Here is a 56,178-nt window from a genome sequence, read left to right on the forward strand (position 1 = left end):
CACGGCGGACATACGGTCTTACGCCCCCGGAGCGCAGGGCGCGGTGTCGCTAATGAAAAGGCGTTCCAGTTCGCCGTCTCGCAGTGTTGGCTTAGCAAGAACGGAAAGAGGCTGCCTCGAAGCCAGCGCGAGTGCGTATGGATTGTTCGGCTGCGTAAGAACAGGGTCGGTTATGCGCCCGGATACTCTGCCTTCACCGCCGGCGAAACTGACACGGCATGTCCCCGTCTCAACATCCAACTCAGTGATCGAGACAGAAAACTCTTGCTGAGCACCAACCTCCAAGGGAACATCTGCTCGGATCGCTTCGGCTTCAGCTTCACCAATGACTACTGGCGGCACCCCCTCGCCGGCGATCGTCAATGATGTAGCCGACCGCCCAACAGGCTTTACCGCCTGCCGCACAGCTGGTCGAAGGCCGCCAATGAGGCGGTCCAGCGTGTCCATGAGCCGGCCCAGCACGACCTCATCGCGAGTGCCAGCCTGCCGGAGCGCTTGCTCTGCTATTGCTCGTAGGTGCCGCATTTCGTCCTTCCTGCCACTGGCGGCAGAAAACGCCCAGCCGACGAGGGATACCACCAAACCGCCAGCAATGGTGGTCAACAGTGGGTTGGCGTTCAGCCATGCCACCATACCGGTCAAGGTGACGCAGCCGGCCTCAGGTACTGCCAGGACAGCCCTTACGTCAGCGGCATCAACATGCCTCACCACCCGGTTTGTCGCAGCAAAGTTCCCGCAGACAACAAGGATCCGGTTCCACCCGGCCAGCGCCTCAGCGAGGTCAGCCATGTCGATGCGGTGGCTATCCGTCATGCCACCGTCATACCGGATTGGGACGGTTGCAATTGCGGCAGGGTCTTCCTTGAAGCCGCTCAACCCCTTTCGCCTCCGCAGCCAGTACTGGGGGTACGCATGCCTCTGGAACCAGAAAGTGGCCCTACTCGCGCGGCGCTCAGGTCACTACCTCCGGTACCAGGCGCGCCAGATCGGCGGCGAGGCTCGTAGCGACCGGCGCGTCTGTGTAGTCGATCCGGGTGCCATATCCACCTTCGTCCATTGCCGTGCCGCCTCGGCGCAGGCTGGCGCATAGCCGGGCCGCCTTCGCCGCAATTCCTGCCAGGCCATCAGCGGGCGCATCGGCCATGACCGCCAGAGCCGCCGCCAAGTCCTCCCGTGCCGCCTCGCCCGCTCCCACATCGCCGGCGAGGCAGGCTCGGGCATGTCGCGCCTCCGCGTGCCGCGTCTCGGCGAGCAGCGCCATCAACTGCGCGTCGGTGGCCACATCGCCCCGGTCGCATGCGCCAGGTTCGGTGGTAGAGTTTAGGGCAGCCAAGGGTCACGTCTCCATCGCGGCTGGTGGTCAGGCCGGGCGGCGATGTTCCAGCACTCCACCCGGCAGCAACCGTTGCGCATAACGTATATTCACGCAATCGCGATTTGGACGATGCCAGCACCGGGTGGTGCCGAGGTTGGCGGCGGCTCTGGCGCCGCAGCTTCCTCAAGGCGGGCAATGATCAACCCCAGCCTCATCACCAGCCTCGGCGGGGACTCGATGCCCAGGCTGGCCCGGAGTAGGCCGTACTGCGGGGCATGCCGGTGTATGAGGCGGCAGGGACGGAGCGCACGGGCGGTGGCCGGGTAGGAGCGGAAGGGTCCATGCTTCGACATGGGGGCGGGTCTGATCTTCGAGCCATACCCAGAGGGGTCTCAAAATCGAAGGGGGGTGGGGGCGCCACTCAGAGGTCCAGCGCGGGGCGGCGCCAGCGTCCACCTTCGCAGGCCAGCCCTCTCCCGCAGCGAGCCTCCCGTTTATTCGCGGCAGAGCCTGAGCTGGCCAGCCCGCGTTGCGCCGGCCGCGACGGGCCGAAGCGCCCGTCCCCGGCGGCGTCCCGTCTAGCGCTACTGGCGATGAGCAAACGCTTGGCCTTTTGCAAAGCCGAGCCGGGTGGCGCTCAACTAACCGCCTACGTCGCAGCCATCCCCGGAAATCCCGGCTGGTTTCGGGGCGATATTGGAGAACCTGTTGGAGAGGGTGCGGCGACGCGCCCCTAAGCCACTGAAAAAAATGGTGCCCCGTACGGGATTCGAACCCGTGTTACAGCCTTGAAAGGGCCGTGTCCTAGGCCTCTAGACGAACGGGACAGGCTGGGATGGCGGGCGTATGGCGTCACGAGGGCCGATGGTCAACCCCTTTCGGCTCAATCCAGCCCCATCCGGGTCCGGCGCGCAGCCCAGCGCGCGAGGCCAGGCGCCGCGCCCGTCGCGGCCACCAGGACGCCGGGGGCGCGCTCCATCAGTCCACCGGCCAGCCCCGCCAGTCGCATCCCCGGCGCCACCGCCCTCGCCCAGGCGTGATGATGTGTCGCGGCGCCCCCGCCCGCGGCGATCACCGCCGCGGCCCGGGCGCCGGAGGCCAGGGCCATGGCGATACCATCGCCACACAGGGACGGCACCACTGAAGCCTGGTCGCCGACCCGGAACAGCCCCGATGGCCCCGCATCCCGGTGGACGAAGCCGTAGGGCACGCCCGCCACCGTCATCACCCGCGGCCAGGCCGGGCGCGCGCCTGCCAGCAGGTCCCGCGCCAGCACGGACCCCGCCATCACATGCGCCAGCAGCGCCGCCGGCTCCCGCGCCGCCGCCGCCAGGCCGGGCGTGCCAGGTTGCATCGCCATGCACAGGTTTGCACCACCGCCGGCCCGTGGCTGCAGGCCAGCATAGCCGCCGGCGCAGGCGAGCAGGGCGATGGCATCGCCAATGTCCACGCCCTCCAGCGCCAGCTTCAGACCGATTGCCCCGCCGGAAACCAGCCTGGCCTGCCCGCGCAACTCATGCTTTCCCGTCGCCAGGACCAAGGTCTCCGCCTGGAGGACCGCGCCGTCAGCCAGGCGCAGGCGCCAGCCATCGCCATCGCTGTCCGCCGCCACCGCCGCCACACCCCGCCGCAAACGAACGCCCGCCTCGGCAGCGCGGTCCAGCAGCGCGGCATCGAGCGTCGCGCGCGGCAGGCTCCAGGCCTGGAAGGGCAGCATCACGGCGCTGCTGCGCCGCCCGGCGCCGAAGCGGGCCTGCCGGACCGACACCGCGCCCAGCGCCGCGAGGTCCAGGCCGAGCCCGGCCAGCAGGGCCGCCGCATCGGCGCCGAGGAACTCGCCACAGACCTTCTCGGCCGTCACCGCCGCACGTTCCACCAGCACCGGCGACGCGCCGGCGCGCGCGAGTGCGATCGCCGCCGCGGTGCCGGCCGGGCCGCCGCCGAGGACCAGCGTGCTCACGCGCCGCCCGGCCCTTCGACCGCCCAGCGGAACGGCAGCACCCAGCGCGGCGTGGCGTCGATGCCGGCTTCGGCGATCAGGCGCTGCCAATCCGCCCGGTCGAAGCCGCGGGCGATGGAAACCGGACCGTCGTGGCAGACCATGGGATGCATGCGCAGCAGCCGCGTGCCGGCCCAGACCGCGGCCCAGGGGATGGCGTGGCGATGCAGGTCCAGGATCAGCCAGCGCCGCGCCGCGTGGGCCGGAAGCCAGCGCAGGAAGCGCACCAGCGTCGCATCGTCCAGGTGATGCGCGAACAGGCCGCAGACCACCACGTCGAAGCGGCGTTCCGCCGGCAGGTCGAACAGGTCCGCCGTGACCCAGCGCGCCGGCGTCGCCTGCGCCATGGCGTGCCGCTCCGCCCAGGGGCTTCGGTCCAGCCCCCACAGGTCCAGCGCCACGCCGCGCCGTGCGCCCCATTCCGCCATGGCCCGCAGCGCATCGCCGCCACCGGCACCGACATCCAGCACGGACAGCGCCTCGCCGGGATGCTCCCTGTGATGGTCCGGGGCCACCCGGTCCAGGAAGCGCAGCAGCGGCGTGGTGGCGAAGGTCATGCGGTTGATGCGCGCCAGGTCGGCCAGCGCCGCGTCGAAATCGGCCTCGGACTGGCCGGGGTCGTCCATGATCTCGGCGGCCTGGCTGCGCGGCATGGTCAGCCCGCCTCGAAGCGCATCGCCTCGGCCGACAGGCCTGGGCCGAAGGCGAGCGCGCAGCCCAGGCCGGGGCGGCCTTCCGCCAGCATCCGCGCCAGCACGAACAGCACGGTGGCGGAGGACATGTTGCCATGGTCCGACAGTACGTAGCGGCTGGTGGTCAGCGCAGTGTCCGGCAGGTCCAGCCCATGCGCCACCGCGTCCAGGATGCTGCGGCCGCCGGGATGCACCGCCCAGTGTGCCACATCCCGCACGGCCCGCCCGCCCAGCATCACCGGTGCCAGGTCCGGCAGCGCATGCGCCAGGGTGAAGGGCACCATGCCGGACAGCGTCATGTCGAAGCCGGCATCGCCGATGCGCCAGGTGATCTGCTCATGCGCCGCCGGGATCACCACGCTGTCGAAACCCTCCAGCCGCAGCCCCTGCGGATCGGCAGAGACAATGGCGGCGGCGCAGCCATCGGCGAACAGCAGGAAGCACAGCAATTGTTCCAGCGCCGTGGTGTCCTGCAGGTGCAGGGTGCACAGCTCCAGGCACACCACCAGCACCCGCGCCTCCGGCACGCTGCGGGTGATGTGCCAGGCCAGCTTCAGCGCGTTGATCGCCGCCTGGCAGCCCATGAAGCCGACGGTGGTACGCTCCACGTTCAGCGGCAGCCCGAAGCGGGCGATGATGTGACGGTCGAGGCCTGGGGCGACGAAGCCGGTGCAGGTGGCGATGATGATGTGGGTGATGCGCGGCCCCTCATCCTCCAGCCCCAGCCTGAGCAACGCAGCCTCCGCCAGCGCCGGCGCCTCCGCCTCCCATCGCGCCATGCGGGCGCGGGTCGTGGGGAAGGCGCCGCCGTGGCGATAGAAGCCGCAGGCGGTGCCGGAACCTTCGGGCATCGAGGGCTCCAGCACCGAATGGCGCGTCTCGATATCGGCGCGCGCGGCCATGCGGCCAAAGGCGATGCTGTCCCGTCCCAGGGCCTGCCGGCCAGCGAAGGCACGGAAGGCGCCATGCACCTGGTGGCGGGGTGTGGCCGTCGCGATGCGGTTGATAAAGACTTCCTTCATGCATTCCAGGTTGGGATGCGGCGGGCGGGCGAAAGGCCCGGGATGATCACGCAGGCGCCAATCGCCGGATATTCGCGCTCGCGCGTGTGCCATGCAGAAAAGCCGGGACAAAATCCCGGTTTCTTCCGATAAGGGGTGTCCCCGCGGGCCCAAACTCCCATATGGGCCACTCGCCTCCAGGCCCTGGGGGCGGCGCGTTCCCAATCCGTTGCAGGCCCCGCCTGCCGGCCCCCCAGGGCCGGCGCGGGCCCGCGCCGTTGCCGGGGACGCCGTGATGCTGGGTTGGTGAAGACGAAATTCTCGACCGCGGTGCGGGGCGAGGAGGAGCGGATCGACAAATGGACGGCATGTTCGCACGCAAGGCAACGGATCAGGACGAGATGGCCGGCGCGGAGCCGGCGCCCTTCGGCCATGCCGGGACGAATGCCGACTTGTCCGGCCTGCCCGAAGGCGACGCCTTCGACACCGAGATGGTGGCCGACCCGCTGCCGATGGACGAGATCGAGGACGCAGCCAATTCCCTGCTCGAGGAATTCGGCTTCGGCGCCGGTGACGACCGCCGGTCCGAAGGTGGCGACGATGAGGAGGCGCAGAGCCCCTCGCTCGGCGCCGACGAGCCGCTGGAGACGCCGGACGGCCAGCCCGCCGGCCGCAACATCAGCGTGGCCGCCGCCGCCGCCGCCAGCCGCTCCGACGACCCGGTGGCGCTGTTCCTGCGGGAAATGGGCGTCGCCGAGCCGCTGACGCGCGAGGCCGAGATCGCCATCGCCCAGCGCATCGAGGCCGGCCGCGACGCCATGCTGGCCGCGCTGTGCGAGAGCCCGACCACCGCCGCCGCGCTGGAATCCTGGCGCGACGCGATCGCCGCCGGCCGTATGCCGCTGCGCGACGTGATCGAGCTGGAGGCGACCGCCGCCGCCAGCCTGCCCGAGGAGACGCTGCTGGAGCCGGCGCCGGAGGGCGAGGATGCCGCCGTCGAGGCGCCGCACGCAACGATCGACGCCCGGCTGAAGCCGGAGGCGCTGGCCGCCATCGAGACGGCGCTGGAAGGCCTCGCCACGCTGCGCGCCGCCGGCCCGAAGGCCGCGAAGGCGCGGGCCGAGGCGGTGGCCCTGGTCACCGGCCTGCGCCTGCGCCCGGCGCGGATCGAGGAGCTGATCGAGCGGCTGCGCGAGGCGAACCGCGCGCTGATGATGCTGGACGGCCGTGCGCTCCGCCTGGCCGAGGCCGCCCGCATCAGCCGTGGCGAGTTCCTCAAGCTGTGGAATGGCGGTGCGTCCGGGGCCGCTTCGCGCCTCGAAGGTGCCGCAAAGGGCGCCGGGCTGCGCGACTTGAAGGCAGGCCTGGTCGAGGTGCGCGCCGACCTGGCGCGGATCGAGGCCGCCTGCGGCCTGACCGCCCCGCAACTGCGCCGCCTGCACACCGAGGCCGCCGGCGCCGAGCGCGACATGCGCCGGGCGCGGGAGGAGCTGACGCGGGCCAATCTGCGCCTGGTGGTCTACATCGCGCGCAAGTACCGCAACCGCGGCCTGATGCTGGGCGACCTGATCCAGGAAGGCAGCCTCGGCCTGATGCGCGCGGTCGAGAAGTTCGACTGGCGGCGGGGGTTCAAGTTCGCGACCTACGCGACCTGGTGGATCCGGCAGTCCGTCACCCGCGCCATCGCGGACCAGTCGCGCACCATTCGCGTGCCCGTCCACATGACGGAGACGGTGGGCAAGGTGGTCCGCACCGGCCGCCGCCTGGCGCAGCAGACCGGCCGCGAGCCGACGCCGGAGGAACTCGCGAACCGGCTCGGCATGCCGCTCGAGAAGGTGCGCACCGTGCAGGGCCTGGCGAAGGAGCCGGTGAGCCTGGAGGCCCCGATCGGCGAGGAGGGCGATGCCCGCCTCGGCGACCTGATCGAGGACAAGGACGCCATCCTGCCCTTCGATGCCGCCGCCCGCGCCGGGCTGCGCGATGCCGCCGGCAAGGTGCTGGGCGACCTGACGCCGCGCGAGGAACGCATCCTGCGGATGCGCTTCGGCATCGGCATGAACAGCGAGCACACGCTCGAGGAAGTCGGCCGCACCTTCGGCGTCACCCGCGAGCGCATCCGCCAGATCGAGGCGAAGGCGCTCGGCAAGCTGCGCCAATCCTCCCAGGGCCGCGCCCTGCGCAGCTTCCTGGAAGCCTGACATGAAAGCCCTCTCCCCCTCGGGGGAGAGGGCGGGGTGAGGGGGATTGCGCACCCTCCCCCGAAGGAGCCCCCATGGCCCCCCGCATTCCCTTCGACAACACCTATGCCCGCCTGCCGGACCGCTTCTTCGCCCGGCAGTCCCCCGTCCCGGTCGCGGCGCCACGCCTGGTCCGGCTGAACCACGCCCTGGCCGCCGATCTCGGCATCGACCCGGCGGCACTCACCGCCGAGGTCCTCGCCGGCAACACCGTGCCGGAGGGCGCGGAGCCCCTCGCCCAGGCCTATGCCGGGCACCAGTTCGGCCATTTCACCCCGCGCCTCGGCGATGGCCGCGCGATCCTGCTCGGCGAAGTCCTCGGGCGCGACGGCCAGCGGCGCGACATCCAGCTGAAGGGCTCCGGCCCCACGCCATTCTCCCGCCACGCCGATGGCCGCGCGGCACTCGGCCCGGTGCTGCGCGAATTCCTCATCAGCGAGGCGATGGCGGCCTACGGCGTGCCCACCACCCGGTCGCTGGCCGTGGTCACCACCGGCGAGGAGGTGATGCGGGAAACGCCCCTGCCCGGCGGCGTGCTGACCCGAATCGCCGCCAGCCACATCCGCGTCGGCACCTTCCAGTTCTTCGCCGCACGCGGCGATGCCGAGGCCGTGCAGATCCTGCTCGACCACGCCATCGCCCGGCATGACCCGGAGGCCGCGGGTGCCGAACGCCCGGCGCTCGCCTTCTTCCGCGGCGTGGTGGCGCGGCAGGCGGCGCTGGTGGCGCGCTGGCTCGGGCTCGGCTTCATCCATGGCGTGATGAACACCGACAACATGGCCGTCTCCGGCGAAACCATCGACTACGGCCCCTGCGCCTTCCTCGACGCCTACGACCCCGCCACGGTGTTCAGCTCCATCGACCACGCCGGCCGCTACGCCTACGCCAACCAGCCGCGCATCGCGCAGTGGAACCTGGCGCGGCTGGCGGAGACGCTGCTGCCGCTGATGGGCGACGGCGAGGAGGCCGCCATGCAGGCCGCCCAGGCCGCGCTGATGGAATTCGGGCCCATTTTCCAGAGCGCGTGGCTGGCCGGGATGCGGGGGAAGTTCGGCTTCGGCGCCGTGCAGGAGGATGACCCGGCCCTGATCCAGGACCTGCTGTCCCGCATGGCCGCGAACGAGGCCGACTTCACGCTGACCTTCCGCGCCCTGTCGACGGACCCCGCCGCCGCACGGGCGCTGTTCGCCGACCCCGCCGCCTTCGATGGCTTCGCGACCGCCTGGTCGGCGCGCCGGGCGCAGGGGGCGCTGGACCCGGCGGCGATGCAGGCCACCAACCCCGCCTTCATCCCGCGCAACCACCTGGTGGAGGAGGCCATCGCCGCCGCCGTGACGCGCGACGACTTCACGGTGTTCGACACGCTGGTTGAGGTGCTGTCCCGGCCCTTCGAGGACCAGCCGGACCACCCCCGCCACGCGCTGCCGCCGAAGCCGGAGGAGCGCGTGCTGCAGACCTTCTGCGGAACCTGAGTTCAGCCCAGCTTCACGCGCACCACGCGGCCGTCGCCGGGCTGGGTCATCGCTAGGTGGTACAGCAGGGCGCGGATCGTCATGGCGACCGCCAGCATCTCGCCGCCCTCCTCCACCGCGATGGAAGTGATGACGTTCCACTGGACGAAGGCCGCTTCCTCCCCGGACTCGGCGACAAGGCCGGCCTCGACCAGTTCCATGCCGATGGCGCAGGCGAGGAACAGCACGGCGGCACTCGCCAGCCACCATTTCGTGCTGGGTGGCAGGCGCAGCCAGAAGGGCAGCAGGATCAGCATGCAGACGACCGCGAGGATCCCGAAGGGGATCACCCAGACATAGTACAGCATGCCGTCTTCCGCCTGGCGGTCGCCAAGGTGGTTGACGATCTCATGCAGGGCTGTCGCTTCGTCCACCGCCATGTACACCAGCAGCACGGTGATGAAGGCCCAGGCGCGTCCGTCGCGAGAGGCAAGGCCGCCCTCGACCCGCGACAGCACCGCAGCGACGACGCCGGCGGCCAGCAGCATGACGGCGGAGAAGAAGGCGGGGATGCTGGCTTCGGTGAACAGTTGGAACCGTTTGCTAAGCCCCATCATGTAGTCGCGCCCGGTCTCGAGATGGACCCAGGAAACCGCGAGGTGCGCCAGCAGGAGTAGGATGATGACGGCACACTGCCAGAAAAAGACCCTCGACGGATCGATCTCGATACGGCTTCTAGTCTGGAAATCAAGTGAATCATACCGAGTTTGCATGTCACTTGCAGGGCTGAAACCAGGATTCAACTGACCAATCTCCACCGGTTTGCATACATTCGCGCTCCATTACTTATTCGTTCTGGATGGCAGCGACATGACGGCTGGTTTAGTCTTAAAACTGCAATTCGGCATTCGCTGATTTGTCACAAGGGCTTGTGGCCTGCCGGTGCCAGGGTCGAAGCTTCCGGACGAAGCAAGGGGACCACGGCATGGGATCGCGGGAATGACGCCGGTGCGGCTGCGCCAGGCCTGGGCCGACCTGATGGCGTCGTTCTGGCTGCGACCCTCCGCCATGACCCTTTTCGCCATAGTTTTGGCGATCGGGCTGATCAGCGCGGAGGGCGTCGTCCAGCTGCCGGACTGGCTGGGCGACTGGGTCTATGCCGGCGGGACGGCCGGGGCGCGGGATGTGCTGGGCTCCGTCGCGGGGGCCACCATCGGCGTCGCCGGCACCACCTTTTCCATCACCGTCGCGGCGCTGACGCTCGCATCGAACCAGATGGGTCCACGGCTGCTGCGCAACTTCACCCGCGACCCGGGCAACCAGTATGCGCTGGGCGCCTTCCTGGCGACCTTCGCCTATTCGCTGGTGGCGCTGCGGTCCGTGCATGAGGCGGAGGAAGGCGCCTTCGTCCCGCAACTGGCGGTGTCCGTCGGGCTGCTGATGGCCTTCGGCTGCGTCGGCGTGCTGATCTGGTTCCTGCACCATGTCGCCACCTCCATCAGCGTGGACCGTGTCGTGGCGCTGGTGCACCGCGACCTGACGGCGGCGCTGGAACAGGTGGCCGGCGATGCGGCGGATCTGCCGCCGGAGCCCCGCCCCGGCGGGCCGACCGCCCTCCTCACCGCCTCCGCCAGCGGCTACCTGCGCGTGCTGGACGAGGACAGGCTGGCGGATTGGGCGGCGGGGCAGGACGCCGTGCTGTGGCTCAGCCTGCGCCCCGGCGATTTCGTCTTCGCCGGAACCGAGGTGGCGGAGGTGGTGCCGGCCCACCTGCGGGCGGAAGCGCAGGACCTGCTCGGCCAGGCGCTGTCGCTCGGCGATGCCCGCAGCGTCGAGCAGGACCTGGAATTCGCGGTGCGGCAACTGGTGGAAATCGCGCTCCGCGCCCTGTCCCCCGGCATCAACGACCCGTTCACCGCCATTGCCGTGCTGGACCGGCTGGGCGCGGCCTTGTGCGACCTCGCCGGGCGGTCGTTGCCCTCGACCCAGGTGCAGCGGGAGGGCCGCACCCGCCTGGTCCGGCCGGTGACGGATTATCCCGGCCTGGTCGACGCCATGTTCCACATGCTGCGCCAGGCCGCACCGACGCAGCCCGCGGTGGTCATCCGGCTGCTGGAGGTGCTGGCTGCCGTCGCCAAGGTGGAACGCGACCCGGCGCGCCGGGCGGTGCTGCGTGGGCACATGGACCTGGCGCGGGATGCCGGTTTCGACGGAAGCCAGGACGCCGCGGCACGCCAGGCGCTGGTCGCGCGGCACGCCGCGGCGCTGGCGCTGCTGCGCGGCTGAGTGCTACGCGACCGGGCGCGCCTGCGGCCGCAGCGCGAGCGCCAGCCCGGCGCCGAGCACCAGCACGAACAGCAGCCCGCCCGGCACCCACATCAGCAACCCGCCGAGCTGCTGGTCCTCGAGCGGCGTGAAGCCCCAGGGCAGCGTCACATCCGGCGCGTGCACGGCGTAAAGCGGCCGCGGCGCGAAGGTCAGCAGCGCGCCGAGCACGCCCATCTGGATCGCCGTCGCCAAAGCCGCGACGGCGGTGCCGAGCGGCCGTGTGGGGCCGTGCCGCACGAGAGCCGCCCAGAACCAAGTGGCGGAGACGGCCAGCGACAGGTGCATCAGCCAATAGGCGATGCCGTCCCCGGCGAAGGTCGCGGCGTAGGGCCCCGGCAGGTGCCAGAGCCACAGCAGCACCGCGAAGCCCACCGCCGGCAGCGCCACGCCGCCCAGCCGCACCAGGCGCAGCCGCGTCGCCGCCATCGCCAGCAGCGGCGCCGCCGCCAGCACCACCACCAGGTGCTGCGTCACCCGCACGCTGAACAGGGCGACGGACAGGCTGCACAAGGGGGAAACCAGCGCCACCGCCAGCATCCCCCAGCCGGCCAGCGACCATCCGGCCTCCCGCCGCCCCAGACACAGGCTGCCGGCAGCGCCGGCCAGCAGCACGGCGAGCAGAACCGGATGGGTGTTCCAGGTGGCCATGCCGGGCAGCGGCGGCAGGCCGCAGAAGGGAATTTCGGTCACGCCTGCAACCTCCTGCGATCGGGGTCCATGTCCTATTCCGCCGGCTGCGGCGCGCCGTCGCGCTCCAGCCGCCGCAACTCCGCCGCCCGTGCCCCGGGCGCGCTGGTGAAGCGGGCCAGCAGGGCATAGGCGACCGGCACCACGAACAACGTCAGCAGGGTGCCGAGGGTCAAGCCGCCGGCGATCACCAAGCCGATGGTGCTGCGCGATTCGGCCCCGGCCCCGGTGGCGAAGGCCAGCGGCAGCGCGCCGAGGATGCTGGCGGCCGTGGTCATCAGGATCGGGCGCAGCCGCAGTGCCGCGGCCTCCTCCGCCGCCTCGGCCGGCGCCAGGCCCTCGTCGCGCAGCTGGTTGGCGAATTCGACCAGCAGGATGCCGTTCTTGGCCACCAGGCCGATCAGCAGCACCATGCCGATCTGGCTGTAGATGTTCACCGTCAGCCCGGCCGCCAGCAGCGTCAGCAGCCCGCCGGCCAGCGCCAGGGGGGCCGCCGTCATCACGATCAGCGGGTGCAGGAAGCTCTCGAACTGCGCCGCCAGCACCAGGAAGGTCAGCACCAGCACCAGGGCGAAGATCACCAGCACCGCCTGCCCGGTCTCCTGCAAATCGAGGCTCTCGCCGAGCCAGCGCAGCGTCGCATCGCCCGGCAGCGCCTCCGCGGCAGTGGCCTCCGTGCGGTCGATCATCGTGCCCAGCGTGGCGCCGGGCGCCAGGTTGGCGCCGATCTCGACGGCGGCCAGGCGGTCCACCCGGCGCAGCTCCCGCACCGTGCCGACCTCGCGCAACTCCACGACCGAGGACAGCGGGATCAGCTCCCCGGTGCGGGCGCGCAGATGGACGTTGCGGACATCGCCGGGCGCGGCGCGCTCCTCGGCCTCGGCGGCCAGGATCACCTCGTATTCCTCGCCGCGGTCGAGCCAGCGCGTCACCTCGCGCTCGCCGAACAGAACCCCCAGCGTGTCGCCGATCACGGCCGCATCCAGGCCCAGCGCCGAGGCGCGGTCGCGGTCGATGCGGATCTCGAGCTGCGGCTTGGTCGCCTTGTCGGAGGTATCGAGGGCGACGAGCCCGGGGATGGCGCCGGCCTCGGCCAGCATGGTGGCGCCCCACTCGCGCACCCGCTCCCGCTCCGTCCCCGCGACCGCGAAGCGGAACTGCCGGCCGCTGCGGCGCTGGCCGAGCTTGGGCGGCGCGACGGCGAAGGCACGGATGCCGGGAATCGCCGCCAGCCGCCCGCGCAGCTCCGCCACAAGGGCGGCCTGCGACACCTCGCGATCCGCCCAGGGCTTCAGGCGCAGGATGACGATGGCGCGGTTGGTCTGCGCCGCGCCGCCACGGCCGGGGGCGACGATGGAGAGGAACTCCTCCGCCGGGGCGTCATCCCCCACGAAGGGCGCCAGCGCCGCCTCGATCTTCAGGACCGAGGCCAGCGTATCCGGATATCCGGCACCCTCCGGACCTTCGGCGATGATGAGGACGGAGCCGCGATCCTCATCGGGCGCCAGTTCCTGCGGCAGCGCCATCCAGGCCAGCCCGCCGGCCCCGGCGAAGACCAGGCCGCCGAGCAGGACCAGCGCCGGGGCACCGAGCAGCACCCGCAGCGCGCCGCGATAGCGGTCCCGCAGCCAGTCCTGCGCGCGGAGGCTGGTGCGGGCGATCCGCCCATCCTCCTGCATCCCGGCAAAGACCCGCGCCGACATCAGCGGCGCCAGAGTCAGCGCCGCGGCGGTGGAGAACACCACGCAGGCCGCCAGCACCACGGCGAATTCCGCGAACAGGCTGCCGACATTGCCCTGCAGGAAGGCCAGCGGCAGGATCACCGACAGCAGCGCGGCGGAGGAGGCGAAGACCGCGAAGCCCACCTGCCGCGTCGCCCGCACCGCCGCCAGCAGGACCGGCTCGCCCTGCTGCTGCCGCCGGCGGATGTTCTCCAGGATCACCACGGCATCGTCGACGCAGAAGCCGATGGCCAGGATCACCGCCAGGATGGTCAGCACGTTGATGGAATACCCCAGCGCCGCCGCCACCGCGACGGCGGGGATGATGGCGGCCGGGATGGTCACCGCCGGGATCAGCGTGGCGCGCAGCGAGCCCAGGAACAGGAAGATGACCGCGATGATGATGGCGATGGTGATCGCCAGCGTCCAGGCGACGTTGGCCAGCGTCTCCCGGATGAACAGCGCCTCGTCGTAGGACAGTTGCAGGGAAACGCCCGGCGGCAGCGACGCGCCCAGCCGTTCCGCGGTCTCGGCGATGCCGGATGAGACCTCCAGCGCATTGGCGTCGGAGCGCCGCAGGATGCCGATGGCGATCGCCTCCCCGCCCCCGGCGCGGAAGGCCGAGCGGTAGTTCTCGACGCCGATCTCGACGCGCGCCACGTCGCCGAGGCGGACGCGGCCGGCGCTGGCCCCCTCCCCTTCCCGCAGCACCAGCCCGCGAAAATCCTCGACGGAGCCGAGGCGGGTCAGCGCCCGCAGCGTGAGTTCCTGTAGCCCGGTCTCCAGCCGTCCGGCCGGAACCTCCAGGTTTTCCGCCCGCAGCCGGTTCGCCACATCCACCGGCGTCAGCCCGCGCGCGGCCAGCGCCGCTTGGTCGAGCCAGACCCTCATGGCATAGCGCCGCCCGCCATAGATCTCGACGCCCGCGACCCCCGGCACGATGCCGAGCGCATCGACCAGGCGCCGCTCCGCCAGGTCGGTCAGTTCGGCGGTGTTCAGGCTGTCCGAGCGGAGCGTGAGGTACATCACCGCGTCCTCGTCGGCGGAGGCCTTCTCCACCACCGGGTCCTCGATCCCGGCCGGCAGGTCCCGGCGGGTGCCGGCGACCTTGTCGCGCACCTCCGCCGCCGCGGCATCCAGGTCGGTGCCGGTGGTCAGCTCGATGATGATGATCGAGGTCTCGTCGCGGGTGATGGACCGGATGATGCGGATGCCGGCGATGCCGGACAGGTTGTCCTCGATGATGCGCGTCACCTCGCGCTCCACCACCTCCGCCGGCGCGCCGTTGTACAGGGTGCGGACGGAGACCACCGGCGGGTCCACGTCCGGATATTCGCGGACGGACAGGGTGAAGGCGGCGCCGATGCCGATCGCGACCAGCAGCAGGTTGAAGGCGAGCGCCAGGACCGGGCGCAGCACCGGCAGGTCGAACAGGCTTTTCATCGGCGCTCGGCCACCGCGGCCGGGGCGGCGGCATCGACTCGGGCGCCGTCCTGCAACCCCTGCAGGCCTTCCAGCACCACCTGGGCGCCGGCCATCAACCCGTCCTGGATCTCCATGCGTTCCGGCAGGCGCTGGCCGATGCGGACCGGGGTGCGGCGGGCGATGCCGTCCTCGACCCGGAACACGAACTGCTCCGGCCCCTGGAGCACCACGGCGCGGGGCGGCACCGTCACCGCCTGTTCCACCACCTCCGCCGCCACCACCACCTGCATCAGCATGCCCGGGCGCAGCGCGCGATCCGCGTTGGGCAGGCGCGCCTGGATGATCACGGTGCGCAGCGCCGGGTCGACGCGGGGCGCCACGATGCGCACCTCGCCCTCGAACACCCGGCCCGGCAGGGCGGTGGAGGTGGCGCGGATCGCGGCGCCCTCCGCGATGCGCGCGGCTTCCTGTTCCGGCACGGCGAAGCGCAGGTCGATGGGGTCCACGGCGTCCAGCGGCACCAGCGGCGTGCCCGCCTGCACCAGCGTGCCGACGCTGACCTGCTTCAGCCCGAGGCGGCCGGCGAACGGCGCGACGATGCGCGATTGCGACAGCCGCGATTCGGCCGCCGCCACCCGCGCCTGTGCCCCGGCCAGGCGCTGGCGCAGGTCTGCCACGTCGCCGAGCGGGGCGAAGCCGCCACGGGCGAGGCGGGAGGAGCGCGACAATTGCTGTTCCAGCTCCGCCGCCTCGGCCTGTGCGGCCTGCGCCTCGGCCTCCGCAGGACCCGGATCGAGCGTGACCAGCACCTCGCCCTCGGCCACCTCGGCGCCTTCCTCGAAGCGCAGTTCCGTCACGCGCCCGGTGATCTCGGCGGCCAGCATGACGCTGCTGGTGGCGACGATGGTGCCAAGCGCACGGATCTCCCGCACCAGGGGGCCGGCTTCGGCGGTGGCGAGCACCACGGGCGTTGGTGGGGGCGCGGGTGCGTCGGCCTGCCGGTCCGGCGCGGGCCACATCAGCCAGGCCGCAAGGCCCACGGCGAGCACGGCCAGCGCGCCGCCGGCCAGGGCGAAGCGGCGACCGGCCGACGAGGCGTCACGTTGCTTGGCTGTCATCCGCCTTGCAACGATCCCGGCGCGGCGGGAGTTGCCGGCGATCCCGCGACGGCAACAAACCGTCACAAACGGTCGAGCTGCGGCAGCATGACCTTGGCGACCCGGGCCGTCAGGCCGTTCCAGCTGACCGGGACAGGTGGCGTTCTGCAATCATTCCCGTCGGGTAGAGCCGCCCGCCCGACTCCGCCCGCATCGCCTCCAACACGAAGCCGCGCGGCAATTCCAGGCGCTCGGCCAGCGGCGCCGCGTCGCGGGCCGCATCCCAGGCGGCGGCGAGCGGACGCCCCTCGCAGCCCTCGGTGCCCAGGCCGAGAAGATGCAGCACGGTGGGCGCGATGTCGGTCAGGTCGGCCGGCGCCTCCGCCACCGCGCCGCGGCGGAAGCCGCCGCCCTGCATCACCAGAACCGTCGCCAGTTCCGCCCGGTGCAGCCCGCCATGCATGCCGCCGCCTTCCGGCACGTCCGGCGCATCGAAGGGCGCATGTCCGGGCAGGCCCCATTCATCGGCCTCCGCATGGCCGGCAAAGGTGGCGACGAGGTCTGCGCTGCGGCGATGACCGCTGCCGAGCACGGACAGCGCCATGGCCTGGCCCGCCGGCAGGATGGCCGGATCGCGCGCCAGCAACGGCCCGGCCCAGGCCTGCGTCGCCAGGAAATCCGCCACCTGCGGCGCCAGCGCAGGATTACGGAACCACAGCCCGGGCGCGGCGGCCGGCGCCACCACCACATCGACATCCGGCGCCAGGCCATCGCCGGCGCGGAAGCCGGCGCGGCGCAATTCGGCGGCCAGGGACATCTTGCCACGGCCGGTGACATGGCCGTGGTCGGACAGCACGATGAGGCCGATCTCCGCCGCATCCGGCTGGGCATCCCGCCACGCGACCACCTGGCCCACCACGGCATCCGCGGCCCGCAGCCCCTGCTGTGCCGCCGGGGATCGCAGGCCGCCCCAGTGGAACGCAATATCCGGCTCCGACAGCCAGAGCAGCGCCACATCGGGCCGCAGCTTTGGCAGCACGTGTTCCAGCAGCACCCGCCCGGCATGGGCGATGCGGCCCAGGTTCGGCACGGCATGCGGTGGGGTCTCGCCCACCTCGGCCCGCACCAGCGCGGCGGTCGCGCCCTCGGTATCCTCCACATTCCAGCGGAAGCCGCCGAGCCTCTCCGCCGCCGGATGCAGCAGCCGCGCGGCGCCCGCGGTGCCGGCGCTGACCAGGGCGAAGCTGCGCCCCGCCTCGGCCAGGCGCTCGCCCAGGCTCGGGCGTTCCAGCGGGCTTTCGGCACCCTGCGCCAGGGCCAGCACATCGGCCACCAGCTTGGTCCGCAACAGCCGGCCAGGTGCCACGGCGGCATCGAACAGCGTGTTGGCGACCATGCCATGCCCGCCCGGCCGGCACCCGGTTATCAGGGAGGGCGTCGCCACCCGCGTCTCGCTCGGGAAGACGCTGCGGGCATTGGCGAAGCGCGTGCCGGCGGTGGCGAGCGCGGCCAGGTGCGGCGTGGCCTGCGCCGAGACCATGTCCGGGCGCAGCCCGTCGAGGGCGATCAGGACGAAACGGGGCATCCGGTCGAAGTCTCCCTGCTCAGCGCAACGTCGGGTCCAGGCGGTCGCGCAGCCAGTCGCCGATCAGGGAGACGGAAAGCGTCGTCAGGATGATGGTGAAGGCCGGTGCCAGCAGGATCCAGGGCGCCCGCGTCAGGTATTCGCGGCCATAGCCCACCATGGACCCCAGCGAGGTCTCCGGCGGCTGCACGCCGAGGCCGAGGAAGGACAGGCCGGATTCCAGCAGGATGATCTCGGGGAAGGCGAGCGTCATGGAGACGATGAGCGTGGAGGCGATGTTCGGCAGCACGTGCCGGCCGTAGATGCGCCAGGGCGAGGCACCGAGCTGCCGCACCGCCGCGGCATAGCCCTGCGCGCCGGCGCTGATGGCAAGCCCGCGGGCGATGCGGGCATAGCGTTCCCAGGCGTGGAAGCCGAGCAGGCAGATGAACAGCACCATCGAATTGCCGAAGAAGGCCAGCACCGACAGCGCCAGGATCAGGAAGGGCAGGCTGGCCGAGAAATCCACCAGCGCCAGCACCACCTGTTCGACGAAGCCGCGGAAATGCGCGGCCAGGAAGCCGAGCGTGGTGCCGACGACAGCGCCGATGATGGTGGCACCGAAGGCGATCAGCAGGCTCATCCGGATCGAATAGATCAGCCGCGCCAGCACATCCCGCCCCAGCTCATCCGTGCCCAGCGGATGCAGCCAGGTGCCGCCCATGAAGACCGGCGGCGACAGGCGGTTGCGCAGGTCGAGCGCGGTGTAGCCATAGGGGCTGATGACGTCGGCCAGCACGGCGATGACCAGCATGGCGGCCAGCCAGGCCAGGCCGAACAGCACCATCGGCGGCGGCAGCGGCCGTGCCCGCTTCGGCGGCGCGGTGGCGAGCGAGGTCGCGGGGGCGGTGATGTCGGACATGGTCAGGCGACCCCCGCCGCGCGCTTCGGCTGGTTGCGCAGCCGCGGGTCGAGCAGCCCGTACAGCAGGTCCACCACCAGGTTGGCCGTGACCATGGTGGCGGCGACCAGCAGCAGGATGCACTGCACCACGGCGAGGTCCCGGTTCGCCACGGCGACCACCAGCAGCCGCCCGACCCCGGGCCAGGAAAACACGCTTTCCACCACCACCGCGCCGGCGATCAGGCTGCCGACCATGAAGCCCACGATGGTGACGGTGGGGATGGCGGCATTTGGCAGCGCATGGCCCCAGACCACCGCGCGCCACGGCACGCCCTTGGCCGAGGCCGTGCGGATATAGGGCTGGCCCAGCACCTCCAGCATCGCGCTGCGGGTGAAGCGCGCCAGGACCGCGGCACCGCCGACGCCCATGGTGATGATGGGCAGGATCGCATGCCGCCAGCTTTCCTGCCCGCCCGATGGCAGCCAGCCAAGCTGCACCGCGAAGACCAGCACCAGCAGCAGGCCCAGCACGAAGGACGGCACGGTGAAGCCGGCGACGGCCAGCATCATCACCGCCCGGTCGATGAAGGAATTGCGGTGCAGCGCCGCGGTGATGCCGGCGGGAATGCCGAGCCCGAGCTTGATGACCAGCGCCGGGATGGTCAGGGCCAGCGTCGCCGGAATGCGCTCCGCCACCAGCACGATGGCGTCGCGCCCGTCGCGCATGGAACGCCCGAGGTCGCCCTGGAAGATGGCGCCGAAGTAGTGGAAGTATTGCAGCCAGACCGGCTGGTCGAGGCCCCAGGCGGCGCGAAACGCATCCACCGCTTCCGGCGGCGCGTCGGCGCCCATGATGATCTGCGCCGGATCGCCGGACAGGCGCAGCACGACGAAGGCGAAGGTCACCACCATGACGATGGTGACGGTGGCGCGCAGCAGGCGGCCGGCAAGGAAACGCATCATCTCAGGCAGCCTCTCGCATCGGGCCGAGGCCGGGCGCGACCTCGCCCTGCGCCACGTGGCAGGCGACCAGCCGGCCATCGACGGGACGCGGCTTCAGCACGGGGGTCTCGCGGGCACACATCGCGGTGGCGACGGCGCAGCGCGGATGGAAGGCGCAGCCTCGGGGGCGGTCCGCCGGGTTCGGCGGGTCCCCCTGCAGCACGATGCCGCGCCCGACCTTGCCCGGATGCGGGATGGCGGAGACCAGCGCCTGGGCATAGGGGTGCGCCGGGTCGCGCAGCACCGCGTCGGGCTCGCCTTCCTCCACGATGCGGCCGAGATACATCACGGCGACGCGGTGGCTCACCTGCCGCACCGCGCGCAGATCGTGGCTGATGAACAGGATGCCGAGGCCGAGGCGGTCCTGGATCTCCACCAACAGGTTCATGACCTGCGCCTGGATGGAAACGTCCAATGCGCTGATCGGCTCGTCGCAGACCAGCATCGCCGGGTCGGTGGCCAGCGCACGCGCCAGCACGGCGCGCTGGCGCTGGCCGCCGGACAACTCGTGCGGATAACGCGCTGCCTGGTCCGGCCGCAGGCCGACGCTGCGCAGCAACTCCGCCGCGCGGGCGGTGCGGTCGGCCTTGCCGCCGATGTCGTGGATCTCCAGCGGTTCCGCCACCTGCGCGCCGATCGTCAGGCGTCGGTCCAGCGCGCCGAGCGGGTCCTGGAACACCATCTGCATGCGGGCGCGCAGGCGGCGCCAGGGCTGCGTGTCGGGTGCCGGCATCGGCCTTCCCTCGAAGGCGACGCTGCCGGCATCAGGGCTTTCGAGACCCAGCACCAGGCGGCCCGTGGTCGATTTGCCGCAGCCGGATTCGCCGACGAGGCCGAGCGTGCGGCCGCGTTCGAGCTTCAGCGAGACGCCATCGACGGCGCGCACCTCCACCGTGCGGCCCATCAGGCCACGGCGCATGGCGTAGCGGCGCGTGATGCCCTCCGCCACCAGCAACTCCGCATCCTGCCTCATGCGTAGACCACCTGGGCATGGCTGGCCGGCAGCGTGGCGCGGATGCAGGCGGCGCGGTGCTGGCGCGCGATGCCGACCTGGTCGGGCACGCCGGCGTCGCAGGCGCCGACATGCATCGGGCAGCGCGGCGCGAAGGCGCAGCCGGGCGGCATCGCCCAGGGCTCCGGCACGCCGCCCGGAATCGCGGCCAGTTTCCGCCGCGGGCCATCCAGCGGCGGCAGCGCGCCGATCAGGCCGCGCGTATAGGGATGCGCCGGCGCCTCGAACAGCCGCGCGCTCGGCGCCTGTTCGACGATGCGGCCGGCATACATGACGCAGACGCGCTCGCAGCTATCCGCGACCACGCCGAGGTCGTGCGAGATCAGCACCAGCGCCATCCCCGTCTCCCGCCGCAGATCCTGCAGCAGGGTGAGGATCTGCGCCTGGATGGTGACGTCGAGCGCCGTGGTGGGCTCGTCCGCCACCAGCAATTCGGGCCGGCCCGCCAGCGCAATCGCGATCATCACGCGCTGGTTCTGGCCGCCCGAGAGTTCATGCGGCCAGGCATCCAGCCGGCGCGCCGCATCGGGGATACCGACCTGGTCGAGCAGCCGCTTCGCCTCCGCCCGCGCCTGCGGACCGTCCATGCCGCGATGCAGGCGCAGCGCCTCCGTGATCTGGCGGCCGATGCGGTGCACCGGGTTCAGACTGCTGGCGGGGTCCTGGAAGATCATGGCGATGCGGCCGCCGCGCACGCGGTCCAGCACCGAAGGCGCAGCGTGCAGCAATTCCTGCCCGTCCAGCTTCACGCTGCCGCCGATGCTGGCACGGCCCGGCAGCAGGCCGAGGGCGGCGAGCCAGGTGACGGATTTGCCGCAGCCGGATTCACCAACCAGCCCCACGGATTCGCCGCGCGCGACATCGAGGTCGATGCCGCGCAGCGCCGGCTGCCCATCGAACGAAACCTTCAGGCCCTGCAGCGCGACCAGCGGCGCCGCCATCAGGCGCCCCAGTTCCGGCCACGGAAATCCATGGAGAAGGATTGCGCGGCGGTCCAGGCGATGTCGCGCCGCTTGGCCGTCAGGTTCACCGACTGGTGCAGCACGGTGTAGGCGGGGTCCTCGCGCTCCGCGATCTCCAGCAGGCGGCGGAACACCACGCGGCGGCGGGCGCGGTCGGTGCTGGTTTCCAGTTCACCGGACAGGCGACCGAATTCCTCGTTGCGCCATTCGCCGATCTGCCACTGCTGGCCCTGCGGCCCGTGCTGCGACGTGATGGAGGCGGTGGGATCGTTGAAGCTGGCGCTGTTCGACCAGTCCCGCACGCCGCGCTGGCCTTCGCGCGACAGCACCTGCGGGAAGTTCTCCCGCATCTCGATCTGCACGTTCAGCCCGACCTGGCGCCAGCCCTCGACCAGGATCTGCGCGGTGGGCGTCTGGTTGGTGTAGTAGTTGTTCAGCAGGCGATACGGGATCGGCTCGCCGCGGTAATTGGCCTCGCGCAGCAGGCGGCGCGCCTCGGCGAGGTCGAACTTCGGCGCGGCCCAGTCGTCGTGGAACATCTCGCCATAGAAGGGAAATTGCAGCCCCTTCGGCACCGGCGCGCGGCCGTCCCACAGCGCGGCCGTGATGGCGTCGCGGTCGATGCTGTGGGTGAAGGCGCGGCGCACCAGCGGGTTCGCCAGCACCGGGTGGTTCTTGTCGAACACCGTCAGGCGGTGGTTCATGATCGGGCCGCCGACCACCTGGTGGCGCGGGTTGCGCTCCACCGTCGCGATCTGGTCGGGCGGCATGTCGCAGGCGAAATCCGCCTCGCCGGACAGCAGCATGTTGATGCGCGACGCCACCTCCGGCACTTCCATGAAGCGCAGCCGCGCGATCGGCGGGCGGCCACCCCAGTAGTCGTCGAAGGCTTCCAGCGTCAGCGACTGGTCGGGGCGGAACTCGGCGATGCGGTACGGCCCGGTGCCGATCGGGCGGCGCGCCCAGTCGAGCCAGGAGGCCGATTTCTCGAAGGCGTCACGCGACAGGATCATGCCAACATTGCGGCTGATGCGGCCTTCCAGCGTGACGTCCGGCACCTTGTTCACGAAGCGCACCGTGTGGCTGTCCACGATCTCGATGCGCTCGAAGGCGGGATAGGTGCGGCGCGCGACGGCGAGGACCTCCGGCGGCGGGGTGCGGCCCTGGGTCTGGCCCGGGATCACGGCGAACAGGTTGCGCGCCTGCTCCACCGTCATGCCCCAGCCCATGCGCTCCGCGCTGAAGGAGAATGCGACATCCTCCGCAGTCATGGTGCGGCCATCGTGGAAGCGCACGCCGCGGCGCAGCGAAAGCTCCACCGTGCGGTCGTCGATGCGGCGCCAGGATTCCGCCAGCGCCGGCTTCAGCCCGAGGTCACCGGTCCAGCTCTGCTCGATCAGCGTCTCGGCATAGCTGTGCCAGGTGCGCGTGCCGACGTTGGACTGCTCGCGCAGCGTCTCCAGCGTGTTGGTGTTGGCGATCTTCTGCACCGCGATGGTGATGGTCGGGCGCTGGTCGGACTGCGCCAGCGCGGGCATGGCCAGCAGGCCCGGTGCAAGGAGGCCGGGTGCGAGAAGGAAGCTGCGGCGATGCATGGTTCAGGCCCCCCAGTTGCTGCCGCGGAAATCCATCGCGAAGGCGGGGCTCGCCTTCCAGCGGATGTCGCGGCGCTTGGCGGTGAAGGTCGCGTTCTGGTGAATCACGGTGTAGGCGGGGTCCTCGCGTTCGGTGATCTCCAGCATGCGGCGGAATATGGCGCGACGGCGTGGGCGGTCCGTGCTGGTCTCAAGCTCCACGGACAGGCGGTTCATCTCCTCGTTCGTCCACTCGCCGACCTGCTGCTGCTGGCCGTTCGGGCCGTGCTGGTTGACGATGGAGGAGACCGGATCGTTGAACGGCGCGCTGTTGGACCAGTCGCGGATGGCGCGCGTCGGGCTGCGCTCCAGGATCTGCGACCAGTTCTCCTTCATCTCGATCTGCACGTTCAGGCCGACCTGGCGCCACATCTCGACCAGCACCTGCGCCGTGGCGTTCTGGTTGGTGTAGTAGTTGTTCAGCAGGCGATAGGGGATCGGCTCGCCGCGGTAGTTCGACTCCCGCAGCAGGCGGCGCGCCAGGGCCGGGTCGTAGGCGGGCACGGACCAGTCGGCGTGGAACATCTCGTCGTAGTAGGGCCATTGCAGGCCCTTCGGCACTTCGGTGCGGCCGGCCCACAGGCTGTCCACGATCGCCTGGCGATCCATCGCATGCGTGATGGCGCGGCGCACGCGCGCATCGCGCAGCGCGGGGAAGGTCTTGTCGAAGCAGATCAGGCGGTGGTTGAGGATGGTGCCGCCCTGCACCTCGAAGGCGCGGTTGGCCTCGATGCCCGGGATCTGGTCCGGCGGCAGGTCGCAGGCGAATTGGTATTCGCCGGACAGCAGGCCGTTGATGCGGGAAGAGACTTCCGGCACCTCGACGAAGCGGATCTGCCGCAACGGCGGGCGACCGCCCCAGTAGGCGTCATGCGCCACCAGCGTCAGCGACACGTCCGGCCGGTATTCCGCCACCATGTACGGGCCGGTGGTCACCGGCTTGCGCGCCCAGTCCAGCCAGGTCGCCGATTCCTCGAAGCCGCGGCGGCTCATGATCTCGCTGCCGTAGCGCGAAAGCCGGCCTTCCAGCGTCACATCCGGCGTCGCGTTGTGGAAGCGCACCGTGTACTTGTCGACCGCCTCCACACGCTCCAGCGCCGGCCAGGACCGGCGGGCGACGGCGGGAACTTCCGGCGGCAATTCCTTGCCGGCCCGCGGCGCCGGCATGCCTTCGCCGATCGGGATGGTGCGGCCCTGCGCGGTGGCCAGCGTGGTGCCGAACATGCGGTCGCGGGAGAAGGAGAACACCACGTCCTCCGCCGTCATCTCGTCCCCGTTGTGGAAACGCACGCCGGGCCGCAGCTTCAGTTCAACCACCTGGTCCGAGATGCGGCGCCATTCCGTGGCGAGCCCCGGCACGGCACCGAGCTGGCCGAGCCAGTCGCGGCTGATCAGCCCTTCCCACAGGGAGGAGAAGAACACGCGCTCGCCGACGTTCGATTGCTCGCGCAGCACTTCCAGCGTGTTGCTGTTCACCACCTTCTGCACGGCGATGGTGATGGAGGGGCGGTTGTCGGCCTGCGCGACGGCGAAGCGCGGCAGGGCCAGCGCTGCGGGCGTGGCGAGGATCAGGCGGCGGGAGATCTGCATGGCATGGCTCCTTATTCGGCGGCGGCGCGGAGCGCGGGCGGCGCCGGGCGGCGCTCGTCCAGGCCCTGCGGCGTGGCGCGGAAATGGGTCAGGGTGCGTTCGGCGTGGCGCAGCCGCAGGGACAGGGCGCGCTGCGCGTAGTCCTTCACGCGGGAAGCGTAGTCCGGGTCCTCCGCGCGGTTCTCGAACTGGTTCGGGTCGCGCTTGAGGTCGAAGAACAGCGGCGGCAGGGCGGCGAAGTGGACGTATTTGTAGTCGGCGTCCTGAACGACGCAGAGGCTGGATGTGTCCATCGTCAGGCCGAGCGCGGTTTCGGGCTGCGAGTAGTGGATGTCGCGGAAATCGTATTCGTAGTGGTGCAGGTCGCGCCAATCGGCCGGCTTGTCTCCCGCCAGCAGCGGCAGCAAGGATCGGCCATCCGCGGCGCGCGGCGCCTCGCCGCCCAGCCACTCGAGAATGGTCGGCATCACGTCGACGCTTTCGGTCAGCGCCTCGTCGATCTGGCCCGCACGCGCGGTGCCGCCGGCACCCTTCACCACCAGCGGGATCCGGAAGCTCTCGTCGAAATAGCCGAGCTTGCCGAGCAGCCAATGATCGCCAAGCTGCTCGCCATGGTCGGAGGTGAAGATGATGGTGGTGTCGTCCCACTGCCCGGTCTGCTCAAGATGCGCGAAGACACGGCCGAGCGCCTCGTCGATCTCGGTCATCAGGCCGCAATAGCTGGCGCGCATCTGCCGGATGCTGGCCTCGTCGAGCCCGGCACCGGCGCCCTTGGCGCCGTGGAAGAAGCTGCCCTGGCCGATGGCGCGCAGGTAGTGGCGCAGCAGCGGGTGCTGCTCGGCTTCTTCCTCCCAGCGCGGTGCACGCACGGGCGCCGGCATGTCGGCCGGGTCGTACATGGTGTTGTAGGGTGCCGGGGCGATGAAGGGGGGATGCGGGCGGTAGTAGCCGAGGTGCAGGAACCAGGGCTTGTCGCCCTTGCCCTTCAGGTAGGTCAGCGCCTTCTCCGTGAAGAAGGTGGTGTCCGAGAGTTCCTTCGGGATGCGGGACGGGCGGTTCGTCGCGCCGGGTACGGCGTCCTCGCCTTCCGGTAGCCAGATATCCTCGCGTTTGGGCGGCAACTCGTAGCCCTGGTGCGCGAGCCAGCCGAAATAGCCATCCATGTTCGGCTCGAAGGCGCCGACGCTTCGAAAACCGTCCATCAGGTCGCCGAGCGTGGTGAAGCGCGGGTCGCGCGGGCCAGTGCTGCGCGGGTCCGGCGTCGTCGTCGTGTAGCCGATCAGCGCCGGGTCGTAGCCGATCAGGCGAAGCTGCTTGCCGAGATTGGTGTGGCGCGCATCCAGCGGCACCGTATTCTGCACGGCGCGATGGTTCATCAGGTACAGGCCGGTCAGCAGGCTGGCGCGCGCCGGTCCGCAGGGCACGGTATTGGTGACATGATTGCGGAAGGTCACGCCCTCGCGGCACAACCGGTCCAGGTTCGGCGTGCGCAGGAAGCCGGCGCCGAGCGCGGGCACGAAGTCTGCCCGCCACTGATCCACCACGATGAGGAGTACATTCTTCCGTCGCGCCATGCCGCATCGCTCCATCCGACGCGGCGGGACTTACCGGGCGAGCCGCGACGGCTGTGTGACGGTCACGCTGAGACTTTGTGACAGAAGCTGGCGGAGATGCCGGGCCGTGCCGGGGGCCGGCTTCGGCAGCCCCGCCGGTGCATTGTCCGCAGGACACCCTTCAGGGCGTGTTCACAGGTCGCATGTCACCCTGCATGCCATGGACATAACGTGTCTCGGCAGCCTGGACCGCTATGCGATGGCGCAGCCCGATCGCGCGTCGACCTTCGCCGAGCGGGGTGTCGCCGTCCCGTTCACGACTCCCATGCTGGCCGGGGCACGGCTGCGCCGCGCGGCGACGGGCGAGTCGGAGCTTGTGCTGGCCGGCCTCGGTGGCCGCGGCATCTATGTGTTGGAATGGGAAGCGGCCGTCGGCCTCGCTTCGCCGACACTGCATGACCATCAGCTCTGGCCACACCTGGCGGCGCTCCCGACCGTCACGCCCGCGCGCGTGCGTCAGGCGGCCTGCTCCGTTGCCGCGATCGGGCTCGCCGGCCGGGACGCGGCGGCAGCGGCCATGGCCGCGCTTGCCGTCCTCATGAAGGCCCGCGAGAGGGCGGAGCAGCGGCTCGGTGGTGCATCCAGCCCGTTGATGAACCCGCAGCAGGTGCAGCCGTGCCGGTCCGGCCTCGTCGAGCTGCTCGCGACGATCGAGGCGGGCGCTGGTGACGTCCTTGGAGGTCGGCATGCCGCGATCGAGCGGCTCGGCGTGGAGCTGCTGGCCCTCGCCGAAAAGCTTCCGGATGGGCCCGAGCGCCGCGCAGCGACGCTCGTCGCGGCAGGCGCGCGCCTCACGCTCGCGGCGCTGCCCTGCTGCCTCCGTCCGCTCCACGCGTCGCTGTTGCAGCTGCCGGCCCGCCTGGCCGGCGATGAGCGGGTCCTGGCCGAAATCGTCGAGCAGGCCGGGCGCCTCGATCTCCTGCTGGACGGGTGGTCCGGCCTGGTCGCGCTCTGGGACGAGATCCCCTCGATGAAGCGCCGCGACTTCCTCGGTGACCTCCTGGCCGCCCTGCCGGTGCCGGCACGCGAAGCGGATGACTGGTCTGGGCTGCTTTCCGGCTGGGACAGCCTTGCCTCCCTTCAGCGCCGGCTGCCGCTCAAGCCGAGTTGGGCGCGCGGCGGTCGCATGGCACTCATCGCGCTGCACGAGGCGAGGCGAGCGCGCGCGCCATGACGCTCCTCGGCCCTGACGCACGGCAGATCCGTGCCGCCCTGGCCACTGCGCCCGACGGGACCCTCGGACGGATCGTTGGCGTCCTGGACAGGATCGCGAATCGCGGGGAGGCGGATGCGCTCCTCACCGCCGTGCGTCCGAGGCTGCAGCGGCTGCGTCCGGCCCGGCCGATGCAGTTCCTGCGGCTGCTCGCCCTTCCGCTCGAAGGCGCACTGGTCTCGACCTCGGCCTGGACGCGGACCCCTGCGGAGATTCCACGCTCCGCGCTTGCCCCACTCGGCGAGGCTGTGCGCGCCGCGCTCGGTGGCGAGGTGGAGCTGATCGAAGCCGCCTGCGCGAACAGATCGATGGATGATGAGGCGTCGGTTGCCGCGTTGGGGGCGCGGCTGTGGCTTGGTGCCGGGGTGGCCGTGCTACCGCGCGCAGGCGGGGCCTGGGACCGCGCCGGATTACCGCGCGATGCCGCCGGGCCGATCGTGGATCTTGCGGCGGCGCTCTGGCGGCACGGCGTGGCGCTGCTGGCCGCCCGGCGGAGTGCCTGCGACGGACCAACGGAGGTCGTCCTGCGTGCAACGCTGGGGCCGATCGTGGCGGAGGGTCCGGCGGCGCTGGCCGCTGCCACGTTGCTGCTGCTGCGCGAGGCTGCGGCGCCGGCTCGCGTGGCCTGGGTGGCGGGCGGCTTCGCGCCGGTCGTGGTGCGACTGGCCGAGGATGCCCTGCGCGAGCTGCTCCTGGCGCACGCCGCGGCCGTGACGTCCGCGCCAAGCCTCGGGGAGATGGCCGACTACGCCGAGGCGCTGGTCAGCCGTCTCGAGGATGCCGACGCCCATGGCCCTCCTGCCGGGCGAGAGGAACGGCGGCGCAACATGGCCGCGATCCGTGCCGAGACCGCGGCGGCATGCCGGAGCCGGTATGAAACGGACCTGCTGTCCGATCTGCTCCAGGCGGTGACATGCATCGCTGGCCTTCCCTGCCGGGCGGATGACGAAGCGGTGCGGAAGCTGGAGGATTCGGCGCGCGACCTGCGGCGGCTCGAGGCTGCGGGGCGCCGGCTCGGCGAGTGCTCGGCCTTCGACCGCGCGCGGGCGGACGTCACGCCGAGGCTGCTGGCATTGGCCAGCGGGAGAAGCGGGCTTACGCGCATCGAGGTGGCGCGTCTCGTCGAGATCATCGCCGGCGCGCAAGCCGCGCTTCCCCTCGTGACCTTCGACCCCGAAAGCTGAACAAAGCTGCCCGGCGCGGCTCGCCTGGTGCGTGCCGGTGACGCCAGGGCATCAGAAAGGCGCCGTGGTGGCGCGCGGCGAGATACATCTGGTTCCAACGGCCGCTGTAGCCCAACGCCCGGCGCCAACCGACGACGACCTGATGAGGCTACAGGTCTGTCGCCTCCCCGAGCGCCGGCACCAGCGCAAGCCAGTCCCGCGCGGGAAGCCCGGCCAGGCTGCCGCGCAGGGCGGCGACCGGGCCGCCATGGGTGACGGCGAGGACCCCCTCCCCCGGCGGCAATGCCCGGAACCAGCCGACCACCCGCGCGGCGAGTTCCGCGGTGGTCTCGCCGCCGCCGGGGCGGAAGCCGCCCGGGTCGTCGATCATGCCCATCATCGAATCGCCCTCGGCGGCATGAATCGCGTCCCAGCTTTGGCCCTCCCAGGTGCCGAAATCGCGTTCCCGCAGTGCCGCGACGCCGTCGAGCGGAAGGCCCAGCCGGCGGCTGAGCAGGCGGCCGAGGAACCAGGCGCGCCGCGACGGCGAGGCGTGGATGCGCGTGACCCCGCGCCATGCCTCGGGCGGGCGCAGCGCCAGGTCCTGCGCGGCCACGATTCCCGCGGCGGACAGCCCGGCATCGCTGGCGCCGTAGCAGCGGCCCTGCCAGTGCGAGGCCACGGCGGTGTGGCGCAGCAGCGTCACCATGCGGCCAGCGCCAGCGTGGTGCCGGCCAGCCCGGCATAGCCCGCGGCGCCCACCGCATCGCCGGTGCTGCCGCCGAGCCGACGCAGCAGCAGCGCGCGGTACCAGCCCAGGAAGCCGAGGCCGGCCAGCGCCGCCAGCGCCACGCCGCCGGGCGAGACCCACGCCGCGAGCAGGAACACCGGGGACGCCAGCAGCACCGCCTGCCCGAAGCGCCGCCCGTCCATCGCCTGCGCGAAGCGCGCCCCGAGGCCGGGCAGCGCCGGCACGCGCCAGAGCACCGCCAGCATGAGGAGCCGCGCCGCCGCGCCGGCCACGACCAGCGCCAGCGCGGCGCGCCCGGGATCCTCCATGGCCACCAGCCCGGCGCCACGCAACGCCACGCCGAAGCCGAGGCCGAGCGCCCCGAAGGCGCCGATGCGGCTGTCCTTCATGATGCGCAGCGCATCCTCCGCCGTGCGACCGCCGCCCAGGCCGTCGCAGAAATCAGCGACCGCATCCTCGTGCAGGCCACGCGTCAGCCAGGCGTCGAAGGCCAGCGCCACCAGCACCGCCAGGTACAGCGGGAAGACCTGCGCCGCCGCCAGCAGCACCAGCGCCGTCATCCCGCCGAGCACCGCGCCGGCCAGGGGGAAGCAGGCCAGGGCGCGCGGCAGATCCCGCTCGAAGCGCGCCATCTCCTCGCCGGGTGGCGAGACGCGGCTGAGGAAGCGCAGCGCCAGCGCCGCCGGCTGGGTCCAGTCCCGCATCAGCCGCGCATCGCCTCCTCCAGCGTCGCCACCTCGGTCAGCAGCGCGGCGGCGGCATCGAGCAGGGGCAGCAGCAGCGCCGCGCCGGTGCCCTCGCCGAGGCGCATTCCCCAGTCGAGGAAGGGCTCCAGCCCCAGCGTCTCCAGCATCCGCGCATGGCCCGGCTCCGCGCCGACATGCGCGGCGATCGCCGTCTCCAGCGCGCCCGGCGAAAGCCGCTGCGCCACCAGCGCCGCGGCGCCGACGATCAGCCCATCCAGCACCACCGTCACCCGGTGCCGGGCGCAGCCCGCGATGCAGCCGGCCAGCGCCGCGATCTCATAGCCGCAGATTGCAGCGATGGCGGCACGCGGATCGGCCTCGGCGCGGGCGCGGGCCAGGCCGGCCGCCACCACGGCGCGCTTGCGGGCGAGGCTTTCCGGGTTGGCGCCGGCGCCGGGTCCGACCATCGCCTCCGGCGCCGCACCGGTCAGCAGCGCGCCGAGCGCCGCGGCGGCGGTGGTATTGCCGATGCCCATCTCGCCCAGCGCCAGCACGGCGAGCCCCGCCGCCGCACTCTCGTCCGCGATCCGCGCGCCAAGTGCCCAGGCGGAATCGAACTGTGCCACCGTCATCGCCGGCCCCTGCGCGAAGCTGGCCGTGCCGCGGCCGATGCGGGCGTCGAGGAAGCCCGGGCCGGGCTGCAGGCCCTCGGTGCAGGATCCGGCATCCACCAGCAGGAAATCCGCCCCCGCCACGCGGGCCAGCGCGGTGGCGGAGGATCGCCCTTCCCGCATCAGGCGCATCATCGCCCCGGTCACGGCGGAGGGCCAGAGCCCCACGCCTTCGGCGACCACGCCGTGGTCCCCCGCAAAGACGACAAGGCGCCGCGGATGGGTGCGCGGGTCGAGCCGCCCCTGGGTGGCGGCCAGGCGTGCCGCCAGGCGCTCGAGCTTGCCGAGGCTGCCGGGTGGCTTGGCCAGCGCGTCGAGCCGGGCCTGCGCGTCAATCACCAGCCTCGTTCCCCCGTCATTCACCGTGCCTCCACGCAGGCCTCAAGCCCGCGCCGGCTTTCCCAGCCCTGCCGCGCCAGCTCGGGCTCCTCGGCGCTTGCCTGCGGCCAGCCGATGGCGAGGTAGGCGACGAAGCGCCAGCTCGGCGGCAGATCCAGGATGCCCTCGACGATCGGCGGCCGCAGGATCGAGATCCAGCCGACGCCCAGCCCCTCGATCCGCGCCGCGAGCCACAGCGTGTGGATGGCGCAGACCACCGAATCGCGCAGCGTCTCCGGCTGCGTCTGCCGGCCCAGGCCATGGCCGGTCTCAGGGTCGGACTCCATGCAGACGGCGAGATGGATGGGCGCCTCGGCCAGTCCCTCCAGCTTCAGCGCGCGATACCGCGCCGCCCGCGCATCGGCGTAGATTGCGGCGGCCTCGATGTTGCAGGCCTCGAATTCGTCGCGGATCGCGGCCCGGCGCCCGGCGCTTTCGACGCGCAGGAAGCGCCAGGGCTGCGACAGCCCGACGGAGGGGGCGAGGATGGCGGCCTCCAGCAGCCGCGTGACCAGGGCGGGCGGCACCGGGTCCGTCCGGAAGCGCCGGACATCGCGGCGCCAGCGCAGCAGGGCGTCGAAGCCCGCCGCGAAGGCCTCGGTCTCGAAGGGCGCGGTCATGGCGCCTCCGCCGCGATCATGTGGAAGAAGCTGCCTGAGACCAGCCCACGCCGCCCGCCGGCCGGGCCAAGGTCGCGCCCCTCGCCATCGGCCAGCGTGGCGAAGGCGGCGTCGGTGCCGGGGTTGGCCTCGGTCGCGTAGTGGAATTCATGGCCGCGCAGATGCTGCCCTGCGGCGCCAAGCGGCCCGTCGGCCAGCAGCCGCGCCCGCCGGTAGCCGAGATGCAGCCGGCGCTTCGCGAAGCTGGTGCCGTGCGACAGCAGACCCGCCATGGCATGGTCCTGGCCCGCGGCATCGCTCAGCCCGGCGCCCAGCACCATGTAGCCGCCGCATTCGCCATGCACCGGACGCGTCGCCGCGAAGCGCGCCAGCCCGGCGCGGAACCGCCCCGCCGCCGCAAGCCGCCCGGCATGCAGCTCCGGATAGCCGCCGGGCAGCCAGCAGGCGTCGCAATCCCCGGGCGGCGCCTCGTCGGCCAGGGGCGAGAAGGGCAGGATTTCCGCCCCCGCCGCGCGCCAGCCCGCCAACACATGGCCATAGACGAAGGAGAACGCCGCATCCCGGGCCAGGGCGATGCGCTGCCCGGGTGGGCGGAGCGCCACCGGCGGCCCGTGCGGGTGCAGGCGCAGCGGCGCGGCGGCGGCCAGGATGCCGTCCAGGTCCAGATGCGTCTCCGCCATGGTCGCCAGCGCCGCCAGCGCCGCGGCCAGCGCCGGGTGTTCCTCCGCCTGCACCAGGCCCAGGTGGCGCTCGGGCAAGGCGGGCGGTGCCTCCTTCGGGATGGCGCCCAGCACCGGGATGCCGAGCGGCGCCATCGCCTCCTCCACCAGGCGCCGATGCCGCGGGCTGCCGACGCGGTTCAGCACCACGCCGGCGATCCGCACGGCGGGGTCGTGGGTGGCGAAGCCGCGCAGCACCGCGGCGGCGGTCTGCGCCTGGCCGCCGACATCCAGCACCAGCAGCACCGGCAGCCCGTGCCGCGCGCAGAGATCGGCCGCCGAGCCGCGCTGCCCCTCCGGTGCCGGAATGCCGTCGAACAGCCCCATGGCGCCCTCGGCCAGCAGCAGCTCGGCACCGGTCGCGGCCTCGGCCAGCAGGGCGTCGCGCAGCGCGGCGGGCATCGCCCAGCTGTCCAGGTTCAACCCGGGCCGGCCGGTGGCGGCGGCGTGGAAGGCGGTGTCGATGTAGTCCGGCCCGATCTTCGCCGCACGCACGGCGACGCCGCGCGCCGCCAGCGCGGCCAGCAGGCCCAGCGTCACCGTCGTCTTGCCCGCGCCGGAGCGGGGCGCCGCGATCACCAGCCCGCGCATCCCCGTCAGGCCAGCAGCCGGCCGGCCTGCGCCAGCAGGCGTTCCCGGACGGCGACGATGGCACCGATGCCGATGATGGCCGGGGACGGAATGTCCAACTCCGCCAGCGCATCCAGCCGGGTCACCAGCACGGACTGGTCCGGCGTCGTCGCGCCAACCACCACGGCGGCCGGGGTTTCCCCTGCCATGCCGCCTTCCATCAGCCCGGCGACGATCGCCGGCAGCGTGCGCGTCGCCATGTAGAGCAGGATGGGCTGCCCGGTGCGGGCCAGTGCCGCCCAATCCAGCCCGCCGGCGCTTTCCGCCGCATGGCCGGTGGCGAGGATGATCGCCTGGTTCGTCTCCCGCATCGTCGCCGGGATGTTGGCGGCGGTCATGGCCGCCAGGCCCGAGGTCAGGCCGGGCAGCACGCGGAATGGGACGCCGGCCTCGGCCAGCGCCACCGCTTCCTCCCCGCCGCGGCCGAAGACGAAGGGGTCGCCGCCCTTCAGCCGCAGCACGCGGCGCCCGGCGCGGGCCTCCGCCACCAGCCGCGCCGAGATCTCCGCCTGGCGGGCGGAGGGTCGGCCGCCGCGCTTGCCGACGAAGGCGAGTTCCGCACCCGGCCGGGCGAGGGCCAGCACCTCCGCCTCGATCAACGCGTCGTGGATGATGATGTCCGCCTGGCCGAGCGCCGCCAGCACTTCCAGCGTCAGCAGCCCGGGGTCGCCCGGGCCGGCGCCGGCCAGCCAGACCTCACCCGGGGCCATGCGGCGGGACTGGGCGAGCAGGGCGGCGATGCCCTCGGCGTTCATCGCTGCACCGCGGGGCCTGGCGCGGCGCGCGGCTTGGCGCTACCGGGAGAGGCATGGATCAGGGCAAGACGCTGCGGCGCGGCTGGACCACCGGCGCCTGTGCCACGGCGGCGGCCAAGGCCGCCTACGCCGCGCTGCGGCATGGCGCCTTCCCCGACCCGGTGACGATCCGCCTGCCGGGCGGCGAGACCCCCGCCTTCGCCCTGGCCCGCGCCGAGCTTGTCGCGGATGGCGCGCTGGCCGCCGTGGTGAAGGATGCCGGCGACGATCCCGACGTGACGCATGGCGCACTGATCCTGGTGACGGTGCGGCACCTGCCGCCGGGGTCGGGTGTGGTATTCCGGGCCGGGCCCGGGGTCGGCCTGGTGACGCGCCCCGGCCTGCCCATCGCGCCCGGCGAGCCCGCCATCAACCCCGGCCCGCGCGCCATGATCCGCGCCGCGATGGCGGAGGTGGCACCCGACACCGATGCGGAGGTCGAGATATCCATCGAGGATGGCGAGAAGCTGGCGGAGCGCACGCTGAACGGCCGGCTCGGCATCGTCGGCGGGCTGTCGGTGCTGGGCACGACGGGCATCGTCATCCCCTATTCCTGCGCCGCCTGGATCGATTCCCTCCATCGTGGCGTGGATGTGGCGCGCGCCATGGGCATCGGCCATGTGGCCGGCAGCACCGGCACCGCCTCCGAGGCTGCGGTGCAGGCGCTGCACGGGCTGCCCGATGTGGCGCTGATCGAGATGGGCGATTTCGTCGGTGGGTTGCTCAAGCACCTGCGCCGCAACCCGGTACCGCGCGTCACCATCGCCGGCGGCGTCGCCAAGATGACCAAGCTGGCGCAGGGCCGGCTCGATCTGCATTCGAAGCGCGGCGAGGCCGACTTGTCCGAGTTGGGCGCGCTGCTGCCTGATGCGGCGCTGGCCGCGCGGGTCGTCGCCGCCAATACCGTGGCGGAGGCCTTCGCCATCGCCGAGGCCGCCGGCCATCCGCTGGGCGATGCCATCGCGGCCCGCGCCTGGGCCGTGGCGGCGGAGGCGCTGGCGCCCGCGCCCAGCGAGTTGGAAATCACCGTCTTCGACCGCAGCGGCCGGCTGGTGGGCCGCGCGGATTTTGCGCCGTTGCCTCACAGCCCCTCCCTCCCCCGGAACCGCCGCTGATAGTCGGGCGCGTAGAGGGCGCTTTCGCGAAACCCCTCCGGCGCCAGGGCCGGGCCGACCAGGATCAGCGCCGTTCGCTCCACCCCCGCCGCCGCCACCACCGGCGCGATATCGGCCAGCGTGCCGCGGAACACCTGCTCATCCGGCCAGCTGGCCCGCACCACCACGGCGGCGGGGCAGGCCGCGCCGTAGAAGGGCGTCAGTTCCTCCACGATCCGCGCCAGCTGCGGCACGGCGAGGTGGATGGCGAGCGTGGCCCCCGTGGCGGCGAAGGCGGAAAGCGTCTCCCCGCCCGGCATGGGGGAGGCGCGGCCGGGCATCCGCGTCAGCACCACGGATTGCGCCAGCGCCGGCACCGTCAGCTCCCGCCCCAACAGGGCCGCCGCGGCGGCGAAGGCCGGCACGCCGGGGGTCAGTGTCACGGGAATGCCGCGCGCCTCCAGCCGGCGCGTCTGCTCGGCGATGGCGGAGTAGATGGAAAGATCGCCGGAATGCAGCCGCGCCACGTCCTGCCCGGCTGCGTGGGCGGCGACGCATTCGGCCTCGATCTCATCCAGGCTCATCGGCGCCGTGTCCACCAGCCGTGCGCCGGGCGGGCAATGGACCAGCATCTCGCGCGGGATGATGGAGCCGGCGAACAGGCAGACCGGGCAGCGCGCCAGGATGTCCCGCCCGCGCAGCGTCAGCAGGTCCGCCGCCCCCGGCCCGGCGCCGATGAAATGCACGGTCATGGGGTGGTCTCCGCCAGGGCACAGGTGGCGGCGCGGGCCACCGCAACGCGCGGGCCGAGCAGCCGCGCGCCCGGCCCGGCGGAGGCCAGCGCCGCCGCCTCGGCCAGTGACGGCACGCCCGCCTCCGCCAGCACCCGCGCGGAATGGCTGAGGCAGCCCGGCGCGGCCGCCAGCAGGTCCGGCTGCGGCACGGCATCGAGCGGCAGCCCCAGCGCCGCCGCCGCCGCGCGCAGGCCGGGTTCTTCCGCCTTGGCGGCGCTGGTGGCGAGCCGTGCCAAATCTGCCGGCTGCCGCCCGGCCCCGTGCAGCGCCCGCGCGATGGCCGCCGCCACATCCTCGGCCCGCGCCCCGCGCCGGCAGCCCAGCCCCGCGACCATCATGGCTTGTGCCAGACCCATTGGGTGACCGGCATGGCCGGGCGCCAGCCTGTCATGCCGCCCACGGCGACGGCGCGGGTGATGCCGATGCGCAGCAGATCGCCACCCAGCGCCGCGTGGCGGGCCAGCAGCAGCGCCTCGGTCTCCAGCGTCACGGCATTCGCCACGAAGACGCCGCCGGGCTTCAGCGCCGCCAGCGCCGCCTCGAACACGCCTGGATCATTGGCGCCGCCGCCGAGGAACAGCGCATCCGGCGGCGGCAGCCCGGCGAAGGCGGCTGGCGCCTCGCCCCGCACCAGGCGCAGGCCGGGCACGCCGAGCGCACGCGCATTGGCCTCGGCACGCGCCGCGCGGTCCGCCCGTACCTCGATGCCGATGGCGCGGCAGGCGGGGTGCGCCAACATCCACTCGATGCCGATGGACCCGGCGCCGGCGCCGACATCCCACAGCAGCGCGCCCGGGAAGGGTTGCAGCGCGGAGAGGGTGATGGCGCGGACCTCGCGCTTCGTCAGCTGCCCGTCATGCTGGAACAGGTCGTCCGGCAGGCCGGGCGCGCGCGGCAGGATGCGCGCTAGCGGCCCCGGGGCGATCTCAACGGCCAGGGTATTCAGCGGGTTGATATCGACCAGGTCGAAGCCCGCCGCCGTGGCGTGGCGCCTGCGTTCCTCCGCCCCGCCCAGCGCCTCCAGCACCGTCATCCGGCTGCCTGGAAAACCCTCCGTCGCCAGCAGGGCCGCGATGGCGGCGGGCTGCGCCGCGTCGCTGGTCAGCAGGATCAGCCTGGCGCCGGGATGCAGATGCGGGCGCAGCAGCGCCACGTCGCGGGCATGCAGCGACAGCGCCGCGACCTCCGCCAGCGGCCAGCCCATCCGCGCGGCGGCCAGGCTGGCGGCGGAGGGCTGCGGGAAGACCCGCGCCTCGCCGGCCGGAATCTCCCGCAGCAGCGTGGCGCCGACGCCGTGCCACATCGGATCGCCGGAGGCGAGCACGGCCACGGCCTGCCCGCGCCGCGCCAGCACCGGCGCCACGCTGAAGGGCGAAGGCCAGGGCTGCGCCGCGCCAGTCATGCCCGCCGCCGCCAGCCGCAGATGCCGCGCGCCGCCGAACACGACCTCGGCCCGGGCCAGCGCTTCCCGCGCGGCCTCGCCCAGCCCCGCCATCCCGTCCTCGCCGATGCCGATGATGGACAACCAGGGCGCGCCGCGCGAAGCCTCAGCCATGCGACAACATCTCCTGATCCTGGGCGGCACGACCGAGGCCCGCGCCCTGGCCGAACGCCTGGCGATGCGCGCCGACGTCACGGTGACGCTGTCGCTCGCCGGCCGCACCCTGAACCCGGCCGCCATGCCGGTGCCGGTGCGCGTGGGCGGCTTCGGCGGCGCGGCGGGGCTGGAGGCGTGGCTGCGCGACCATCGCATCGCCCTGCTGCTGGATGCGACGCATCCCTATGCCGCGCGCATCTCGGCCAATGCCGCGCTGGCTGCGCAGGCCGCCGGGGTGCCGCTGCTGGCGCTGCGCCGGCCGGCCTGGGTGCCGGAAGCCGGCGATGACTGGCGTCCGGTGGCCGATGTGGCCGCGGCCTGCGCGGCGCTCGGCCCTGCGCCGCGCCGGGTGTTCCTGGCGCTCGGCCGGCAGGAGGTGGCGGGCTTCGAGCCCGCACCGCAGCACCGCTACCTGATCCGCAGCGTCGACCCCATCATCCCGCCGCCGCCCATGCCGGACATCACCTGCCTGACCGCCCGCGGCCCCTTCACCCTGGCCGATGAGGAAGCCCTGCTCGACACGCACCGCATCGAGGCCATCGTCTGCAAGAACAGCGGCGGCAGCGCGAGCTTCGCCAAGCTGGTCGCCGCCCGCGCACGCTGCCTGCCGGTGTTCCTGCTGGCCCGCCCGGCGCTGCCGGAGGTGCCGCAGGTCGCCACGGTGGAAGCTGCCCTGTCCTGGCTCGATCATGCGCTGAGCCGTCGCGCGGTATAGGCCAGCGGCGCCTGCCCCGGCCTTGCCACGGTGCGGGTCTGCCGGGTGCCGATGATGACGCAGGTCGCCATGCTGGCGGGCTGCGCCGCTGCCTCCTCCAGCGTCACGATCACCACCTGCTCCGCCGCGCGCGCCACGGCATGACCGAAGATCACCGGCACCTCCGGCGGCAGATGCTTTGACAGGCAGGCGAAGGCGGCGCCGAGCTGCCAGGGCCGCGCCCGGCTGATCGGGTTGTACAGCGCGATGGCGAAGCCGGCACCCGCCGCCGCCGCCAGGCGCTGTTCCACCACCGGCCAGGGCTTCAGGTTATCCGACAGGGAAATGGCGCAGAAATCATGACCGAGCGGCGCGCCTGCCCGTGCGGCCAGTGCCAGCATGGCGGTGATGCCGGGATGCACGCCGAGTTCCACCGCGCGCCATTCCGGCCTGCCGTGGTCGATGGCTTCGCAGACCGCGGCGGCCATGGCGAAGACGCCGGGATCGCCGCCCGTCACCATGGCGACGCGCGCGCCGGCCGCGGCGGCATCCAGCGCGGCCGCGGCGCGGGCCATCTCCTCGCGGTTGTCGGTGGGGTGGCGCTGCTGGCCTTCGCGTTCGGGCACGCGGGCGAGGTAGGGGCCGTAGCCATACAGCGCCTCCGCCGCCGCCAGCGCCGCGGTGGCGGCGGGCGTGACCAGCGCCGCATCGCCGGGGCCGATGCCGACCACGTCCAGCCGGCCCGTCATTGCGCCCAGCCCGGCACGAGGATCAGCGAGAAGTAGGGCGCCGGCGAGGCATCGCGGTCCGCCAGCCGCAGCACGCGCTGTGCCGGGCTGCCGACACGCTCCGCATAGACCGCTTGTTCCAGACGCCCCGCACGCGCCAGCGCGGCGCGCACCCGCGGCAGGTTGCGGCCGAGCTTCATGATCACCGCGGCCTCCGTCCCCGCCAATCTTGCGGAGAGCGTGTCTTCGTCCAGCGTGCCCTGCAGCACGGTCAGCACATCATCGCCCTGCGCGATCGGCAGGCCGGCCAGCGCCCAGGCGCCGGACATGGCGGTGATGCCCGGCACCACCTCGGTCGGGAAACGGTGCGCGAGGCGGACATGCAGATGCATGTAGGAGCCGTAGAACAGCGCATCCCCCTCGCTCGCCACCGCCACGTCGCGACCGGCCTCCAGATGTGCCGCGATGGCGGCGGCGGCCTCGTCGTGGAAGGCATCGAGCGCGGCGCGATAGGCGGGGTCGGCGCGCGGGATCTCGGTGGTGACGGGATAGAGCAGCGGCAGCTCCACCACGCCCGGCCGCAGCCGGTCCGCGATGATGGCGCGCGCGTTGCTGGCCCGGCCCCGCTTGGCGAAATACGCCACGACCGGCACGGCATCGAGCAGCCGCGCCGCCTTCAGCGTCAGCAGTTCGGGATCGCCCGGGCCGAGGCCCAGCCCATAGAGTCGGCCGGTCACAGACCGGCCCTCGCCAGCGCATTGAGCGCCGCCGCCGCCATCGCGCTGCCGCCCATCCGGCCGCGCACCACGGCCCAGGGAATGCCGAGCGGGGCGGCCATCAGCGCCTCCTTCGATTCGGCCGCGCCGACGAAACCCACCGGCATGCCGATGATCGCCGCGGGGCGCGGGGCACCATCCGCCAGCATGTCCAGCAGGTGAAACAACGCGGTCGGCGCGTTGCCGATGACGACGACGCTGCCCGCCAGGTGCGGCGCCCACAGTGCCATGGCGGCGACCGAGCGCGTGTTGCCGATGCGCGCCGCCATCTCCGGCACGCTTGGGTCGCGCAGCGTGCAGATCACCTGGTTGTCGGCGGGCAGGCGGGCGCGGGTGACTCCGCGTGCCACCATCTCCGCATCGCACAGGATGGAAGCGCCGGATTGTAGCGCGGCGCGGCCGGCGGCGACGAAGCCGGGGGCGAAGGCGAAATGTGCCGCGGCCTCGACCAGCCCGCAGGCATGGATCATCCGCACCGCCACATCCTCCTCCTCCGCCGAGAAGCGCGCGAGATCCGCCTCGGCCCGGATGATGGCGAAGGAGCGGGCGTAGATCGCCGCCCCGTCGCGAATATACTCATGCATCGGCGGCAAACTCCCGCGCCAGCGCGGCGCGCGCATCCTGGGGGTGGAGGTGGTGCGCCACCGTGTCGCCCGCCCGCCCGCGCCGGATCAAGCCCAGCCCCTGCGGCGTGCCCACCAGGGTGAGGCGCGCCGGGCGCGGATGGGCGCAGCCCTTGGCACAGCCCGAGACATGCAGGAAGCCGCCGGGCGGCACATCCGGTGCCAGCGCGGCGGCCAGCGCGCGCGTATCCAGCAACGCCGATCCGCAGGCGGGCGCACCCGTGCAGGCGGCGACGCGTCGGCGCGGATCGTCCGGATCGGTGATCAGGCCGAGTGCTGCGGCCTGGCGGCGCAGCCCCGCCGGGTCCGGCACCCTGAGCGCCAGCAGCACGCGACCGGGCGCGCCACGCAGCGCGCGCGCGTTGCTGGCCTCGGCGAAGGCGATCAGCGTCGCGGCCTCCAACCGGCCGAAGGGCAGGCCGACGCCCAACGCAACGCCTTCGCGCAGCGCGTGGAGGCCGATGGCTTCGGGCGATGGGACAGGCGCGGGGGGCGGGGCGGGGCGCAGCCGTTGCGCCGCCGCGGCGCAGGCCTCGGCGGAAGGCGCGCGCGTCGCGTGACGCGCCATGTCGGCCAGCAGGTGCAGGGCGGCGGCGCAGGCGGCATCGGCGTTGCCGACACCCAGCCAATCCATGCCGCAACCCAGCAGCCAGCCATCCGGTTGGGCCACCAGCCGCAGATCCGCGGCCTCGCCTGCCAGGTTTAGCGCGCCGCCACCATCGACCAGCACCGTCGCCTTCGGCGGCAGGCCGGCCGGCGCGGCGGCGGCGAGGCGCGCGGCCAGAGGGTGCGGGTCCGCGGTTTCGTCGAGCGCCGCGCCGGCCAGCGGCGAGGTCATCACCAGCGCCCCGCGCGGCCACTCCGGCGGCACCAGGGACTCCGCGAGGTCCAGCGTTTCGGCGCTGAGGCCGCGCAACTGCACGCTGCCCCGCGCGGTGATGTCGAGCAGCCCGTTGCCGGCACGCTGCGCAGCGCGTGCCAGCGCCACCCAGGCGGCGGGCGGCAGGGTGGCGGGCGGCAGGCGGGCCAGCAGCCCGTCGCCGGTGTGCAGGGGCGCCTCAAGGCTCGGGCAGGCGCCGCGCCGCATCAGGCGGGCTCCATCAGCGCGGCCAGTTCGGCCTCGATGGCGTTGCCGCGCGGATGCCACAGCCCGCGCCGCAGCGCATCGCCGAGCCGCAGCGCGATGGCACGCGCGGCGGCCGGGTTCTCGCGCCGCAGGAAGTCGCGCACCGCCGCGTCCTGCACATAGGCGGCGTGGACGCGGTCGAGCAGCGCGCCATCCACCGCGCTGGTGGTTTCGGCGAAGGCCACCAGCCGGTCCACCGTCTCCGCCAGTTCGGAGGCGCCGCGCGGGCCGTGGCGCATCTGGCCGGCGAGGAAGCGCGGGTCCACCGCGCGGCCCATCACCAGGCGGCGCAGCGCGGCCTCCAGCGTGCGGGCGCGCGGCCGGGCCGGGTCCGTGGTGTCGAGCGTGATCAAGGTAGGCGAGCCGCCGAGTGCCGCCGCCGCCGCCGCGAAGCCGCCGAGATGCGCCACATCCGCGCCGCCCTGCAGCAGGTCCCGCCCCGGATCGTCGCCGGGGTGCAGCAGCGCATCCGCCGTGGCGATCCGCGCGCGGAAACCCGCATCCGGCGTCGAATCCCCGTTGGCGCCGCCATAGCGGTGGGAGGCGCCGGCGAGGTAGGCGCGGCCGAGTTCCTCCCGCGCCGTCCAGGTGCCGGTGGCCAGCGCAGCCTCCGGCCCCGCGCCGTAGGCACCGGGCGGCGCGCCGAAGATGCGGGCCAGGGATGCGCCGGCCAGGCGCGCCTCGGCCAGCGGGTTCTCCTCCGCCGTCTCGTCGCGCGCAGCCACGGCGCGCACGGCGGCATCCAGCAGGGCGATCTGCGCCGGGAACAGGTCGCGGAACAGGCCGGAGATGCGCCAGGTCACGTCCACCCGGGGGCGCCCGAGCACGGCGGGCGGCTGCACCTCCACCCCGGTGACGCGGCCCGTCGCGTTGTCCCAGATCGGGGTGCAGCCGAGCAGCGCGAGGCCCTGGGCGATTTCCTCGCCGCCGGTGCGCAGGGTGGCGCTGCCCCACAGATCCAGCACCAGGCGGCGCGGCGCCTCGCCCTGTTCCTGCGCATAGAGCCGCAGCGCCTCCGCTGCCGCGAGGCGGCCGAGCTCCATGGCGGTGGGCGTGGGCAGGCCGCGCGGGTCGGTGGCGGTCAGGTTGCGGCCGGTGGGCATCACGTCGCGGCGTCCACGGCTCGGCGCGCCGGCGGGGCCGGGCGGGACGTGCTTCGCATCGAGCGCGGCCAGCAGCCCGGCGCGTTCCGAAGCCGCGCAGGCGGTGCGTTCGGCATCGGCGCCGGGCGCGGCGCGGCCATAAACGTGCTGCCCGTCCTGGATGGCGAGTTCCTTCACGTCGCACATCCAGGCGTCCAGCGCGCGCAGCCGGTCATCCGGGTCGGCGGGCAAGGCGGGCAGCGTCGGCACCGCCTCGGCCGCCTGCTGGATGAGCTGCGCCAGGCGTTCGCGGCGGCGGCGGTCCATGCCGTCGGCGGCGGCGAATTCATCGAGCAGGCGGTCCAGGTCGTGCAGTTCCGGCGCCAGGCCCGGCGTGGTCAGCGGCGGCGGCAAATGGCCGAGCGTCACTGCCGCGATGCGCCGCTTGGCCTGTGCGGCCTCGCCGGGATTGCTGACCAGGAAGGGATAGACCACGGGCAGCGCGCCGAGCACGCGCTCGGGGAAGCACTCGGCGGTCAGCGCCACCGCCTTGCCCGGCAGCCATTCCAGCGTGCCATGCGCGCCCATATGGACCAGCGCGTGCACATCGCGCGCCTGGCGCAGCCACAGGCCGAAGGCGCGCAGCGCGTGGCGCGGCGGCAGGGCGGGGTCGTGGTAGGTGGCGCGGCGGTCGCTGGCGCGGCCGCGGTCCGGCGCCACGGCCAGCAGGATGTTCCCGGCCATGATGGCGCGGAAGCGGAAGGCGCCATCCACCACATCGACGTCGCCCGCGGGTTCGCCCCAGGCTGCATCTGCCGCGCCGCCAAGCGCCGCATAGTCGGCCACCGGCCAGGCGGCCTCGGGCGCGGCCAGCGCATCCAGCAGCGCACGCGGCGTGGCTGGCGCCTCGCCCGTGTCGTAGCCGGCCCCGCGCAGGTCGTGGAGCAGCGCCAGCACGCTGGCCGGCACATCCAGCCCCACCGCATAGCCGGTGCGCCCGCCCGCGCCGGGATAATCCGGCAGCAGCACCGCCAGCCGGCGTTCGGCGGGCGGCGTGGCGCGCAGGCGCAGCAGCGCCATCACCCGCGCGGCAAGCTGCGCGACGCGGTCCGGCTCGGCGCGGTTCACCTGGCGGGTGAAGCCCAGCTCGGCATGGCTGGGCGCTGCATCCTTGAAGCCGATGGCACCCCCCAGCACGCGGCCATCCAGCTCCGGCAGCACCACATGCATGGCGAGGTCCGACGCCCCCAACCCGCGCGCCCCGCCCGCCCAGGCGGTGCGGGAGGTGGTGGCGATGACGGCCTGCACCACGGGCACGCCGCAGGCGGCCAGCACGGGCTGCGCCTGACCCTCGGCGAAGGCGGTGCAGGCGATGACCAGGGCCGGGTCCAGCCGCGGCAGCTCGGCGCGCAGGAAGGCGACGGAGGCTGGCTCCTTCAGGCTGGCGACGAAGATCGGCACCGGCACCACGCCCTGGGCTGCCAGCGCCTCCGCCAGCGCGGTCACGGGCGCCGCATCCTCGGCCACGCGCATGGAGCGGTAGAAGATGATGGGCACCACCGGCCGCGTCTCATCCGGCGCGGGCGGCGCGCCCCAGAAGCCCGCAAGCGGCAGGGCCTCGGCCTCGGGCACCGCCAGCGTCGCGCCGCAGTGGCAGGCCATGCGCCGCAGCACGCCGCGCAGCTGCGCCACGCCGCCGGCGCGGAACCCGTCCAGCAGTGCCGCGCAATCCTCCGCCGGCAGGGTCGAAAGTGCGGGCAGGCGCGGGTCGGCGCGGTCCTCGCCCGGCAGCACCGCCAGCGCGATGCCGCGCTCGCGGCAGAAGGCCGAAAGCTGTTCCGCGCCGTAGCGCCACCAGTCCAGCCCGCCGAGCAGCCGCAGCACGATGATGCGCGCCCCCGCCGCCGTGCGGTCCAGCCACAGATCCACCGACATCGGATGGCGCAATTCGCGCAGCGGCACCAGGCGCAGCGCGGGCAGCACATCCCGCTCCGCCTCCCACGCCGCGGCGAGGCCCGCGAGGTCGCTGTCCGTGAAGCTGAGCACCGCCATCGGCGCCGGCGGCTGGCGGAGATCGACGGGCTCCGTCTGCTCGTCCAGCGTCGCGGTGGAGGTGTTCAGCAGATGCATGAGGTCAGGCGGCGACCGTCAGCGCATCGGCGACGGCGGCCGCATCGAAGCCATGCAGGCCGAGCACCACCAGGTGCCCTGCCCGCGCCTCGCCAGGCGCCCAGGGGCGGTCGAAGTGATGGCCGACGCGCTGCCCCACCGCCTGCACCAGCAGCCGCATCGGCTTGCCTTGCACAGCCGCGAAACCCTTGGCGCGCAGTACGCCCGGCACGGTGCAGGCGGCGGCGACGCGGCGGGCCAGCGCCGTCGCGTCCGTCACCTCCGGCAGCGGCAGGACCACGGAGTCGAAATCCTCGTGGTCGTGGTCCGCCTCATTGTCGTGATGCGTGCGGCGCGCCTCGATGTCCGATTCGGTGGCGAGGCCGAGGCCCAGCAGCAGGGCCGGCGCCACGCGCCCCTCCCGCGCCTCCAGCACGCCGATGGCGCGTGGCAAGGCGGCATCCAGCGCGGCGCGGGCGCGGGCCAGCGCGGCGGGGTCCAGCAGATCCGCCTTCGTCAGCACGATCAGGTCGGCGCAGGCCACCTGGTCCTCGAACACCTCCTCCACCGGATCGTCGTGATCCAGCGCCGGGTCGGCGGCGCGCTGCGCGGCGAGCGCCACCTCGTCATGCGCGACGCGGCCCTCGGCCAGCGCGGCGCCGTCCACCACCGCCACCACGGCATCTACCGTGACGCGGCCCTTGATGGCGGGCCAGAGGAAGGCCTGTACCAGCGGCTTCGGCAAGGCGAGGCCGGAGGTCTCGATCAGGATGTGATCGGGGCGCGGCTCGCGCGCCAGCAGCTTGTCCAGCGTTGGCACGAAGTCATCGGCCACGGTGCAGCAGATGCAGCCATTGGCGAGCTCCACGATATCCGCCTCCGCGCAGGCGGCGATGCCGCAGCCGCGCAGGATCTCGGCATCCATGCCGATATCGCCGAATTCATTGACGATGACGGCGAGCCGCCGGCCGCCGGGATTCTCCAGCAGATGCCGGATCAGCGTGGTCTTCCCGGCGCCGAGGAAGCCGGTGACGATGGTGCAGGGCACCTTTTGCAGGTTGGTGCTCATGGGGTGGCCTCCGGCGGCGTGAAATCGAAGGGGGGGATGCGGGCGACCATGTTGCGCTTCAGCACATCCGGCCGCCCCTGCCAGGGCATCAGGCCATCCACCGAGCCGCCGAGCAGCGCCGCGCCCTGTTGCAGCGCCTCCGGTGCGCTCTCGATGTCGAGCTGGCCGAAGACGTAGCTCCAGCCGCCCGGGCGGACGATGGCGGCGGCAGGGCCGCGCTTGCAGCTCGACAGGCACTTTACCGGTTGCACGCGGAAGGGGCCTGGGGTGGCGGTGGCGGCCTCGGCCAGGGCGGCGCCGGCCCGCGGCGCCTCGGGGGCATCGCCCTCCCGCTTGCAGGTGGTGCAGACGAAGATCACGACGTCGGGTGACACGCGCAGCCCCCTGCCCGGCGCGGCGCGCGGGCACATGGGGTGCATATGGCGCGCGCCAGCCGGCGCGCCCCTGCCAAATTGGCCCTGCCCCGAGGCACCCCGCCCGGCGCATCCTTGTGTTCGCGGGCAGGTCTCCTGGCTCACGGATCGCCGCTGGGCATCGTCTTCCCGGGCTGAAGCCCAGTGACGTGTGATGCCTGCTCACCGTTCACAGTTGCGGGGGCAGCTTCGGCCTGGGCCCAGGGGCCCCTCCGAATTCCCTTTTCATCCCCGTCTCCGGGGAACCTTCGAACCCGCGCATCAAGCGTCGCCGGGCGGGCCGTGTCAATCGCCGGCGGATCGGGCATGGTACGGCGGTGAAAACCCTGACCTTCATCCTGGGGGGCGCGCGGTCCGGCAAAAGCCGGCGCGCGGAGACGCTGGTGACGGCGCTGCCCCCGCCCTGGACCTACATCGCCACCGCCGAGGCCTTCGATGCCGAGATGGCGGCGCGAATCGCCGAGCACCGCGCCCGCCGCGCCGAGGGGTGGGAGACGCTGGACGCGCCGCGCGACCTGCCCGCCGCCCTGGCCCGGGCCCGCGCGCCGGTGCTGGTGGATTGCCTGACCCTGTGGCTGTCCAACCTGATGCTGGCTGAGGCCGACCTGCCGGCGGCGCAATCGGCGCTGGAGGCGGCGCTGCTGGCCCATCCCGGCCCGGTGGTGCTGGTCTCGAACGAGGTGGGCGGCGGCATCGTGCCCGCGACCGCGCTCGGCCGGCGTTTCCGGGACGCGCAGGGCGTGCTGAACCAGCGCATGGCGGCGCTGGCGGATCATGTGGAACTGGTGGTGGCGGGCCTGCCGCTGCGGCTGAAATGAGGGGCAGCGCCCATGGATGACGAAGCCGCGCGTCACCGCACGAAAATGGAAGCGCGCAAGGCGGTGCAGGATGCGGAAGTCGCCTCCAAGACCATTACGGAAAAAGGCCTGCTGATCGTCCACACCGGGCCAGGCAAGGGCAAGTCCACCGCCGGCTTCGGCCTGGCGCTGCGCATGCTGGGCACCGGCGGGCGCGTCGGCGTGGTGCAGTTCATCAAGGGCGCCTGGGAAACCGGCGAGCGCGCCGCCCTGGCCCAGTTCGGCGACCGCGTGCGCTGGCACACGATGGGCGAGGGCTTCACCTGGGAAACCCAGGACCGCGCCCGCGACGTGGCGGCCGCGACGCGGGCCTGGGAGATGGCGCGCGAGATGCTGGCCGACCCAGGCATCGACCTGCTGCTGCTGGACGAGCTGAACATCGCGCTGCGCTATGACTACCTGCCGCTGGAGGCCGTGCTGGCGGACCTCGCCGCACGCCGCCCGCTGCTGCATGTGGTCGTCACCGGCCGCAACGCGAAGCCGGCGTTGATCGAGGCGGCAGACCTGGTCACCGAGATGAGCGCGCAAAAACACCACTTCGCGGCGGGTGTGAAGGCGCAGAAGGGCATCGAGTTCTGATGAGCCTCGCCTTGATGTTCCAGGGCACCGGCTCGGATGTCGGCAAGTCACTGATCGTGGCGGGCCTGGCGCGCGCCTTCACGCGGCGCGGGCTGCGCGTGCGCCCCTTCAAGCCGCAGAACATGAGCAACAATGCCGCCGTCACCGCCGATGGCGGGGAGATCGGGCGGGCGCAGGCGTTGCAGGCACGCGCGGCCGGCATCGCGCCCTCGGTCCACATGAACCCGGTGCTGCTGAAGCCGCAGAGCCAGGTGGGCGCGCAGATCATCGTGCAGGGGCGCGTCGTGGGGCAGGCGCGCGCCGCCGAATACCAGCGCCTGAAGCCCGGCTTCATGGCCGCCGTGCTGGACAGTTTCGCCCGCATGCAGGCCGAGGCGGATATCGTGCTGGTGGAGGGCGCGGGCAGCGCGGCGGAGGTGAACCTGCGCGCCAACGACATCGCCAATATGGGCTTTGCGCGCGCGGCCGGCGTGCCTGTGGTGCTGATCGGGGATATCGACCGCGGCGGGGTCATCGCCTCGCTCGTGGGCACGCATGTCGTGCTGGATGCGGCGGATGCGGCGATGATCGGCGGCTTCATCGTCAACCGCTTCCGCGGCGACCCGGCGCTGTTCGCCGATGGCATGGCGCTGATCGCGGCGCGCACCGGCTGGGCGGCGCTCGGCCTGGTGCCCTTCCTGCCGGATGCCGCGAGGCTGCCGGCGGAGGATGCGCTGGCGCTGGACCATCCGCTCGCTCGCAAGCCCGGCGCGAAGCTGCGCGTCGCCGTGCCCATCCTGCCCGGCATCGCCAATTTCGACGATCTGGACCCGCTGGTGGCGGAGCCGGAGGTAGAGGTGGTGCGCGTGCGGCCCGGGGATGCGCTGCCGGGCGATGCGCAGCTGGTCATCCTGCCCGGCTCCAAATCCACCCTCTCCGACCTGCGCGCGCTGCGGGCGGCCGGGTTCGACGTGGATATCGCGGCGCATCTGCGGCGCGGCGGGCATGTGCTGGGCCTCTGCGGCGGCTACCAGATGCTGGGGCGGAGCGTCGCCGACCCGGATGGCGTGGAAGGCCCGCCCGGCACCCTGCCGGGCCTCGGGCTGCTGGAGGTGGACACCGTGCTGTCCGGCGACAAGCGCCTGGTGCCGGTGCACGGCCACAGCCACGATGGCGCTGCGTTTTCCGGGTATGAGATGCACATGGGACGCACCGTTGGCCCCGCCTGCGCGCACCCCTTCGCCGCGCTGGCGGAAGGCGGCGCGGAAGGCGCGGTCTCGGCCGATGGGCGGGTTACCGGCACCTACATCCATGGCCTGTTCGGCGCCACGGCGCAGCGCGCCGCCTGGCTCGCGCGCTTCGCCGCCGGCGCGCCGCGGCTGGACCATGAGGCGCAGGTGGAGGCGGCGCTGGATGCGCTGGCGGCGCATCTGGAGTCGCATCTGGACCTCGACGCGCTGCTCAGGCTTGCAGGGCGAGGAAGATCAGCACCAGCACCCCGATGAGCAGCGCATCCGCCGCGCGGTACAGCCGCAGCGCGGCGCGGATGTCGGCCGCGCTGGCATCGCGCCGCCCATCCCCCATCAGTGCGTCCTCCACCAGCACGCCGGCGTAGTGCCGCGGCCCGGCGAGGGCGAGGCCCAGCGCGCCGGCCATCGCCGCCTCCGGCCAGCCGGCATTGGGCGAGCGGTGGCGCCGCGCATCGCGCCGCAGCGCGCGCCAGGCCGCGCGCGCATCCATCCCCGGCAGCAGCGCCGCCGCCGCGACGACGGCCAGGCCCGAAAGCCGCGAGGCCGGCAGGTTCAGCACATCGTCGCAGCGCGCCGAGGCCCAGCCGAAGGCCTCGTGCCGCGGCGTGCGGTGGCCTATCATGCTGTCCGCCGTGTTGACCGCCTTGTAGATCGCGGCGCCGGGCAGCCCGGCGACCGCCATCCAGAAGGCGGGCGCCACCACGCCGTCCGAAAAATTCTCGGCCAGGCTCTCGATGGCGGCGCGCGCGACGCCGGCCTCGTCCAGCGACAGCGGATCGCGGCCGACGATGTGCGACACCGCCTCCCGCCCCGCCTCCAACCCACCCTGCTCCAGCGCCGTGGCCACGCGGGCCACGTGGTCGTGCAGGCTGCGCTGCGCGAGCAGGCTGCCGGCGAGCAGGGCCAGGACCAGCAGGCCGAGGGGCGCGGCCAGCAGCGACGCCTGCACCAGCGCCCCACCGCCGCCCGCGACGCCCACCAGCACCAGCAGCGCGGCAACCCCCGCCGCCCGGCGCGCGGCCGCACCCCGCTCGGCCCGGTTCCAGGCGCCGTCCATGGCGGAAATCAGCCGCCCGATCCAGATGACGGGATGGCCGATGTGGTCCACGAGTCGCTGCGGATAGCCGAACGCCGCCTCCAGCAGCAGCGCCAGCAGGGCGAGCGCGATCACGCCAGCGCCGCCGCCAGCCGCGCGAAGGCAGCGTCATCCGGCGGCAGGCCGATGCGCAGCCGGTCCGGCCAGTGGGCGAAGGCGCGGACCAGGATGCCGGCCCGGCCCAGGCGCTCGAAGGTGCCGGGTGGCGCCTGGATGAAGCGGAACAGCGGCGTGCCGCCCAGCACGACGAGCCCCGCCTGGCGCAGCACGCCATCCAGCCGCGCGGCGGCGGCGGCGAGATGGGCGCGCTGCGACGCCGCCCAAGCTTCATCGGCCAGGGCCGCCTGCCCCGCCAGCAGCGCCGGCCCCGACACCGCCCAGGGGCCAAGCAGCGCCTCGAGCCGCGCCGCGACGCCCTCCGGCGCCACGGCGAAGCCCAGCCGCAGCCCGGCCAGCCCGTGGAACTTCCCGAAGGACCGCAGCACCACCACCCCGCCGCCCGGGACCAGCGGCAATGCGCTGGGAAGATCGGGATCGGCATCCCCGAACGCCTCGTCCACCACCAGCAGGCCGCCATCGCCGCGCTGCCGCGCCGCGAGCGCCGCGAGCGTTTCCGCCGCAAGGACCTGCCCGGTCGGGTTGTCCGGGTTGACGACGGTGACGAGGCTGGCCGGCGTCAGCTCCGCCAGGGCGCCGACCTCCCGCGCCTCGTGCCCGGCCAGGGTGGCGGCGCGGGCGTGCTCGGCATAGGTCGGGCCGAGGATGCGCGCGATGCCGGGCGGGCGGAGTGCCGCGATCATCGGCAGCAGGATCTGCGTGCCCGGCGCCGCCACCACCCGCGCGCCCGCCGGAACGTCGTAACGCGCGGCGGCCAAACGGCAGAGCATGGCCTGGGCGGACGGCTCCGGCAGCCGGGCGAAGGCCTCTGGCGGAAGCGGCGGCATCGGATAGGCGCGCGGGGCGATGCCGGTCGAGAGATCGAGAAAGGGCTCGGGTGCCGCCGGGAAACGCCGCCGGGCGGCGAGCATGCTGCCGCCATGGGGCACAGCGTCGAGAGGAGCTTGGGGATCCATATGCGGCCTAGTTGCCACGTTTGTGCCAGACGGCAAGCGCCCACCCTGCACGTCGAGCGTGGTGACCAACACTTCGCCAGGTTTCACGACGTAGGGGTCGATTGGCCTCCTGCCTAATCTTAAACCAGTGTCCGCAACTACCCACAATTTCATATATTTGACAACAGCGGGCCTGTTGCCGGAATTGATAACTGCAACGTTAAAGCCTATAGCCGACTTCATGTTTGATCGAAGAATAATAGAGTGAATTCTTTCTCGGGCTGGATAAAGGTCTGCGGTGGGGCGGTGGATGAGCTTGGATTTACCGAAACACGGACATCGGGAATCGACCAATTCGCCCTGTAGAAATCAAAGGCTGATATGCCGAAAGCTGCGGCTGAGATCACCAGACTTAACCGGGACAACGCTCCGCCCACAGTTTCACCGATTCGTTTTCGTAAGCAGTGATTATCGCGCGTCGGACCCGCCGCCAACCCACATAGCAATCGCCACCGCCTCGCGGATTTGAGGGCGCGGCAGCGCGGGGCAAAAGGCCAGCGCCGCGTCCAGCACACGTTCGGCGACCGCGTCCGGCGATAAGCCGCCGGCAATGTCCTGCACAACATGGTCCGCTAGGAGGCTGATGAGGCCCGGCTTTAGCCAAGCTGGCAGGTCGCTCGGAGGATCCGCCGAGGATGCACCGCTCATGGCGCATCATACGCATAGGAACAATACAAGAACAAGCGGAGCAGAACAGCGTGGAAACCTGACTTGCACGTCTGACTTGCACGTCAGTTGCACGTGTTCCCGTTGGGTTCACGTTCAGCAGGTCTAACCGATTGATTCGATTGGTGGGCGCTGTAGGGCTCGAACCTACGACCCGCTGATTAAGAGTCAGCTGCTCTACCAACTGAGCTAAGCGCCCGCGCCATCAAGTGGCGAGGACGGCCGTTTAGGCGGTGGCGGCGGGTTTGTCCAGCCCAACCCGCCCGAACTCATGCAGCCCCGCCATACCCTCCGTTCAGGGCTGGTCCCGCGGCGCGACCAGTTCCGCCTCCCGGTGCACATGCGCCGACATCAGCAGGCCGAACCCCACCATCGCCGTCAGCATGGCCGACCCGCCATGGCTGATCAGCGGCAGCGGCACGCCGCCCACCGGGATGGCGCCGGTGACCATGGCGATGTTGACGAAGACATACAGGAAGTAGTTCGTCGCCAGCCCCACCGCCAGCAGCCGGCCGAACTGGTGCCGGCTGCGCAGCGCCACCAGGAAGCCGAAGGCCACCACCGTCGCCAGCAGGCCGAGCACGCTCAGCGCGCCGACCAGGCCGAATTCCTCGGCCAGCATGGTGAAGATGAAGTCGGTCTGCTTTTCCGGCAGGAAGTTCAGGTGGCCCTGCGTGCCCTGCAGGAAGCCCTTGCCCCAGAAGCCGCCGGAGCCCAGCGCGATCTTCGACTGGATGATGTTGTAGCCGGCCCCCAGCGGGTCGCTCTCGGGATCCAGGAAGGTGGTGATGCGGGCGCGCTGGTAGTCGTGCAGATGCTCATAGGCGATCGGCGCCGCCACCCCCGCCGCCGCCAGGATGATGGCGAATTTCCACAGCCGCACGCCGGCGGCGAAGAACACCGCGCCGCCGACCATCAGCGTGATCAGCGCCGTGCCCAGGTTCGGCTGCCGCAGGATCAGCGCCGCCGGCACCAGCACGGCGACGATGGGCGGGATCAGGAACAGCGGATTGCCGATCCGCTCCCAGGACGCCTTGTGGAACCAGGCGGCCAGCGCCAGCACCAGCATGATCTTCATCAGCTCGGACGGCTGCAGCTGGAAGCCGCCCAGGTCGAGCCACCGCTGCGCCCCGCCGCCGACCTGGCCGTGGAACGCCACCAGCACCAGCAGCCCGACGCCCGCTGCATAGCCAAGCCAGGCGAGCCGCGCGATCAGCCGGATGTCCACCAGCGCGATGGACAGCATCAGCACCAGGCCGAAGCCGAAGCGGATGGCATGCTTGGCCGCATAGGGCTCCGCCGCGCCGCCGCCCGCCGAATACAGCGCGACGTAGCCAACCACGCCGACCCCGCACAGCACCAGCACGAACACCCAGGGGATCTGCCAGAGCTTCTCCAGCACACCCGTGCCGCGTTCGCGGGCGAGCAACCGTCGTTCGAATATCACGGCCGCGCCTCCGCCACCCGGGCGCCGAAACCGCCGGGCCCGGGCCGCAACTGCTGGAACGCCTCCACCAGCACGTCGCGCGCCAGCGGCGCCGCGGCGGCGCTGCCGCTGCTGCCATGCTCGACGATGACGGACACGGCAAACACCGGGTTCTCATGCGGCGCATAGGCCACGAACAGCGCATGCGGCCGCCATTCGCGCGGCACCTGGCTGACGTTGAAGCCGCGTTCCCGCTGTTCCCGCGTCACCCGCCGCACCTGGGTGGTCCCGGTCTTGCCGGCCACCGCGCCCATCACCGGCGGGATGCGGGCGACACGGGCGGTGCCGCCGGCCTCGTTCACCACCGCCCACATCGCCTCCCGCACCAGGCGGAGGTTGGCCTCCGGGATGCCGAGGCTCGGCCAATCCTCGGCCCGGGTGCCGCGCACCGGGCGGCCGCCGATGCTGCGGGTCAGATGCGGCTGCACGGCGCGGCCTGTGGCCAGCCGCGCCGTCATGGTCGCCAGTTGCAGCGGCGTCAGCTGGTAGAAGCCCTGGCCGATGCCGTGCACCACCGTATCGCCCAGCGCCCAGGACCCGCCCTGCGCCTGGCGCCATTCACGCGTCGGCATCAGCCCGGCGCGGATGCCCGGCAGCTCGATCTCCAGGGGCACGCCGAGCCCGAAGCGCCGGCCCATGGCGGCGATCCGGTCGATGCCGAGCCGCTTGGCCATCTCGTAGAAATAGACGTCGCAGGAGACCTTCAGCGCGCTGCGCATGTCCATGCTGCCATGGCCGCTGCGGTTCCAGCAATGGAAGCGCGACGCGCCGAGGTCCATGTGGCCGGGGCAGTACACCCGTTCCCCCGGCGTCACCACCCGCGCCTCCAGCGCCGCCAGCGCGACCACCATCTTGAAGGTGGACCCCGGCGCGTACAGCCCGTTGGTCGCCTTGTTGATCAGCGGCGTGCCGCGGTGGCGGGTCCATTCCCGCCACTGCGCCTGGGACACGCCGGCGTTGAACAGGTTGGGGTCGAAGGACGGTTGCGTCGCCATCGCCAGCACCTCCCCGTTCCGCGCATCCATCAGGACGACGGAGGTGCCTTCCTCGATCTTGCCGCGCAGCGTGCGCGTCAGCGCCGCATCGATGGAAAGCTGCACCTCCTGGCCCTGCACGCCCTCGCGCCGATCCAACTCCCGGATGATGCGGCCGACGGCGTTGACCTCCATCTGCACCGCCCCCGCCCGGCCGCGCAGCGCCAGGTCGTGGTGACGCTCGACGCCGGATCGCCCGACGCGGATGCCCGGCAGTTCCAGCAGCGGGTCGCCATCCATGTCGCGTTCGGCCGGGGGCGCGACGTAGCCGACGATATGCGCCAGGTGCTCGCCTTCCGGGTAGATGCGCGTGGTGCCGACATCGACGCTGATACCGGGCAGGTCCGGCGCGTTCAGCTCGATCCGCGCCATCTCCTCCCAGGTCAGGAAATCCCGCACCGTCACCGGCACGAAGCGGCGGCGGCGGCGTACGTCGCGCTCGATTCGGGTGCGCTCGGCCTCGGTCAGCGGCACGATGCGGCTGAAGGTCTCGAGCGTGGCCGCCACATCGGTGGTCTGTTCCGCGGTCAGCAGGGCGCGCCAGTTCAGCTGGTTGCCGGCGATGACCTGGCCGGTGCGGTCCAGCACGCGGCCGCGCGGCGGCGCCAGCAGCCGGGCCGAGAGGCGGTTCTCCTCGGCCAGGGTCGCATAGCGCTCCCCCTGGTCCACCTGCAGCCAGTGCAGCCGGTGCGCCAGGAAGCCCAGCAGCCCCATCTGCCCCAGGCCCAGCGCCAGGGCACGGCGGCTGAAGATGCCGCGGACCCGCTCCTCCTCCCTTTGTTTGCGGGACATGAATCTAGGCCCTCAGACGGCGGGCGGCGGCATCCGCCGCCCTGCCTTCGCGCCCTGCACTAGCAGGCTGGTGGCACGTCCTGTCTGGGCGCGGGCCGCATTCGCGGCCTCGGGCCGCGGAAGGGCGCGGCCCGCCTGCGGTGGGGGCAGGGTGTCGTGGGCAGGTCACGCCACCTCCTCCGCCTGCCGCATCACGCCATGGATGCGGCTGAGCACGAAGGCGAAGGGCGGGTACAGCCCGGCCGTCAGCACGGCCTGGTGCAACGCGGGGGCGAAGGCGGGCAGGCTCCAGGCCAGCAGGGCAGTCAGCAGCCAGCCCATCGCCGCGGTGCCGACCGCGAAGGTGCAGAAGGCCAGCCAGACGGCGAGGAAGGATTGCCGCACCAGGAAGCGCCGCCAGGCCACCGCCACCGCATGCGCCACCAGCAGCGTCACCACCCCGATGCCGAGCGGCGACATGGTCAGCAGGTCCTGCAGCAGCCCCAGCACGAACACCGCCGGCGGCGGCATGGCGCCGGGGCGGAAGACGGACCAGAAGACGATGCAGGGCAGCGCCGCCGCCGGCACCATCGCCGGCACCCCGGTCGGCCCCGCCGCCAGCACCATCAGCAGCACCGTGCTGAGCGAGGGGAACACCGCCCGCGCCAGGTCGTCGAGCTGCCGCAGCAGCCCGGGCGAGGGTTCCTTGCGGCCGACCATCAGGACCCGACGCGATGCAGCATGGGCGGGCGCTCAGCGCCGTGCCCGCGGCTCGGGGCGCGCGATCGCCTCCGGCGGCAGGATTCCGCCCAGGCCGAAATCGAACAGCCGCACCACGTCCAGCCGGTCGGTCCGCGCGAACAACTCCACCTCCGCCACCCCGCCCTCGGTCCAGCGCACCACGCCGACCGGCAGCCCGGCGGGGAACTCCACGCCCTCGGCGCTGGTCACCACGCGCTCGCCCTCCGCCGGGCGGCCGCCCTCGGACCAATGCTGCAGGCGCGGCCGGGCGCCGTTGGTGCCGACCATCATGGCGCGCAGGCGGCTGCCCTCGAGCGTCACGGGAAGGCGGCTGTTCATGTCGGTGGCCAGCAGCACGCGGGCGGACCGCGCGCCCACCTCCGTCACCCGCCCGGCGAAGCCACGCTCATCCAGCGCGATCTGGCCGCGGCGGACCTGGATCTCGGGCGGCACCGTCAGCAGCACGGCGCGGGCATAGACGCCGCCGCCATCGGCCACCACGCGGGCGGTGTGGAAGGCCGGCGCCCGTTCCGGCACGAAGTCCAACTGCCGCCGCAGCATCGCGTTCTCCGCCTCCAGCGACAGGGCGGCGGCCTGCCAGCGGCGCAGGCGCTCATTCTCCTCCACCAGGCGGGCATTCTCCT

The 56,178-nt window shown here is 72.6% G+C and carries 49 protein-coding genes, 2 tRNA genes and 1 riboswitch (1 of these 52 only partly in view); of the genes, 10 read left to right on the plus strand and 41 right to left on the minus strand.

Going from position 1 to position 56,178, the window contains the following annotated elements; genetic code table 11:
- Window positions 1–18: 18 nt before the first annotated feature.
- The 6 genes from ACFHPP_RS10620 to ACFHPP_RS10645 form a co-directional block, all read right to left on the minus strand.
- Window positions 19–876 (minus strand): hypothetical protein, encoded by an 858-nt coding sequence (locus tag ACFHPP_RS10620; RefSeq protein WP_437163242.1) that lies wholly within the window; start codon window positions 874–876, stop codon window positions 19–21.
- Between the two features lie 76 nt (window positions 877–952).
- Complete coding sequence (locus ACFHPP_RS10625) at window positions 953–1,282, minus strand: hypothetical protein (protein WP_437163243.1); 330 nt, start codon at window positions 1,280–1,282, stop codon at window positions 953–955.
- A gap of 784 nt (window positions 1,283–2,066) precedes the next feature.
- Window positions 2,067–2,142: transfer RNA gene (locus tag ACFHPP_RS10630), tRNA-Glu, on the minus strand.
- Between the two features lie 56 nt (window positions 2,143–2,198).
- Window positions 2,199–3,275, minus strand: coding sequence for an FAD-dependent oxidoreductase (locus tag ACFHPP_RS10635; RefSeq protein WP_437163244.1), 1,077 nt, complete (start codon window positions 3,273–3,275; stop codon window positions 2,199–2,201).
- Window positions 3,272–3,967 (minus strand): methyltransferase domain-containing protein, encoded by a 696-nt coding sequence (locus ACFHPP_RS10640; protein ID WP_437163245.1) that lies wholly within the window; start codon window positions 3,965–3,967, stop codon window positions 3,272–3,274. The genes ACFHPP_RS10635 and ACFHPP_RS10640 overlap by 4 nt, the downstream gene beginning before the upstream one ends.
- A gap of 2 nt (window positions 3,968–3,969) precedes the next feature.
- A complete protein-coding gene (locus tag ACFHPP_RS10645; RefSeq protein WP_437163246.1) occupies window positions 3,970–5,028 on the minus strand; it encodes a type III polyketide synthase in 1,059 nt (352 codons plus the stop codon).
- A gap of 338 nt (window positions 5,029–5,366) precedes the next feature.
- On the opposite strand from ACFHPP_RS10645, the gene rpoD reads away from it, so the two are divergent.
- Together rpoD and ACFHPP_RS10655 are read left to right on the plus strand one after the other, a co-directional pair.
- A complete protein-coding gene (gene rpoD / locus ACFHPP_RS10650) occupies window positions 5,367–7,205 on the plus strand; it encodes an RNA polymerase sigma factor RpoD (protein ID WP_437163247.1) in 1,839 nt (612 codons plus the stop codon).
- 74 nt (window positions 7,206–7,279) lie between these two features.
- A complete protein-coding gene (locus ACFHPP_RS10655; RefSeq protein WP_437163248.1) occupies window positions 7,280–8,716 on the plus strand; it encodes a protein adenylyltransferase SelO in 1,437 nt (478 codons plus the stop codon).
- A 2-nt stretch (window positions 8,717–8,718) separates the two neighbouring features.
- Here the strand turns inward: ACFHPP_RS10655 and ACFHPP_RS10660 are convergent, their stop codons facing one another.
- Window positions 8,719–9,312, minus strand: coding sequence for a hypothetical protein (locus tag ACFHPP_RS10660; protein ID WP_437163249.1), 594 nt, complete (start codon window positions 9,310–9,312; stop codon window positions 8,719–8,721).
- Between the two features lie 382 nt (window positions 9,313–9,694).
- Here ACFHPP_RS10660 and ACFHPP_RS10665 point away from each other — a divergent pair, with 382 nt between their 5' ends.
- On the plus strand, window positions 9,695–10,981 hold the full coding sequence (locus ACFHPP_RS10665) for a DUF2254 domain-containing protein (RefSeq protein WP_437163250.1): 1,287 nt from the start codon (window positions 9,695–9,697) through the stop codon (window positions 10,979–10,981).
- Window positions 10,982–10,984: 3 nt separating this feature from the next.
- Here ACFHPP_RS10665 and ACFHPP_RS10670 read toward each other — a convergent pair whose 3' ends face one another.
- The 11 genes from ACFHPP_RS10670 to pehA form a co-directional block, all read right to left on the minus strand.
- Window positions 10,985–11,713 carry a cytochrome c oxidase assembly protein gene (locus ACFHPP_RS10670; protein WP_437163251.1) on the minus strand — a complete coding sequence of 243 codons (729 nt, stop codon included), beginning with the start codon at window positions 11,711–11,713 and terminating at the stop codon, window positions 10,985–10,987.
- A 32-nt stretch (window positions 11,714–11,745) separates the two neighbouring features.
- Complete coding sequence (locus ACFHPP_RS10675; RefSeq protein ID WP_437163252.1) at window positions 11,746–14,874, minus strand: efflux RND transporter permease subunit; 3,129 nt, start codon at window positions 14,872–14,874, stop codon at window positions 11,746–11,748.
- Window positions 14,871–15,974, minus strand: a complete 1,104-nt coding sequence (locus tag ACFHPP_RS10680) for an efflux RND transporter periplasmic adaptor subunit (protein ID WP_437163253.1) — start codon at window positions 15,972–15,974, stop codon at window positions 14,871–14,873. Before ACFHPP_RS10680 ends, ACFHPP_RS10675 begins: the two co-directional genes overlap by 4 nt.
- A gap of 109 nt (window positions 15,975–16,083) precedes the next feature.
- Entirely contained in the window at window positions 16,084–17,538 is a 1,455-nt protein-coding gene (locus ACFHPP_RS10685) for an alkaline phosphatase family protein (RefSeq protein WP_437163254.1), read from the minus strand.
- Between the two features lie 19 nt (window positions 17,539–17,557).
- A complete protein-coding gene (locus tag ACFHPP_RS10690; protein WP_437163255.1) occupies window positions 17,558–18,439 on the minus strand; it encodes an ABC transporter permease in 882 nt (293 codons plus the stop codon).
- 2 nt (window positions 18,440–18,441) lie between these two features.
- Window positions 18,442–19,383, minus strand: coding sequence for an ABC transporter permease (locus tag ACFHPP_RS10695; protein WP_437163256.1), 942 nt, complete (start codon window positions 19,381–19,383; stop codon window positions 18,442–18,444).
- Window position 19,384: 1 nt separating this feature from the next.
- The gene (locus ACFHPP_RS10700) at window positions 19,385–20,395 is read right to left on the minus strand and encodes an ABC transporter ATP-binding protein (protein WP_437163257.1); all 1,011 of its coding nucleotides are present in this window, start codon (window positions 20,393–20,395) and stop codon (window positions 19,385–19,387) included.
- Window positions 20,392–21,375 carry an ABC transporter ATP-binding protein gene (locus tag ACFHPP_RS10705; RefSeq protein ID WP_437163258.1) on the minus strand — a complete coding sequence of 328 codons (984 nt, stop codon included), beginning with the start codon at window positions 21,373–21,375 and terminating at the stop codon, window positions 20,392–20,394. The genes ACFHPP_RS10700 and ACFHPP_RS10705 overlap by 4 nt, the downstream gene beginning before the upstream one ends.
- The gene (locus ACFHPP_RS10710; protein WP_437163259.1) at window positions 21,375–22,991 is read right to left on the minus strand and encodes an ABC transporter substrate-binding protein; all 1,617 of its coding nucleotides are present in this window, start codon (window positions 22,989–22,991) and stop codon (window positions 21,375–21,377) included. The genes ACFHPP_RS10705 and ACFHPP_RS10710 overlap by 1 nt, the downstream gene beginning before the upstream one ends.
- A 3-nt stretch (window positions 22,992–22,994) precedes the next feature.
- Complete coding sequence (locus ACFHPP_RS10715) at window positions 22,995–24,620, minus strand: ABC transporter substrate-binding protein (RefSeq protein WP_437163260.1); 1,626 nt, start codon at window positions 24,618–24,620, stop codon at window positions 22,995–22,997.
- Between the two features lie 11 nt (window positions 24,621–24,631).
- The gene (pehA, locus tag ACFHPP_RS10720; protein ID WP_437163261.1) at window positions 24,632–26,194 is read right to left on the minus strand and encodes a phosphoric/sulfuric ester hydrolase PehA; all 1,563 of its coding nucleotides are present in this window, start codon (window positions 26,192–26,194) and stop codon (window positions 24,632–24,634) included.
- Window positions 26,195–26,432: 238 nt separating this feature from the next.
- Between pehA and ACFHPP_RS10725 the strand changes: the two genes are divergently transcribed.
- Together ACFHPP_RS10725 and ACFHPP_RS10730 are read left to right on the plus strand one after the other, a co-directional pair.
- Window positions 26,433–27,407: a hypothetical protein gene (locus ACFHPP_RS10725; protein WP_437163262.1), complete on the plus strand. Its 975-nt coding sequence runs from the start codon at window positions 26,433–26,435 to the stop codon at window positions 27,405–27,407.
- Window positions 27,404–28,630 (plus strand): hypothetical protein, encoded by a 1,227-nt coding sequence (locus ACFHPP_RS10730; protein WP_437163263.1) that lies wholly within the window; start codon window positions 27,404–27,406, stop codon window positions 28,628–28,630. The genes ACFHPP_RS10725 and ACFHPP_RS10730 overlap by 4 nt, the downstream gene beginning before the upstream one ends.
- Before the next feature lie 148 nt (window positions 28,631–28,778).
- Here the strand turns inward: ACFHPP_RS10730 and ACFHPP_RS10735 are convergent, their stop codons facing one another.
- The 6 genes from ACFHPP_RS10735 to cobA are packed head-to-tail and all read right to left on the minus strand — an operon-like array spanning window position 28,779 to window position 33,819.
- On the minus strand, window positions 28,779–29,318 hold the full coding sequence (locus ACFHPP_RS10735; RefSeq protein ID WP_437163264.1) for a histidine phosphatase family protein: 540 nt from the start codon (window positions 29,316–29,318) through the stop codon (window positions 28,779–28,781).
- The gene (locus tag ACFHPP_RS10740) at window positions 29,312–30,064 is read right to left on the minus strand and encodes an adenosylcobinamide-GDP ribazoletransferase (RefSeq protein ID WP_437163265.1); all 753 of its coding nucleotides are present in this window, start codon (window positions 30,062–30,064) and stop codon (window positions 29,312–29,314) included. The genes ACFHPP_RS10735 and ACFHPP_RS10740 overlap by 7 nt, the downstream gene beginning before the upstream one ends.
- On the minus strand, window positions 30,064–31,056 hold the full coding sequence (gene cobT / locus ACFHPP_RS10745) for a nicotinate-nucleotide--dimethylbenzimidazole phosphoribosyltransferase (RefSeq protein WP_437163266.1): 993 nt from the start codon (window positions 31,054–31,056) through the stop codon (window positions 30,064–30,066). The genes ACFHPP_RS10740 and cobT overlap by 1 nt, the downstream gene beginning before the upstream one ends.
- Before the next feature lie 20 nt (window positions 31,057–31,076).
- A complete protein-coding gene (gene bluB, locus ACFHPP_RS10750; RefSeq protein ID WP_437163267.1) occupies window positions 31,077–31,715 on the minus strand; it encodes a 5,6-dimethylbenzimidazole synthase in 639 nt (212 codons plus the stop codon).
- On the minus strand, window positions 31,712–33,025 hold the full coding sequence (locus tag ACFHPP_RS10755) for a cobyrinate a,c-diamide synthase (protein WP_437163268.1): 1,314 nt from the start codon (window positions 33,023–33,025) through the stop codon (window positions 31,712–31,714). The genes bluB and ACFHPP_RS10755 overlap by 4 nt, the downstream gene beginning before the upstream one ends.
- Before the next feature lie 5 nt (window positions 33,026–33,030).
- Window positions 33,031–33,819: a uroporphyrinogen-III C-methyltransferase gene (gene cobA / locus ACFHPP_RS10760; protein WP_437163269.1), complete on the minus strand. Its 789-nt coding sequence runs from the start codon at window positions 33,817–33,819 to the stop codon at window positions 33,031–33,033.
- A gap of 53 nt (window positions 33,820–33,872) precedes the next feature.
- Here cobA and ACFHPP_RS10765 point away from each other — a divergent pair, with 53 nt between their 5' ends.
- On the plus strand, window positions 33,873–34,973 hold the full coding sequence (locus ACFHPP_RS10765) for a cobalt-precorrin-5B (C(1))-methyltransferase (protein ID WP_437163270.1): 1,101 nt from the start codon (window positions 33,873–33,875) through the stop codon (window positions 34,971–34,973).
- Here ACFHPP_RS10765 and cobM read toward each other — a convergent pair.
- Genes cobM through cbiE form a run of 3 tightly spaced genes read right to left on the minus strand, consistent with a single transcriptional unit; the run spans window position 34,940 to window position 37,301 of the window.
- Complete coding sequence (gene cobM / locus ACFHPP_RS10770; RefSeq protein ID WP_437163271.1) at window positions 34,940–35,704, minus strand: precorrin-4 C(11)-methyltransferase; 765 nt, start codon at window positions 35,702–35,704, stop codon at window positions 34,940–34,942. The genes ACFHPP_RS10765 and cobM overlap by 34 nt on opposite strands.
- Window positions 35,701–36,084, minus strand: coding sequence for a cobalamin biosynthesis protein (locus ACFHPP_RS10775; RefSeq protein ID WP_437163272.1), 384 nt, complete (start codon window positions 36,082–36,084; stop codon window positions 35,701–35,703). The genes cobM and ACFHPP_RS10775 overlap by 4 nt, the downstream gene beginning before the upstream one ends.
- Window positions 36,081–37,301 (minus strand): precorrin-6y C5,15-methyltransferase (decarboxylating) subunit CbiE, encoded by a 1,221-nt coding sequence (gene cbiE, locus ACFHPP_RS10780; protein ID WP_437163273.1) that lies wholly within the window; start codon window positions 37,299–37,301, stop codon window positions 36,081–36,083. The genes ACFHPP_RS10775 and cbiE overlap by 4 nt, the downstream gene beginning before the upstream one ends.
- Here cbiE and ACFHPP_RS10785 point away from each other — a divergent pair.
- Window positions 37,300–38,058, plus strand: coding sequence for a cobalt-precorrin-6A reductase (locus ACFHPP_RS10785; RefSeq protein WP_437163274.1), 759 nt, complete (start codon window positions 37,300–37,302; stop codon window positions 38,056–38,058). The genes cbiE and ACFHPP_RS10785 overlap by 2 nt on opposite strands.
- Here ACFHPP_RS10785 and ACFHPP_RS10790 read toward each other — a convergent pair.
- The 7 genes from ACFHPP_RS10790 to ACFHPP_RS10820 are packed head-to-tail and all read right to left on the minus strand — an operon-like array spanning window position 38,031 to window position 45,924.
- Window positions 38,031–38,786 (minus strand): precorrin-3B C(17)-methyltransferase, encoded by a 756-nt coding sequence (locus ACFHPP_RS10790; protein WP_437163275.1) that lies wholly within the window; start codon window positions 38,784–38,786, stop codon window positions 38,031–38,033. The genes ACFHPP_RS10785 and ACFHPP_RS10790 overlap by 28 nt on opposite strands.
- The gene (locus ACFHPP_RS10795) at window positions 38,783–39,502 is read right to left on the minus strand and encodes a precorrin-2 C(20)-methyltransferase (protein ID WP_437163276.1); all 720 of its coding nucleotides are present in this window, start codon (window positions 39,500–39,502) and stop codon (window positions 38,783–38,785) included. Before ACFHPP_RS10795 ends, ACFHPP_RS10790 begins: the two co-directional genes overlap by 4 nt.
- Window positions 39,499–40,125, minus strand: coding sequence for a precorrin-8X methylmutase (locus ACFHPP_RS10800; protein WP_437163277.1), 627 nt, complete (start codon window positions 40,123–40,125; stop codon window positions 39,499–39,501). The genes ACFHPP_RS10795 and ACFHPP_RS10800 overlap by 4 nt, the downstream gene beginning before the upstream one ends.
- Entirely contained in the window at window positions 40,118–41,251 is a 1,134-nt protein-coding gene (locus ACFHPP_RS10805) for a hypothetical protein (RefSeq protein WP_437163278.1), read from the minus strand. The genes ACFHPP_RS10800 and ACFHPP_RS10805 overlap by 8 nt, the downstream gene beginning before the upstream one ends.
- The gene (gene cobN / locus ACFHPP_RS10810; protein WP_437163279.1) at window positions 41,251–44,502 is read right to left on the minus strand and encodes a cobaltochelatase subunit CobN; all 3,252 of its coding nucleotides are present in this window, start codon (window positions 44,500–44,502) and stop codon (window positions 41,251–41,253) included. The genes ACFHPP_RS10805 and cobN overlap by 1 nt, the downstream gene beginning before the upstream one ends.
- Window positions 44,503–44,506: 4 nt before the next feature.
- A complete protein-coding gene (cobW, locus tag ACFHPP_RS10815; RefSeq protein WP_437163280.1) occupies window positions 44,507–45,550 on the minus strand; it encodes a cobalamin biosynthesis protein CobW in 1,044 nt (347 codons plus the stop codon).
- Entirely contained in the window at window positions 45,547–45,924 is a 378-nt protein-coding gene (locus tag ACFHPP_RS10820; protein WP_437163281.1) for a DUF1636 family protein, read from the minus strand. The genes cobW and ACFHPP_RS10820 overlap by 4 nt, the downstream gene beginning before the upstream one ends.
- Window positions 45,925–46,032: 108 nt before the next feature.
- A riboswitch (cobalamin riboswitch) is annotated at window positions 46,033–46,228 on the minus strand.
- A gap of 52 nt (window positions 46,229–46,280) precedes the next feature.
- Between ACFHPP_RS10820 and cobU the strand changes: the two genes are divergently transcribed.
- From cobU to ACFHPP_RS10835, 3 genes are read left to right on the plus strand one after another with little or no spacing between them, the layout of a single operon-like run.
- Window positions 46,281–46,781, plus strand: a complete 501-nt coding sequence (gene cobU, locus ACFHPP_RS10825; RefSeq protein ID WP_437163282.1) for a bifunctional adenosylcobinamide kinase/adenosylcobinamide-phosphate guanylyltransferase — start codon at window positions 46,281–46,283, stop codon at window positions 46,779–46,781.
- Window positions 46,782–46,793: 12 nt separating this feature from the next.
- On the plus strand, window positions 46,794–47,399 hold the full coding sequence (cobO, locus tag ACFHPP_RS10830; protein ID WP_437163283.1) for a cob(I)yrinic acid a,c-diamide adenosyltransferase: 606 nt from the start codon (window positions 46,794–46,796) through the stop codon (window positions 47,397–47,399).
- On the plus strand, window positions 47,399–48,883 hold the full coding sequence (locus ACFHPP_RS10835) for a cobyric acid synthase (RefSeq protein ID WP_437163284.1): 1,485 nt from the start codon (window positions 47,399–47,401) through the stop codon (window positions 48,881–48,883). The genes cobO and ACFHPP_RS10835 overlap by 1 nt, the downstream gene beginning before the upstream one ends.
- On the opposite strand, the gene cbiB is transcribed toward ACFHPP_RS10835, so the two are convergent.
- The 7 genes from cbiB to mreC all read right to left on the minus strand — a co-directional run.
- Window positions 48,840–49,799, minus strand: a complete 960-nt coding sequence (gene cbiB, locus ACFHPP_RS10840) for an adenosylcobinamide-phosphate synthase CbiB (protein ID WP_437163285.1) — start codon at window positions 49,797–49,799, stop codon at window positions 48,840–48,842. The genes ACFHPP_RS10835 and cbiB overlap by 44 nt on opposite strands.
- A complete protein-coding gene (cobD, locus tag ACFHPP_RS10845; protein WP_437163286.1) occupies window positions 49,796–50,752 on the minus strand; it encodes a threonine-phosphate decarboxylase CobD in 957 nt (318 codons plus the stop codon). Before cobD ends, cbiB begins: the two co-directional genes overlap by 4 nt.
- A gap of 873 nt (window positions 50,753–51,625) precedes the next feature.
- Window positions 51,626–51,701 (minus strand) — tRNA-Lys (locus tag ACFHPP_RS10850).
- Between the two features lie 96 nt (window positions 51,702–51,797).
- Window positions 51,798–52,949: a rod shape-determining protein RodA gene (rodA, locus tag ACFHPP_RS10855; RefSeq protein WP_437163287.1), complete on the minus strand. Its 1,152-nt coding sequence runs from the start codon at window positions 52,947–52,949 to the stop codon at window positions 51,798–51,800.
- Window positions 52,946–54,814, minus strand: a complete 1,869-nt coding sequence (gene mrdA / locus ACFHPP_RS10860; protein WP_437163288.1) for a penicillin-binding protein 2 — start codon at window positions 54,812–54,814, stop codon at window positions 52,946–52,948. The genes rodA and mrdA overlap by 4 nt, the downstream gene beginning before the upstream one ends.
- Window positions 54,815–54,979: 165 nt before the next feature.
- Window positions 54,980–55,513: a rod shape-determining protein MreD gene (gene mreD / locus ACFHPP_RS10865; protein ID WP_437163289.1), complete on the minus strand. Its 534-nt coding sequence runs from the start codon at window positions 55,511–55,513 to the stop codon at window positions 54,980–54,982.
- A 33-nt stretch (window positions 55,514–55,546) separates the two neighbouring features.
- Window positions 55,547–56,178, minus strand: partial view of a rod shape-determining protein MreC gene (gene mreC, locus ACFHPP_RS10870; RefSeq protein ID WP_437163290.1) — the 3' portion only. It continues 232 nt past the right edge of the window; the window shows 632 of its 864 coding nt (coding positions 233–864); its start codon lies off the right edge, out of view; it ends in the stop codon at window positions 55,547–55,549.

The organism is Falsiroseomonas sp. E2-1-a20, from assembly GCF_051433195.1.
In the GTDB taxonomy this organism is placed as follows: domain Bacteria; phylum Pseudomonadota; class Alphaproteobacteria; order Acetobacterales; family Acetobacteraceae; genus Falsiroseomonas.

Excerpts from the sequence above, each read along its gene's own strand:
- ACFHPP_RS10660 (WP_437163249.1), bottom strand. The coding sequence starts at position 9,312 with ATGATGGGGCTTAGCAAACGGTTCCAACTGTTCACCGAAGCCAGCATC.
- ACFHPP_RS10700 (WP_437163257.1), bottom strand. The coding sequence starts at position 20,395 with ATGAGGCAGGATGCGGAGTTGCTGGTGGCGGAGGGCATCACGCGCCGC.
- ACFHPP_RS10695 (WP_437163256.1), bottom strand. The coding sequence starts at position 19,383 with ATGATGCGTTTCCTTGCCGGCCGCCTGCTGCGCGCCACCGTCACCATC.
- cobW (WP_437163280.1), bottom strand. The coding sequence starts at position 45,550 with ATGAGCACCAACCTGCAAAAGGTGCCCTGCACCATCGTCACCGGCTTC.
- ACFHPP_RS10740 (WP_437163265.1), bottom strand. The coding sequence starts at position 30,064 with ATGCGGGACTGGACCCAGCCGGCGGCGCTGGCGCTGCGCTTCCTCAGC.
- ACFHPP_RS10735 (WP_437163264.1), bottom strand. The coding sequence starts at position 29,318 with ATGGTGACGCTGCTGCGCCACACCGCCGTGGCCTCGCACTGGCAGGGC.
- ACFHPP_RS10665 (WP_437163250.1), top strand. The coding sequence starts at position 9,695 with ATGACGCCGGTGCGGCTGCGCCAGGCCTGGGCCGACCTGATGGCGTCG.
- ACFHPP_RS10705 (WP_437163258.1), bottom strand. The coding sequence starts at position 21,375 with ATGGCGGCGCCGCTGGTCGCGCTGCAGGGCCTGAAGGTTTCGTTCGAT.
- cobN (WP_437163279.1), bottom strand. The coding sequence starts at position 44,502 with ATGCATCTGCTGAACACCTCCACCGCGACGCTGGACGAGCAGACGGAG.
- ACFHPP_RS10685 (WP_437163254.1), bottom strand. The coding sequence starts at position 17,538 with ATGCCCCGTTTCGTCCTGATCGCCCTCGACGGGCTGCGCCCGGACATG.
- cobD (WP_437163286.1), bottom strand. The coding sequence starts at position 50,752 with ATGCTCGCCGCCCGGCGGCGTTTCCCGGCGGCACCCGAGCCCTTTCTC.
- mrdA (WP_437163288.1), bottom strand. The coding sequence starts at position 54,814 with ATGTCCCGCAAACAAAGGGAGGAGGAGCGGGTCCGCGGCATCTTCAGC.
- ACFHPP_RS10715 (WP_437163260.1), bottom strand. The coding sequence starts at position 24,620 with ATGCAGATCTCCCGCCGCCTGATCCTCGCCACGCCCGCAGCGCTGGCC.
- ACFHPP_RS10765 (WP_437163270.1), top strand. The coding sequence starts at position 33,873 with ATGGATCAGGGCAAGACGCTGCGGCGCGGCTGGACCACCGGCGCCTGT.
- pehA (WP_437163261.1), bottom strand. The coding sequence starts at position 26,194 with ATGGCGCGACGGAAGAATGTACTCCTCATCGTGGTGGATCAGTGGCGG.
- ACFHPP_RS10785 (WP_437163274.1), top strand. The coding sequence starts at position 37,300 with ATGCGACAACATCTCCTGATCCTGGGCGGCACGACCGAGGCCCGCGCC.
- cobA (WP_437163269.1), bottom strand. The coding sequence starts at position 33,819 with ATGAACGCCGAGGGCATCGCCGCCCTGCTCGCCCAGTCCCGCCGCATG.
- ACFHPP_RS10755 (WP_437163268.1), bottom strand. The coding sequence starts at position 33,025 with ATGCGCGGGCTGGTGATCGCGGCGCCCCGCTCCGGCGCGGGCAAGACG.
- ACFHPP_RS10730 (WP_437163263.1), top strand. The coding sequence starts at position 27,404 with ATGACGCTCCTCGGCCCTGACGCACGGCAGATCCGTGCCGCCCTGGCC.
- rpoD (WP_437163247.1), top strand. The coding sequence starts at position 5,367 with ATGGACGGCATGTTCGCACGCAAGGCAACGGATCAGGACGAGATGGCC.
- ACFHPP_RS10805 (WP_437163278.1), bottom strand. The coding sequence starts at position 41,251 with ATGCGGCGCGGCGCCTGCCCGAGCCTTGAGGCGCCCCTGCACACCGGC.
- ACFHPP_RS10640 (WP_437163245.1), bottom strand. The coding sequence starts at position 3,967 with ATGCCGCGCAGCCAGGCCGCCGAGATCATGGACGACCCCGGCCAGTCC.
- ACFHPP_RS10690 (WP_437163255.1), bottom strand. The coding sequence starts at position 18,439 with ATGTCCGACATCACCGCCCCCGCGACCTCGCTCGCCACCGCGCCGCCG.
- cobO (WP_437163283.1), top strand. The coding sequence starts at position 46,794 with ATGGATGACGAAGCCGCGCGTCACCGCACGAAAATGGAAGCGCGCAAG.
- ACFHPP_RS10790 (WP_437163275.1), bottom strand. The coding sequence starts at position 38,786 with ATGACGGGCCGGCTGGACGTGGTCGGCATCGGCCCCGGCGATGCGGCG.
- ACFHPP_RS10710 (WP_437163259.1), bottom strand. The coding sequence starts at position 22,991 with ATGCATCGCCGCAGCTTCCTTCTCGCACCCGGCCTCCTTGCACCGGGC.
- cobM (WP_437163271.1), bottom strand. The coding sequence starts at position 35,704 with ATGACCGTGCATTTCATCGGCGCCGGGCCGGGGGCGGCGGACCTGCTG.
- ACFHPP_RS10655 (WP_437163248.1), top strand. The coding sequence starts at position 7,280 with ATGGCCCCCCGCATTCCCTTCGACAACACCTATGCCCGCCTGCCGGAC.
- ACFHPP_RS10775 (WP_437163272.1), bottom strand. The coding sequence starts at position 36,084 with ATGATGGTCGCGGGGCTGGGCTGCCGGCGCGGGGCGCGGGCCGAGGAT.
- ACFHPP_RS10835 (WP_437163284.1), top strand. The coding sequence starts at position 47,399 with ATGAGCCTCGCCTTGATGTTCCAGGGCACCGGCTCGGATGTCGGCAAG.
- mreD (WP_437163289.1), bottom strand. The coding sequence starts at position 55,513 with ATGGTCGGCCGCAAGGAACCCTCGCCCGGGCTGCTGCGGCAGCTCGAC.
- bluB (WP_437163267.1), bottom strand. The coding sequence starts at position 31,715 with ATGACCGCGCCCTTCGAGACCGAGGCCTTCGCGGCGGGCTTCGACGCC.
- cbiE (WP_437163273.1), bottom strand. The coding sequence starts at position 37,301 with ATGGCTGAGGCTTCGCGCGGCGCGCCCTGGTTGTCCATCATCGGCATC.
- ACFHPP_RS10800 (WP_437163277.1), bottom strand. The coding sequence starts at position 40,125 with ATGCATGAGTATATTCGCGACGGGGCGGCGATCTACGCCCGCTCCTTC.
- ACFHPP_RS10725 (WP_437163262.1), top strand. The coding sequence starts at position 26,433 with ATGGCGCAGCCCGATCGCGCGTCGACCTTCGCCGAGCGGGGTGTCGCC.
- ACFHPP_RS10675 (WP_437163252.1), bottom strand. The coding sequence starts at position 14,874 with ATGAAAAGCCTGTTCGACCTGCCGGTGCTGCGCCCGGTCCTGGCGCTC.
- ACFHPP_RS10645 (WP_437163246.1), bottom strand. The coding sequence starts at position 5,028 with ATGAAGGAAGTCTTTATCAACCGCATCGCGACGGCCACACCCCGCCAC.
- ACFHPP_RS10680 (WP_437163253.1), bottom strand. The coding sequence starts at position 15,974 with ATGACAGCCAAGCAACGTGACGCCTCGTCGGCCGGTCGCCGCTTCGCC.